Source organism: Melioribacter sp. (assembly GCF_049325435.1).
Taxonomy (GTDB): domain Bacteria; phylum Bacteroidota; class Ignavibacteria; order Ignavibacteriales; family Melioribacteraceae; genus Melioribacter; species Melioribacter roseus.
This window is the reverse complement of sequence record NZ_JBMOLD010000010.1, coordinates 57672-114823: the sequence shown is the minus strand read 5'-3', so window position 1 is coordinate 114823 and position 57152 is coordinate 57672. Positions and strand designations below refer to the sequence as shown.

At 42.5% G+C, this 57152-nt stretch carries 66 protein-coding genes and 5 tRNA genes (2 of these 71 cut by a window edge); 67 read left to right on the top strand and 4 right to left on the bottom strand.

Annotation, left to right across the window (positions count from 1 at the left end):
- Together ACOYVE_RS07270 and ACOYVE_RS07265 are read left to right on the top strand one after the other, a co-directional pair.
- Positions 1-106, top strand: the 3' end of a protein-coding gene (locus tag ACOYVE_RS07270; RefSeq protein ID WP_014854926.1) for a response regulator. The gene continues 338 nt to the left of window position 1, outside the view; 106 of the gene's 444 nt are visible here — the last part of the coding sequence; its start codon lies beyond the left edge, outside the window; its stop codon occupies positions 104-106.
- 84 nt (positions 107-190) lie between these two features.
- Complete coding sequence (locus ACOYVE_RS07265; RefSeq protein ID WP_422881425.1) at positions 191-3349, top strand: PAS domain S-box protein; 3159 nt, start codon at positions 191-193, stop codon at positions 3347-3349.
- Positions 3350-3387: 38 nt separating this feature from the next.
- On the opposite strand, the gene ACOYVE_RS07260 is transcribed toward ACOYVE_RS07265, so the two are convergent.
- The 3 genes from ACOYVE_RS07260 to ACOYVE_RS07250 all read right to left on the bottom strand — a co-directional run bounded on the left by ACOYVE_RS07260 (position 3388) and on the right by ACOYVE_RS07250 (position 7886).
- Positions 3388-5340, bottom strand: coding sequence for a methyl-accepting chemotaxis protein (locus tag ACOYVE_RS07260; protein WP_014854924.1), 1953 nt, complete (start codon positions 5338-5340; stop codon positions 3388-3390).
- Between the two features lie 33 nt (positions 5341-5373).
- Positions 5374-6588: a hypothetical protein gene (locus tag ACOYVE_RS07255; protein ID WP_014854923.1), complete on the bottom strand. Its 1215-nt coding sequence runs from the start codon at positions 6586-6588 to the stop codon at positions 5374-5376.
- Between the two features lie 242 nt (positions 6589-6830).
- Complete coding sequence (locus ACOYVE_RS07250) at positions 6831-7886, bottom strand: homoserine dehydrogenase (protein WP_333782439.1); 1056 nt, start codon at positions 7884-7886, stop codon at positions 6831-6833.
- Positions 7887-8308: 422 nt separating this feature from the next.
- Here ACOYVE_RS07250 and ilvD point away from each other — a divergent pair, with 422 nt between their 5' ends.
- The 9 genes from ilvD to cimA are packed head-to-tail and all read left to right on the top strand — an operon-like array spanning position 8309 to position 19460.
- Positions 8309-10030: a dihydroxy-acid dehydratase gene (gene ilvD, locus ACOYVE_RS07245; protein WP_422881422.1), complete on the top strand. Its 1722-nt coding sequence runs from the start codon at positions 8309-8311 to the stop codon at positions 10028-10030.
- Positions 10011-11729: a biosynthetic-type acetolactate synthase large subunit gene (ilvB, locus tag ACOYVE_RS07240; RefSeq protein WP_422881421.1), complete on the top strand. Its 1719-nt coding sequence runs from the start codon at positions 10011-10013 to the stop codon at positions 11727-11729. The genes ilvD and ilvB overlap by 20 nt, the downstream gene beginning before the upstream one ends.
- Before the next feature lies 1 nt (position 11730).
- On the top strand, positions 11731-12270 hold the full coding sequence (ilvN, locus tag ACOYVE_RS07235) for an acetolactate synthase small subunit (protein WP_422881419.1): 540 nt from the start codon (positions 11731-11733) through the stop codon (positions 12268-12270).
- Positions 12267-13259, top strand: coding sequence for a ketol-acid reductoisomerase (gene ilvC / locus ACOYVE_RS07230; RefSeq protein WP_422881417.1), 993 nt, complete (start codon positions 12267-12269; stop codon positions 13257-13259). The genes ilvN and ilvC overlap by 4 nt, the downstream gene beginning before the upstream one ends.
- 12 nt (positions 13260-13271) lie before the next feature.
- On the top strand, positions 13272-14366 hold the full coding sequence (gene leuB, locus ACOYVE_RS07225) for a 3-isopropylmalate dehydrogenase (RefSeq protein WP_422881416.1): 1095 nt from the start codon (positions 13272-13274) through the stop codon (positions 14364-14366).
- A 24-nt stretch (positions 14367-14390) separates the two neighbouring features.
- Positions 14391-15971, top strand: a complete 1581-nt coding sequence (locus tag ACOYVE_RS07220; protein WP_422881414.1) for a 2-isopropylmalate synthase — start codon at positions 14391-14393, stop codon at positions 15969-15971.
- Between the two features lie 14 nt (positions 15972-15985).
- Complete coding sequence (locus ACOYVE_RS07215) at positions 15986-17281, top strand: 3-isopropylmalate dehydratase large subunit (RefSeq protein WP_422881412.1); 1296 nt, start codon at positions 15986-15988, stop codon at positions 17279-17281.
- A 20-nt stretch (positions 17282-17301) separates the two neighbouring features.
- On the top strand, positions 17302-17859 hold the full coding sequence (locus ACOYVE_RS07210; protein ID WP_014854914.1) for a 3-isopropylmalate dehydratase small subunit: 558 nt from the start codon (positions 17302-17304) through the stop codon (positions 17857-17859).
- 17 nt (positions 17860-17876) lie between these two features.
- Positions 17877-19460 carry a citramalate synthase gene (gene cimA / locus ACOYVE_RS07205; RefSeq protein WP_014854913.1) on the top strand — a complete coding sequence of 528 codons (1584 nt, stop codon included), beginning with the start codon at positions 17877-17879 and terminating at the stop codon, positions 19458-19460.
- Positions 19461-19495: 35 nt separating this feature from the next.
- On the opposite strand, the gene proC is transcribed toward cimA, so the two are convergent.
- Entirely contained in the window at positions 19496-20308 is an 813-nt protein-coding gene (proC, locus tag ACOYVE_RS07200) for a pyrroline-5-carboxylate reductase (RefSeq protein ID WP_014854912.1), read from the bottom strand.
- 188 nt (positions 20309-20496) lie between these two features.
- On the opposite strand from proC, the gene ACOYVE_RS07195 reads away from it, so the two are divergent.
- The 56 genes from ACOYVE_RS07195 to ACOYVE_RS06920 form a co-directional block, all read left to right on the top strand.
- A tRNA-Tyr gene (locus ACOYVE_RS07195) sits at positions 20497-20580 on the top strand.
- 134 nt (positions 20581-20714) lie between these two features.
- Positions 20715-20787: transfer RNA gene (locus ACOYVE_RS07190), tRNA-Gly, on the top strand.
- Between the two features lie 74 nt (positions 20788-20861).
- A tRNA-Thr gene (locus ACOYVE_RS07185) sits at positions 20862-20934 on the top strand.
- Positions 20935-20999: 65 nt separating this feature from the next.
- Positions 21000-21167 carry a 50S ribosomal protein L33 gene (gene rpmG, locus ACOYVE_RS07180; RefSeq protein WP_014854911.1) on the top strand — a complete coding sequence of 56 codons (168 nt, stop codon included), beginning with the start codon at positions 21000-21002 and terminating at the stop codon, positions 21165-21167.
- A 1-nt stretch (position 21168) separates the two neighbouring features.
- Positions 21169-21241, top strand: a tRNA-Trp gene (locus ACOYVE_RS07175).
- A 67-nt stretch (positions 21242-21308) separates the two neighbouring features.
- The gene (gene secE / locus ACOYVE_RS07170) at positions 21309-21446 is read left to right on the top strand and encodes a preprotein translocase subunit SecE (protein ID WP_408606237.1); all 138 of its coding nucleotides are present in this window, start codon (positions 21309-21311) and stop codon (positions 21444-21446) included.
- A 2-nt stretch (positions 21447-21448) separates the two neighbouring features.
- Positions 21449-21994 (top strand): transcription termination/antitermination protein NusG, encoded by a 546-nt coding sequence (gene nusG, locus ACOYVE_RS07165; RefSeq protein ID WP_014854909.1) that lies wholly within the window; start codon positions 21449-21451, stop codon positions 21992-21994.
- Positions 21995-22007: 13 nt separating this feature from the next.
- Positions 22008-22433, top strand: a complete 426-nt coding sequence (gene rplK, locus ACOYVE_RS07160) for a 50S ribosomal protein L11 (RefSeq protein ID WP_014854908.1) — start codon at positions 22008-22010, stop codon at positions 22431-22433.
- 24 nt (positions 22434-22457) lie between these two features.
- Positions 22458-23153 carry a 50S ribosomal protein L1 gene (gene rplA, locus ACOYVE_RS07155; protein WP_014854907.1) on the top strand — a complete coding sequence of 232 codons (696 nt, stop codon included), beginning with the start codon at positions 22458-22460 and terminating at the stop codon, positions 23151-23153.
- Between the two features lie 88 nt (positions 23154-23241).
- On the top strand, positions 23242-23766 hold the full coding sequence (gene rplJ / locus ACOYVE_RS07150) for a 50S ribosomal protein L10 (protein WP_226990961.1): 525 nt from the start codon (positions 23242-23244) through the stop codon (positions 23764-23766).
- Between the two features lie 37 nt (positions 23767-23803).
- Positions 23804-24184 (top strand): 50S ribosomal protein L7/L12, encoded by a 381-nt coding sequence (rplL, locus tag ACOYVE_RS07145; protein WP_014854905.1) that lies wholly within the window; start codon positions 23804-23806, stop codon positions 24182-24184.
- Between the two features lie 114 nt (positions 24185-24298).
- Positions 24299-28078: a DNA-directed RNA polymerase subunit beta gene (gene rpoB / locus ACOYVE_RS07140; protein ID WP_014854904.1), complete on the top strand. Its 3780-nt coding sequence runs from the start codon at positions 24299-24301 to the stop codon at positions 28076-28078.
- A 48-nt stretch (positions 28079-28126) separates the two neighbouring features.
- The gene (gene rpoC / locus ACOYVE_RS07135) at positions 28127-32365 is read left to right on the top strand and encodes a DNA-directed RNA polymerase subunit beta' (protein WP_014854903.1); all 4239 of its coding nucleotides are present in this window, start codon (positions 28127-28129) and stop codon (positions 32363-32365) included.
- Positions 32366-32460: 95 nt separating this feature from the next.
- Positions 32461-32838 carry a 30S ribosomal protein S12 gene (rpsL, locus tag ACOYVE_RS07130; protein ID WP_041355685.1) on the top strand — a complete coding sequence of 126 codons (378 nt, stop codon included), beginning with the start codon at positions 32461-32463 and terminating at the stop codon, positions 32836-32838.
- Positions 32839-32840: 2 nt separating this feature from the next.
- Positions 32841-33308 (top strand): 30S ribosomal protein S7, encoded by a 468-nt coding sequence (gene rpsG / locus ACOYVE_RS07125; RefSeq protein WP_014854901.1) that lies wholly within the window; start codon positions 32841-32843, stop codon positions 33306-33308.
- Positions 33309-33328: 20 nt separating this feature from the next.
- Positions 33329-35428, top strand: a complete 2100-nt coding sequence (gene fusA, locus ACOYVE_RS07120; RefSeq protein ID WP_422881406.1) for an elongation factor G — start codon at positions 33329-33331, stop codon at positions 35426-35428.
- 46 nt (positions 35429-35474) lie between these two features.
- Complete coding sequence (gene tuf, locus ACOYVE_RS07115) at positions 35475-36680, top strand: elongation factor Tu (protein ID WP_014854899.1); 1206 nt, start codon at positions 35475-35477, stop codon at positions 36678-36680.
- Positions 36681-36784: 104 nt separating this feature from the next.
- Positions 36785-37093, top strand: a complete 309-nt coding sequence (rpsJ, locus tag ACOYVE_RS07110) for a 30S ribosomal protein S10 (protein ID WP_014854898.1) — start codon at positions 36785-36787, stop codon at positions 37091-37093.
- A 10-nt stretch (positions 37094-37103) separates the two neighbouring features.
- Positions 37104-37724: a 50S ribosomal protein L3 gene (rplC, locus tag ACOYVE_RS07105; RefSeq protein ID WP_014854897.1), complete on the top strand. Its 621-nt coding sequence runs from the start codon at positions 37104-37106 to the stop codon at positions 37722-37724.
- 14 nt (positions 37725-37738) lie between these two features.
- On the top strand, positions 37739-38365 hold the full coding sequence (rplD, locus tag ACOYVE_RS07100; RefSeq protein WP_422881404.1) for a 50S ribosomal protein L4: 627 nt from the start codon (positions 37739-37741) through the stop codon (positions 38363-38365).
- Positions 38366-38379: 14 nt separating this feature from the next.
- The gene (gene rplW, locus ACOYVE_RS07095; RefSeq protein ID WP_014854895.1) at positions 38380-38676 is read left to right on the top strand and encodes a 50S ribosomal protein L23; all 297 of its coding nucleotides are present in this window, start codon (positions 38380-38382) and stop codon (positions 38674-38676) included.
- A gap of 22 nt (positions 38677-38698) precedes the next feature.
- Positions 38699-39523 (top strand): 50S ribosomal protein L2, encoded by an 825-nt coding sequence (rplB, locus tag ACOYVE_RS07090; RefSeq protein ID WP_014854894.1) that lies wholly within the window; start codon positions 38699-38701, stop codon positions 39521-39523.
- Positions 39524-39531: 8 nt separating this feature from the next.
- Positions 39532-39819 carry a 30S ribosomal protein S19 gene (rpsS, locus tag ACOYVE_RS07085; protein ID WP_014854893.1) on the top strand — a complete coding sequence of 96 codons (288 nt, stop codon included), beginning with the start codon at positions 39532-39534 and terminating at the stop codon, positions 39817-39819.
- Between the two features lie 29 nt (positions 39820-39848).
- On the top strand, positions 39849-40193 hold the full coding sequence (gene rplV / locus ACOYVE_RS07080) for a 50S ribosomal protein L22 (RefSeq protein ID WP_014854892.1): 345 nt from the start codon (positions 39849-39851) through the stop codon (positions 40191-40193).
- A 12-nt stretch (positions 40194-40205) separates the two neighbouring features.
- On the top strand, positions 40206-40847 hold the full coding sequence (gene rpsC / locus ACOYVE_RS07075) for a 30S ribosomal protein S3 (RefSeq protein ID WP_014854891.1): 642 nt from the start codon (positions 40206-40208) through the stop codon (positions 40845-40847).
- Positions 40848-40859: 12 nt separating this feature from the next.
- On the top strand, positions 40860-41279 hold the full coding sequence (gene rplP / locus ACOYVE_RS07070; RefSeq protein WP_014854890.1) for a 50S ribosomal protein L16: 420 nt from the start codon (positions 40860-40862) through the stop codon (positions 41277-41279).
- A gap of 11 nt (positions 41280-41290) precedes the next feature.
- Positions 41291-41515 (top strand): 50S ribosomal protein L29, encoded by a 225-nt coding sequence (gene rpmC, locus ACOYVE_RS07065; RefSeq protein WP_014854889.1) that lies wholly within the window; start codon positions 41291-41293, stop codon positions 41513-41515.
- A 17-nt stretch (positions 41516-41532) separates the two neighbouring features.
- Complete coding sequence (rpsQ, locus tag ACOYVE_RS07060; protein WP_422881400.1) at positions 41533-41790, top strand: 30S ribosomal protein S17; 258 nt, start codon at positions 41533-41535, stop codon at positions 41788-41790.
- A 31-nt stretch (positions 41791-41821) separates the two neighbouring features.
- Positions 41822-42190 (top strand): 50S ribosomal protein L14, encoded by a 369-nt coding sequence (rplN, locus tag ACOYVE_RS07055; RefSeq protein ID WP_014854887.1) that lies wholly within the window; start codon positions 41822-41824, stop codon positions 42188-42190.
- A gap of 13 nt (positions 42191-42203) precedes the next feature.
- Complete coding sequence (rplX, locus tag ACOYVE_RS07050) at positions 42204-42530, top strand: 50S ribosomal protein L24 (protein ID WP_422881397.1); 327 nt, start codon at positions 42204-42206, stop codon at positions 42528-42530.
- A 132-nt stretch (positions 42531-42662) separates the two neighbouring features.
- Entirely contained in the window at positions 42663-43217 is a 555-nt protein-coding gene (gene rplE / locus ACOYVE_RS07045) for a 50S ribosomal protein L5 (RefSeq protein ID WP_422881461.1), read from the top strand.
- 9 nt (positions 43218-43226) lie between these two features.
- Positions 43227-43496, top strand: coding sequence for a 30S ribosomal protein S14 (rpsN, locus tag ACOYVE_RS07040; protein WP_014854884.1), 270 nt, complete (start codon positions 43227-43229; stop codon positions 43494-43496).
- An 18-nt stretch (positions 43497-43514) separates the two neighbouring features.
- Positions 43515-43910 carry a 30S ribosomal protein S8 gene (gene rpsH / locus ACOYVE_RS07035; protein WP_014854883.1) on the top strand — a complete coding sequence of 132 codons (396 nt, stop codon included), beginning with the start codon at positions 43515-43517 and terminating at the stop codon, positions 43908-43910.
- A gap of 18 nt (positions 43911-43928) precedes the next feature.
- Positions 43929-44465: a 50S ribosomal protein L6 gene (gene rplF, locus ACOYVE_RS07030; RefSeq protein ID WP_014854882.1), complete on the top strand. Its 537-nt coding sequence runs from the start codon at positions 43929-43931 to the stop codon at positions 44463-44465.
- A gap of 18 nt (positions 44466-44483) precedes the next feature.
- A complete protein-coding gene (gene rplR, locus ACOYVE_RS07025; RefSeq protein ID WP_014854881.1) occupies positions 44484-44849 on the top strand; it encodes a 50S ribosomal protein L18 in 366 nt (121 codons plus the stop codon).
- A 6-nt stretch (positions 44850-44855) separates the two neighbouring features.
- Positions 44856-44926, top strand: a tRNA-Gln gene (locus tag ACOYVE_RS07020).
- A gap of 32 nt (positions 44927-44958) precedes the next feature.
- Positions 44959-45474 (top strand): 30S ribosomal protein S5, encoded by a 516-nt coding sequence (gene rpsE / locus ACOYVE_RS07015; RefSeq protein ID WP_014854880.1) that lies wholly within the window; start codon positions 44959-44961, stop codon positions 45472-45474.
- Between the two features lie 7 nt (positions 45475-45481).
- Complete coding sequence (rpmD, locus tag ACOYVE_RS07010; RefSeq protein ID WP_014854879.1) at positions 45482-45670, top strand: 50S ribosomal protein L30; 189 nt, start codon at positions 45482-45484, stop codon at positions 45668-45670.
- Between the two features lie 11 nt (positions 45671-45681).
- Complete coding sequence (rplO, locus tag ACOYVE_RS07005) at positions 45682-46146, top strand: 50S ribosomal protein L15 (RefSeq protein WP_422881393.1); 465 nt, start codon at positions 45682-45684, stop codon at positions 46144-46146.
- Positions 46146-47483 carry a preprotein translocase subunit SecY gene (gene secY / locus ACOYVE_RS07000; protein ID WP_014854877.1) on the top strand — a complete coding sequence of 446 codons (1338 nt, stop codon included), beginning with the start codon at positions 46146-46148 and terminating at the stop codon, positions 47481-47483. The genes rplO and secY overlap by 1 nt, the downstream gene beginning before the upstream one ends.
- A gap of 19 nt (positions 47484-47502) precedes the next feature.
- Complete coding sequence (map, locus tag ACOYVE_RS06995) at positions 47503-48264, top strand: type I methionyl aminopeptidase (RefSeq protein WP_014854876.1); 762 nt, start codon at positions 47503-47505, stop codon at positions 48262-48264.
- 8 nt (positions 48265-48272) lie between these two features.
- Positions 48273-48491 (top strand): translation initiation factor IF-1, encoded by a 219-nt coding sequence (gene infA, locus ACOYVE_RS06990; RefSeq protein ID WP_014854875.1) that lies wholly within the window; start codon positions 48273-48275, stop codon positions 48489-48491.
- Positions 48492-48501: 10 nt separating this feature from the next.
- On the top strand, positions 48502-48615 hold the full coding sequence (rpmJ, locus tag ACOYVE_RS06985; RefSeq protein WP_014854874.1) for a 50S ribosomal protein L36: 114 nt from the start codon (positions 48502-48504) through the stop codon (positions 48613-48615).
- Positions 48616-48626: 11 nt separating this feature from the next.
- On the top strand, positions 48627-49010 hold the full coding sequence (gene rpsM, locus ACOYVE_RS06980) for a 30S ribosomal protein S13 (RefSeq protein WP_014854873.1): 384 nt from the start codon (positions 48627-48629) through the stop codon (positions 49008-49010).
- Positions 49011-49032: 22 nt separating this feature from the next.
- Positions 49033-49419, top strand: coding sequence for a 30S ribosomal protein S11 (gene rpsK, locus ACOYVE_RS06975; protein ID WP_014854872.1), 387 nt, complete (start codon positions 49033-49035; stop codon positions 49417-49419).
- Between the two features lie 15 nt (positions 49420-49434).
- On the top strand, positions 49435-50061 hold the full coding sequence (gene rpsD, locus ACOYVE_RS06970; RefSeq protein WP_422881389.1) for a 30S ribosomal protein S4: 627 nt from the start codon (positions 49435-49437) through the stop codon (positions 50059-50061).
- 26 nt (positions 50062-50087) lie between these two features.
- Entirely contained in the window at positions 50088-51083 is a 996-nt protein-coding gene (locus ACOYVE_RS06965) for a DNA-directed RNA polymerase subunit alpha (RefSeq protein ID WP_014854870.1), read from the top strand.
- Between the two features lie 25 nt (positions 51084-51108).
- Complete coding sequence (gene rplQ / locus ACOYVE_RS06960; RefSeq protein WP_014854869.1) at positions 51109-51681, top strand: 50S ribosomal protein L17; 573 nt, start codon at positions 51109-51111, stop codon at positions 51679-51681.
- 82 nt (positions 51682-51763) lie between these two features.
- Complete coding sequence (gene yihA, locus ACOYVE_RS06955) at positions 51764-52348, top strand: ribosome biogenesis GTP-binding protein YihA/YsxC (RefSeq protein ID WP_014854868.1); 585 nt, start codon at positions 51764-51766, stop codon at positions 52346-52348.
- A 58-nt stretch (positions 52349-52406) separates the two neighbouring features.
- Entirely contained in the window at positions 52407-54284 is a 1878-nt protein-coding gene (locus ACOYVE_RS06950) for a GAF domain-containing protein (RefSeq protein ID WP_014854867.1), read from the top strand.
- A gap of 6 nt (positions 54285-54290) precedes the next feature.
- On the top strand, positions 54291-55454 hold the full coding sequence (locus tag ACOYVE_RS06945) for a phosphopentomutase (protein WP_014854866.1): 1164 nt from the start codon (positions 54291-54293) through the stop codon (positions 55452-55454).
- Positions 55447-55743, top strand: a complete 297-nt coding sequence (locus ACOYVE_RS06940) for a hypothetical protein (protein ID WP_014854865.1) — start codon at positions 55447-55449, stop codon at positions 55741-55743. Before ACOYVE_RS06945 ends, ACOYVE_RS06940 begins: the two co-directional genes overlap by 8 nt.
- Before the next feature lies 1 nt (position 55744).
- Positions 55745-56143 (top strand): PIN domain-containing protein, encoded by a 399-nt coding sequence (locus ACOYVE_RS06935; RefSeq protein ID WP_014854864.1) that lies wholly within the window; start codon positions 55745-55747, stop codon positions 56141-56143.
- A gap of 2 nt (positions 56144-56145) precedes the next feature.
- Positions 56146-56427 (top strand): EutN/CcmL family microcompartment protein, encoded by a 282-nt coding sequence (locus ACOYVE_RS06930; RefSeq protein ID WP_041355679.1) that lies wholly within the window; start codon positions 56146-56148, stop codon positions 56425-56427.
- 10 nt (positions 56428-56437) lie between these two features.
- On the top strand, positions 56438-56707 hold the full coding sequence (locus tag ACOYVE_RS06925; RefSeq protein WP_014854862.1) for a EutN/CcmL family microcompartment protein: 270 nt from the start codon (positions 56438-56440) through the stop codon (positions 56705-56707).
- A gap of 16 nt (positions 56708-56723) precedes the next feature.
- Positions 56724-57152, top strand: partial view of a sigma-70 family RNA polymerase sigma factor gene (locus ACOYVE_RS06920; RefSeq protein WP_014854861.1) — the 5' portion only. Its footprint extends 426 nt past the window's final position; the window shows 429 of its 855 coding nt (coding positions 1-429); the start codon lies at positions 56724-56726; its stop codon lies beyond the right edge, outside the window.

Sequence of the window (57152 nt, the reverse complement as noted above, 5' to 3'; positions counted from 1 at the left end):
CGTCAACAGCTATATCAAAAAACCGGTCGATTTCGAACAGTTTGTAGAATCGGTTAGGCAGGTCGGAATGTACTGGCTGCTTCTGAACAGGCTTCCGTCCGATTAATAAACTAATGACAGTTTAAGTATGTTATATATAAACCTCATTGCTTCTCCTAATTGACGGTGTCTTTTTATAACCGAGGCAAAAATGCAAAAAAAAATAAAAATTCTTTTTATTGAAGATTTACCTACCGATGTGGAACTAGCGGAACGAACGCTTAAAAAAGCCGGCTTATCTTTTATTTATCGGACTGTTGAAACGGAAAGAGAGTACAGAAAAGAACTTAAAGAGTTCGCGCCGGATATTATTATCTCCGATTATAAAATGCCTAATTTCGATGGAATGAACGCGCTTAAAATTGCTATTAAAGAAACTCCGGCGACGCCTTTTATTGTTTTGACTGGCTCTATGAACGAAGAGATTGCTGTCGAATGCATGAAACAAGGGGCTTGGGATTATGTGATAAAGGAAAATATTATTCGTCTTCCTTTTGCGGTCAGCGAGGCGCTGAAACTGAAAGAAATTAAGCTGGAAAAAATTGCCGCCGAAGAAAAACTGAAAGAAAGCGAAGAAAAATATCGCGCGGCGTTTCTTACAAGTCCCGACGCAGTAAATATTAATAAGCTCGACGGCGCTTACGTCGATATTAACCGGGGTTTTACCAGGCTAACCGGATACACGAAAGAGAATGTTATCGGTAAACTATCCTCCGAAATTGATATATGGGCTATTCCTTCCGACCGGGAAAAGTTAATTGACGGATTAAAAAAATACGGATACGTATCTAATCTGGAGTCGATTTTCCGATGCAAGGACGGAAGCCTGAAAACAGCTCTTATGTCCGCTTCCTTAATCACTATTAACGGCGAACCGCATATCCTTTCGATTACCAGAGACATTACAGAAGCCAAAAAAACTCAGATGCTGCTTGCAGAAAGCGAGGAAAAATTCAGACGACTAGTTATGGACGACCTTACCGGAGATTTTATCTCGACTCCGGAAGGTAAATTTATTCTGGTCAATCCGGCTTTGGCAAATATACTCGGTTTCGATTCGATGGATGAATTGATGCAAACCAATTTGTTGTCGTTATACAAAAATCCGGAAGACCGATTCAAACTTCTTAATGAATTGAAAGCCAAAAAGAAATTGGAAAACTACGAAATTACCGTTCTAAGGAAGGACGGTAAGGAAATAAATGTAGTGGAAAACATTGTCGGAGAATTTGACGATAAAGGAAATTTAATACAGCTTAAAGGATATCTCTACGATATTACAGAACGAAAAAAATCCGAAAGAGAGATTAAAAAATTAAATCGGGTTTATGCCGTTCTGAGCAGTATTAACGAAGTTATCGTTCGTGTGAAAGACAAGCAGATTTTACTAGAGGAAGCGTGCCGTATCGCTGTCGAAAAAGGCAACTTCAAGTTAGCCTGGGTGGGCATCCGAGAAGAAAAAAACAACAAAGTGATACCCGTCGCCTTTGCAGGGGATTCCAAAGACTACCTCGATAGTCTGTCTATAAATCTTAATGACGATAAGGAAAAACAAGGACCCTTCGGGAGGGTTATAGACAAAGGAGTAAGAGCTATTGTAAATAATATTGCCGAAGATTTATCTATGCTGCCCTGGAGAGAAAAAGCTTTGAAAAGCGGCTATAATTCCGTCGGCTCTTTCCCAATCAAAATATTCGGTAAAACAATCGGCGCATTCAATATCTACGCCGCCGAAACGGATTTTTTTGACGAAGCAGAATTAAAACTTTTTGACGAATTGGCTGAGGATATTTCTTTTGCCGTCGAATATATCGAAACCGAAACAAGTAAAAAGAAATACGAAGAATCTCTTCGCGAAAGCGAATCGAAAAACAGAGCTATTCTGGATGCAATTCCCGATATGGTTTTTCTAATCGACGCAAAAGGCAACTTTATCGATTACAAAGCTCCTTCGGACAGCGACTTATACACAAGACGGAATAATATTATTGGAAAGAATCTAAAAGATATATTGCCGAAGGAAGTCTCCGAAATGATATTCCGTAACATTGAAAAAACGCTTGAACTCGGAACCATTCAGACATTCGAATACGCGCTGACGCTGGCAGGCAGCGTTCAGTATTATGAAGCGCGTATGGCTTGCAGCGATAAGGAAAACCTGGTCGTTGTTGTGAGAAATATTACGGATAGAAAAAGGTCGGAAGAAGAATTACGTAAATTGCTTCGCGCCGTCGAGCAAAGCCCCGCATCAGTTGTTATTACCGACACAAACGGATTTATCCAATATGTTAACGAAAAATTCTGCGAAGTAACCGGCTACGAAAAAGAAGAAGTAATCGGACTTAAACCCAATGTTCTAAAATCAGGCTATCACGATTCTTTTTTTTATGAAAATTTGTGGAATACAATTTTAAGCGGCGAAGAATGGCACGGCGAAATACTGAACAAAAAGAAAAACGGGGAACTCTATTGGGAATCGGCTTCGATTTCTCCAGTATTCGATAACAATGAAAATATTACTCACTTTGTAGCCGTCAAAGAAGATATTACGGAAAAGAAAAAAATGGTTGAAGAATTAATTAAAGCCAAAGAAGAAGCGGAAGTTTCTGAAAAAATTAAGACAGAATTCCTTTCCCAGATGTCGCATGAAATAAGAACTCCGATAAATGTGATTATCGGAAATCTTAGCCTTATCAGGGAAGACTTATGCAACCAGATTGACGCAACGGCATGCGAGCTCTTTGACGGTATTGACCTTTCGGTTAAACGCATTATGCGTACTATCGACCTGATACTTAACATGTCCGAAATACAGACAAATTCTTATAAACCGATTTTTAGAACAATAGATTTGAAAACGGATATTCTTAATAAAATAATTGAAGAATTCAAAACACAGGCAAAAAATAAAAATCTCGGGCTCTATCTCGATTGTTTGGTTGAGGATACAAAACTTATCGGTGACGAGTACAGCATTACTCAGATCTTTGCAAATTTAATGGATAATGCAATCAAATATACGCATAAAGGGAAAATCGATATTATAATCGACAGAAATTACGAAGGCGAATTGACAGCGCAAGTAAGAGATACGGGAATCGGAATGAGCCGGGAGTTTATTGCCGATATCTTTAAGCCTTTTACTCAGGAAGAAAGGGGATATACCAGAACTTACGAAGGGAACGGTTTAGGACTGGCTCTGGTTAAAAGATATTGCGAAATCAACAATATATCGATCGAAGTAGAAAGTGAAAAAGGGAAAGGTTCCCTTTTCAGATTGGTATTTAAAAAGAAACCCGTTCTTCTATAAACCGAACGGGTTTCCTTGGGGAGGCCATGATTCGCATATTATTCGAGAGCGAAAATATTCCGGTTGCTGCCGATTAAATGTCCGGGTTTTTCTAACGATTTATCGTATTCGCTTATTTTAAAAAGGGATATTAGATTTTGCAGCTTGTCGGTTAGACGGCTTAGATCTTCTGTAGCTTTGGCTATCTGATGAATTCCGTCGGCAGTCTGTTGTGTGACTGTATTGATACCTTCCATATTTTTGCCTATTTGTTCGGCGGCAGACGAAAGCTCTTCTGTGGCGGCGGCTACCTGAGTGGCAATATCCGCATTGCTTTTTGCTTCTTCTATAATTTGTTTTATGGTTTTACCTGCCTGTTCGGCCAATTCTCTTCCTTTTTGGACTTCATTAGTGCCTTCGTTCATTGAACTGACCGCCTCTTTTGTATCGTGCTGTATTTTGCGTATCATATCGGTTATTTCTTTGGTTGCTTTGGTAGTTCTTTCTGCAAGCTTACGGACTTCGTCTGCAACGACGGCGAAGCCTCTGCCTTGTTCGCCGGCGCGGGCGGCTTCGATAGCCGCATTTAGCGCAAGTAAATTTGTCTGGTCGGCGATTTCGTCGATTACGAGTACGATCTGTCCGATCTGCTCGCTGTTCTTACCCAGTTCATTAATTATTTTCGCCGATTTAGTTACGGCATTCGCAATATTCTGAGTCCCGACTATGGTATTTTCTACTGCTCTTCCGCCTTCGAGAGCGGCGTCGCCCGTGCGCCTTGCAATCTCCGATGCCGTGTTCGAATTTCGTGAAATGTCAATAATTGTTTTAGTTACCTGTTCTACGGCGCTGACAACGTCGTTTGTTTGAGAGCTTACTTCCTGCGCGCCTGCAGCCATCTCTTCGGTGCTGGACGATATTTGATTGCTGGCGCTGGCGGTTGCTTCAACAGCCTGAATAATGTTGTTGATTAAATTAGTGATATTTTTAACGGCTTTATTAAATCCCTTGAATAGCTTTCCTATGTCGTCGTCCTCCTTCTCCGGAACAACTTCGACAGTAAGATCGCCTTCGGCAAATTTGTCCATACTTTCCAGTAGCACCTTTGTACTGTCGGCGAGATATTTTTGTTGAGCTTCAACAAGCTGTTTCGCTTTTTCGGCTTCCGAAGCGGCTTCTTCTGCTTCTTTGCTCTTCAGTTCGATTTCTTGAATCGATTTGCGAATATTGTTAACCATTCTATTAAAATCATTGGCAAGGTTACCCAATTCGTCTTTGGTATTAATATCCACAGTTACATTTACGTCCCCTTCGGCGACTTTTTCCGCTGCCGCGCTCAGCTTATTCAGCGGGGTGGAAATTTTCTTTGCAATATAGTAACCGAAAATTAGCGAACCGATCGAAGCGAAAATTAGAATCTGGATAAAATGGAATCGAATGTCGGCAATCTCCGCTTCCACATCGTCAACATAAATTCCGCTGCCCACTATCCAGCCCCACTCTTTCATCCCTTTTACAAATGATATTTTGGGGACTGGTTCGGAAAATCCGGGTTTACTCCATCTGTAATTTACATAGCCTTCGCCTTCTCGCTTGGCAACTTCAGCCATCTTCACGAAGAGTTGCACTCCGTCCGGGTCTTTGTAGCTGCTCAGATCCTGTCCGTTCATTTCTTTCTTAATGGGATGCATAACCATACGGGGCGAGAAGTCATTAATCCAGAAATATTCGTTTTCATTGTATCGCAGATCCTGAACGAGCTCAATCGCGTTTTGTTTGGCTTCTTCTTCGCTAAGAATGCCTCTTTGATAAAGTTGATATTCTTTTTGAAGAATATTATAAGCGACTTCGACTGTGTGTTTTACGTTTTCTTTTTTATTGGTATAAAGAGTATCGCTTATTGTCGGCAGCAGAAACAAAAAGAAAACAAGATAAATTGTAAATAAGATTACGAACGATAGGGAAATGATTTTATAAAACACTTTCCAATCGTTGAATTTAATGAGTTTCATTTTTTCTTCCGTTTATATTGTTATTAAATAATTTCAAAAGAATAAATAAATTCCCGTTAGTACTCTCAGATTTGCAATTTCTTTGCTGTCGTAAACCTTTCCTTCGGAGCCGGTTGTACCGTATGCTGCGACAGTGTATTCAACTTCGCCCGCGATTCTGAGCTTGCCCGAATTAAATACAACGCGCGGAGAAATGCGATAAACGTAATCGATATTTGAACCTCGTGAATAGTATGCGGTAACGTTATTTTCCGCTCCGTTGTTTTGCGTGTACCCTGCGAACAGACCAATCTGAACGTCTTTACCGTAGCTCAAATCCGTCCAAACGGAATAGATATTCAGATTAGTAAAATTTTTAACTCCCGAGTTAATATCCGTTTCATTAACCGCATAACCTCCCAGCATTAACAGATCGAATAGATTTTGACCGTAAACGCCTTCAAGTTTAGCGGTAAAATCGCCGCTCGTAAGTTTTCCGAATGCAACTGCCGAGAAGCTCTGAACTTTGTTGTCTGAATAGAAGTTATTTTCCGAAGCTTTCTCCGGCAGTAGCGATTTATAATCGATGCCCGCTCCCAAAAGAAGATTATCGATATTAAAAGAAGCCTGAAAATGAAGCCCGGGAATGCCGGAGTTTCTTAAATAAATCGATGAGCTCCCCTCGGGACCGGGACTGGCAAAATCTCTTTGAGAATAAGCTGCAAATATAAACCTGGAAATACCGACTTTCTGAGTTATACGAAGCTGCGGATTCCTGGAGAACGGTTGAAACGGCGCTCCGGTATTAAAAGAGACTACGTCGGGAAATACTTCCGTTACAAACATCGGATGCCAGTATTGGCCGGCAAGCAACGAAGTATTTTCCCATTCAAGTTTTACAAATGCGTGACGTAACCTAAAACCGTTAATATCGCCTTCGGAATGACCGAAGAACGCGCCTTCAATAATTCCGCCGGTTTTTGCACCCAGCACATCGGGGGCTGTGATTTTCCCGGTTAAACGCGTCTGTATTGAAAGTATGTTAAATGAACCCCGGTCGTTAATTATTTTACCGTTGACGTCGTATTTGTCGTTCGAAGGATATAATAGAAAATGTCCTTCACGGGCGGTTATTACTTCATGTGTATCGTAGAAGAAATCTGTCTTCACGAAACCGTGAAAATCGACGCCCCAATTATTATTTTGAGATAAAAGCGCGCCGGGCAAAATTAACAGGCTAATTACAAATAAACGGATTATTTTTTTCATTGCTTCTCCTATATGACTTTTAAGCTTTTTGCCATTTTCATTATCGTAAGAAGCTGAATGGATTAAAGCGAAATGTTGTGTATGGCTTTATAAAGTTGTAAAGGGTTTAATATGAGATGTGAATCTACTTTTGTTAGTAATTAAAGAAATATAATTCGATGATTATTGATTTTTACAATATCATTGCAAAGTTTTCAATTTGCATCGATAGCATTAACTTATAATAATATAGTTCGGATAAATTATTCCGAATTATTTAATGCGAGAAGATCGGTCAGAATAGAAAATCCCGTTTCGATTTTACCGGCGCCTTTGCCTACTATGGTTACGTCTCCCAGCAAGTCGGTTGTAAACGTCAGCGCGTTCGTAGAACCCATAACTCCGGCAAGCGGATGATCGAGAGGAATTAACTCGGGTTTTACGTATGCCTTAATTTTGCCGTTCTTATTTTCGACCGAGCCGATTAATTTCCATCTTGCGTTTTTCTTCTTTGCCTCCGCTATTTCTTTCAGGGTGATTTTTGTAATGCCTTTACATTTTACTTCCGCCATGTTGAGATTTACGTTCATTAATACATTTGCCAGAATTGTTATTTTTGCTCGTGCGTCGTAACCTTTGACGTCGTTAGTGGGGTCGGCTTCGGCATATCCTAGCTTTTGAGCTTCCTTTAGCGCGTCTTCATAGCTCATCCCTTCTTCCATCTTAGTCAGAATATAATTTGTAGTGCCGTTGAGAATTCCTTTGGCGGAAATAATTTTGTTGCCTGCCAACGGTCCTTCTGCAAGGTTCAGAACGGGCGTGCCGCTTAGGACGGTTCCTTCGATCATAAATTTCACGCCGTTTTTATCTGCTAGTCTTTTTAGCCTTCGATATGCAAGGGCTGCGGGACCTTTATTGCTTGTAACTACGTGTTTCTTGTTTTTGAAGGCGGTCTCGCAATGCTTTATTGCAGGTTGTCCGTCTTTCAAATTAGTATACGCAAGTTCGCAAACGACGTCTGAATTCGACTTCTCAATCGTTTCAATGGCGCTCCAATCAACACGGTCTTTGATAAATTTACCTTTTTCTTTTACTTCTTTCAGCAGCCGTTTCAGGTTGAGTCCGTCCGGATTATATACGGAGCCGAATCTGAGATCGCTTACCGCCACAATCTCGTATCGGTAGTTGTATTTTTTTGCAAGTTCGTTTTTCTTGTTTATAAGTATTTCGCACAACCCCTGCGCTACCGTTCCAAAACCGATAAGTGCGATTTTTTGTTTCATAATTTTCTTTCTCGTTAAATGATTGAATGCAAAAATAACTTTCTTGATTCATTAATCCAAAAAAACAGACATCCCGTATGATGGTATGCATGGCGGCGAATAATTATACAATATTTTTTCAGAAAAAACTTGACATCGAATCAATTATAACTTATAATTGCATTCGAGTTATGGCTGAACATAATAAACATATTACAACCAATCAAATATCCGGCGGGCCACAAGCACACGCTATCGACAGCCTTAGTGTTTCTTTTAACTCATCTTTAGATACTAACCTTCTAGGGATTATTAATCTAATTATTATCAATATTATTAGCCTAGTGATTATACTAGGGTAATAATATTTAGTCAATCCCTAACAATAACATAATATAATTTTTAAGATAATTTAGGGATTGACTAAAACCCTAAAGGTATATCTAAAGTTATATTTTATTAAAAGTTAGAGGATTGAGATGAGATCCGATTTAATCAAAAAAGGTTTCGACAAAGCGCCGCACAGAAGTTTATTGAAAGCCACAGGCGTTATTAAATCCGACGAGGATTTTAATAAGCCGTTCATCGGCGTGTGCAATTCTTATATCGATTTAATTCCCGGACATGTTCACCTTCAAGAGTTTGGACGAATAGTTAAAGAGGAAGTGCGCAAAGCGGGCGGCGTTCCGTTTGAATTCAATACTATCGGAGTCGACGACGGCATTGCAATGGGTCATATCGGCATGCGGTATTCGCTTGCCAGCAGAGAATTAATAGCCGACAGCGTAGAAACCGTAGCCGAAGCTCATCGCCTCGACGGTTTGATCTGCATTCCGAATTGCGACAAAATTGTGCCCGGCATGCTGATGGCTGCGGTTAGACTCAATATTCCCACAATTTTTATATCCGGCGGTCCGATGAAAGCCGGTTACACTCCTTCGGGCGATGTGGTCGATTTGATTTCGGTTTTTGAAGGAGTCGGAAAATATTCGACCGGTGAAATTAACGACGACAAATTGAAAGAATTGGAAAATTTTGCATGCCCCACTTGCGGCTCTTGCAGCGGTATGTTTACCGCCAATTCAATGAACTGCCTCATGGAAGCGCTCGGAATCGCTTTGCCCGGCAACGGTTCGATCCTCGCAGTAGATCCCAAAAGACATGAACTTGCAAAACAGGCTGCCTCTAAAATTATCGACCTGATAAATAAAGATTTGAAACCAAGAGATATTATTACAAAGAAATCGATCCTTAATGCTTTTGCATTGGACATGGCAATGGGCGGAAGCACAAATACCGTATTGCACACCCTGGCTATCGCCAACGAAGCGGAAATCGATTTTGAACTGGATGAATTGAATAAACTGGCTCAAAGAGCGCCTTATATTTGTAAAGTTTCGCCTGCGACAAAAAGCGTGCATATGGAAGATGTGGATAGAGCTGGCGGAATATCTGCAATATTGAAAGAAATTTCGAAAATAGACGGACTACTTTATCTCGATTCCCCAACGGTTACTGGAAAAACTCTCGGCGAGAATATCGCAGAAGCCGAAATTAAAGACGGCAATGTTATCAGAACAGTAGACAATCCGTTCAGCAAAACAGGCGGACTGGCTGTGCTGTTCGGCAATCTGGCTCCTAACGGTTCGGTTGTAAAGACCGGCGCAGTCGACCCTAAAATGCTGGTTCATCGCGGACCGGCGGTTATTTTCGACTCGCAGGGCGAAGCTCTGGAAGGAATAAGAAACGGAAAAATTAAAGCGGGCGACGTTGTTGTTATCAGGTACGAAGGACCTAAAGGCGGACCGGGAATGCCCGAAATGCTTGCGCCTACAAGCGAAATTATGGGAATGGGCTTGGGAGATAAAGTCGCTTTGATAACCGACGGAAGATTCTCGGGAGGCACCAGAGGAGCTTGTATCGGACATGTATCGCCGGAAGCCGCCGTAAAAGGTCCGATCGCGGCGTTGAGAAACGGCGATATTATTTCGATTGATATCCCTAATTACAAGCTGAACGTGGAGCTTAGCCAGGAAGAAATCGAAAGGAGACTGGCTGAACTTCCTCCGTTCGAACCGAAAATTAAAAAAGGTTATTTGGCGCGCTATTCCAAAATGGTTACTTCCGCCAATACCGGCGCTATTTTAAGTATAAATATGAAAATCAATGAAAGGGGTAATTATGAATACCAAAAAAAATAAAATGTCCGGGGCTGATATTTTCTTTGAATGCCTTAAAAGGGAAGGCGTAGAATACGTCTTTGGATATCCCGGCGGCGCGGTTTTGCCTATCTACGAAAGGCTCTATGATATCGACTTTTTGAAACACATACTGGTGCGACACGAACAAGGCGCAACTCACATGGCCGAAGGGTACGCAAAAGCAACCGGCAAAGTCGGAGTCGTTCTCGTAACCTCAGGACCCGGCGCCACTAACACGGTTACGGGTATTACGGACGCTTATATGGATTCTGTGCCGATAGTTGTTTTTACCGGACAGGTGCCTACGCATTTAATCGGCAACGACGCTTTTCAGGAAGCCGACATTTGCGGTATTACCAGACCGATAACAAAACACAATTTTCTTGTAAGAGATATATCGGAGTTAGCCCCTACTATCAGGCAGGCGTTTTATATCGCCTCGACCGGCAGACCCGGACCGGTGGTTGTCGATTTGCCTAAAAACGTCATCAATAACATAACTGAATTTAATTACCCCGATAAAATAGATCTTAAAGGCTACAAGCCGAAAGTATTCGGTCATCAAAATCAAATTAAAAAAGCCGCTATGATGATTCAAAAAGCAAAAAGGCCCTTGCTTTATGTAGGCGGAGGCGTTATTATGTCCGGCGGCCACAGGGAATTGTATCTCCTTGCCAAAGAGAATAATTTGCCCGTTACAATGACATTGCAGGGCTTGGGCGCATTCCCGGGCACAGACCCTCAATCGCTCGGTATGCTCGGAATGCACGGCACTTACTGGGCAAATCAAGCAGTCAATAACTGCGATTTACTCATTTCGCTGGGCGCTCGATTCGACGACCGGGTAACGGGAAAAGTAGAAACGTTTGCCCGCAATGCATACAAAATTCACGTGGACATCGACCCGACTTGCATCGACAAAAACATCGTAGTCGATCTGCCGATAGTTGGCGACGTTAAACATGTAATGGCTGAACTTGCCTCGGAAATTACGCGTAAACCCGACCTCGACGAATGGTGGGAACAAATTAATAAATGGAAAAACGAGTGTCCGCTCGAATACGATATGTCCGACGGCAGATTGAGAGCTCAATTTGTAATTGAAAAATTATCCGAACTTACCAAAGGAGAAGCAGTCGTAGTTACGGACGTAGGCCAAAATCAAATGTGGACGGCGCAATATTATAAGTTTAATCATCCTCGCTCTCATATAACCAGCGGCGGTTTGGGAACTATGGGATTTGCTCTTCCCGCCGCAATCGGAGTCGCTTTCGGCGTAAAAGACCGTCCCGTAATTTCAATTAACGGCGACGGCGGCTTCCAGATGAATATTCAGGAATTGGCAACCGCAGTTTATTACAAACTGCCGATAAAAATTATTGTCCTTAATAACAGTTTCCTCGGAATGGTGCGGCAATGGCAGGAGCTTTTCCATGCGGAAAAATTCAGCTTTACCGACCTCTCGGATAGCAATCCAGATTTTGTAAAAGTAGCGGAAGCTTTCGGTGTCAAAGCTTATTCGACCGACAGTCCTCATAATGTCGAACCGCTGCTCAGGGAAATGCTCGACTATAATGACGGTCCCGTTATGGTCGAATTCAAAGTAGCTAAGGAAGACATGGTCTTTCCCATTGTGCCCGCAGGAGCTTCCATTAGCGATATGATTATTCGTAGATTAGACCCAAAGGAGATGATCTAAAATGATGCATATAATATCAGCGCTCGTAGAAAACAAATTCGGCGCTTTCAACAGAGTCGTTACTATGTTCAGCGCCAAAGGATACAATATTCATTCGATTTCCATCGGCGAAACCGAAGATCCTACTGTATCGAGAATGACTATCGTTACGGAAGGCGAAGACAAAGTTATAGAGCAGATTGTTAAGCAACTGAACAGACTGATAGACACAATAAAAATTATCGATATGACGCATCAACCGAAAGTGCAGCGCGAGTTGATGTTGATTACGGTATTCTATCAGAAAGGAACGCGTTCTGAAATTATCAATATCTGTGAAATTTTCAGGGGAAATGTCGTCGATATTAACAACAGAACAATTATGCTTGAAATTACAGGCCCGCCTGATAAAATCGACGCTGCCATTAACGTTCTCGAACCCTTTGGAATTAAAGAGATTGCGCGTTCGGGTACGGTCGTTCTACGGCGCGGCGAACAAATTAGAAAACTACCCAAGGAAAAAGAAGACGACCATAAAAAAATTAACGGAGATAAAAAATGAAAGTCTATTACGACCAGGATGCAAATCTGGACATACTAAAAGGGAAAAAAATTGCAGTAATGGGATACGGCAGTCAGGGACACGCTCATGCTCTCAATCTGAAAGACAGCGGAATGGATGTGGCAATCGGTTTGAGAAAATCATCATCCAGATGGAAAGAAGCCGAAGAAGCCGGTCTCAGAGTATTTACAGTTGACGAAGCCGCGAATTGGGCTGACGTTATTATGATTTTATTGCCGGATCAGAATCAAAAAGAAGTTTATGAAAGTCAAATTAAACCTTTTTTAAGAGAAGGAAAAACTCTGGCTTTTGCCCACGGCTTTAATATCCATTACAAGCAGATTGTCCCCCCGGAAAATATCGACGTTATAATGATCGCTCCCAAGGGGCCGGGGCATCTGGTGCGCCGTACTTTTCAGGAAGGCAGCGGCACTCCCTGTTTGATTGCAATTCATCAGGACTTTTCCGGACAGGCGCGCGATAAAGCCTTAGCCTGGGCAAAAGGAATAGGAGGAACTCGCGCAGGCGTTATCGAAACTACTTTCAAAGACGAAACCGAAACAGACCTGTTCGGTGAACAAGCCGTTCTGTGCGGCGGATCTGCCGAGCTGATCAAAGCAGGCTTTGAAACATTGGTCGAAGCGGGTTATCCCGCCGAACTGGCTTATTTCGAGTGTATGCACGAGCTTAAGTTGATTGTCGACCTCTACTACGAAGGCGGCCTAACGCGTATGAACTATTCGGTAAGCGACACCGCCGAATACGGAGGCATGACAAGAGGCACAAGAGTTATTAACAGCGATACTAAAAAAGTTATGAAAGAAATTCTGAACGAAATTCAAACCGGCAAATTTGCCGAGGAGTGGATTGAAGAAAATAAAAATGGTCAACCGACTTTAAATAAATTGAGAAAAGAAAACCAGGAACATCCAATTGAAAAAGTAGGAGCCAAATTACGCAGCATGATGAGCTGGCTCAAAAAAAATTAAAAGGGGAAATATATGTATCGGATAGCATTATTGCCGGGCGACGGCATCGGTCCCGAAGTCGTTAACTCAGCCGTTAAAGTACTTAAAGCCGCCGGAGAAAAATTTAACACGGAATTTGAATTTAAGATGGCGTTAATCGGCGGGTCTTCTTACGACAAATTCAAAACTCCGCTGACCGATGAAACTCTCGATGTATGTTACAGCTCCGATGTTGTTTTTCTTGGAGCCGTAGGAGGCCCTGAATGGGAAAATCTCGAGCATCATCTTAAACCCGAAGCGGCATTGCTCAAATTGAGGAAAGCCCTGGGCTTGTTTGCAAATTTAAGGCCTGCGAGAATTTATAACTCAATGCTCGAGAATTCATCGCTTAGAGCCGAAGTTCTTAAAGGAACCGACGTACTGATACTAAGGGAGCTTACCGGCGGTATCTATTTCGGCGAACCTCGCGGTTATGACGACGAGAAAGGCTTCAATACGATGGTTTATACAAAAGGGGAAGTCGAGAGAATCGCGCGTAAAGCGTTTGAACTTGCAAGACAACGCAATAAAAAAGTCACTTCCGTCGACAAAGCCAACGTTCTGGAAGTGTCGCAATTCTGGAGAAAAGTAGTAATGGACGTCCACAAGGAGTATCAGGACGTTCAGTTGAATCATATGTATGTCGACAATGCCGCAATGCAAATTGTAAGAGACCCGAAGCAATTCGACGTTATTTTGACTTCGAATCTGTTCGGAGATATTTTGAGCGATATAGCCGCAATGATAACCGGAAGTTTGGGAATGTTACCGTCGGCAAGCCTCGGGACCAAATATGCGTTATACGAGCCCGTTCACGGCAGCGCTCCGGACATTGCGGGAAAAGGAGTCGCCAATCCGATAGCGGCAATTTCGTCGGCTGCCATGATGCTAAAATATTCTTTCCAGATGGACAAAGCTTCGGAGATTATCGAAAATTCGATCGAAAACGTTCTGTCGAAAGGATACAGAACAAGAGACATCTTTAAAGAAGGAAATAAACTCGTTACTACTGAAGAGATGACCAACTTGATTATAGAAGAATTTGAAAAGATTGTGGCTACTCAGGCTATCAATGTTTTTACATTATGAAAAAGATATTAGCGGAGAAACAACATGAACGACAATAAAATACTGATATTCGATACAACATTAAGAGACGGCGAACAGTCGCCTGGCGCGTCGTTGAACGTCCATGAGAAAGTAGAAATTGCGCATCAGCTCGCTAAGCTAAATGTTGACGTAATCGAAGCGGGATTTCCTATTTCGTCGCCGGCGCAATTCGAAGCCGTAAAACGGATTGCCGAAGAGGTCGATTGCATTATCGCTGCCTTGTCCCGCGCAAACGAAAAAGACATTAAAGCTGCGGCAGATGCGCTGGCTTCAGCTCCGCGGAAAAGAATTCATACTTTTTCGAGCACTTCCGACTATCATATTCTCGGAAAATTCGGACACGAGCGTTACGGAAAAACACTTGAAGAGAAACGGAAGACAATAATTAAAATGTCGTACGACGCGGTGGCGTACGCCAAAACTTTTACCGATGACGTTGAATTTTCCGCTGAAGACGCAGGCAGAACCGATATCGGTTATCTCGCCGAAGTAATCGAGGCGGCAATCGAAGCAGGAGCCACTACGGTTAATATTCCTGACACAACAGGCTATACGCTGCCGTTCGAATTTGCGGCTAAAATAGCCGAATTGAAAAAAAGAGTAAAAAATATCGATAAAGCCATAATAAGCGTTCACTGCCATAACGATTTGGGACTTGCAGTAGCCAATTCAATCGCCGCAGTTCAAAGCGGCGCGCGACAGGTTGAATGCACTATAAACGGAATAGGCGAAAGAGCCGGCAACGCTTCGCTGGAAGAGTTCGTAATGGCTCTTAACGTAAGGAAAAACCTGCTTAATTTTTACACCGATATTAATACGAAAGAAATTTACAATACGAGCAAAATGGTTTCGGCTTTTACCGGGCTGCTTGTGCAGCGCAATAAAGCAATAGTGGGAGAAAACGCTTTTGCGCACGAATCAGGAATTCATCAGGACGGCGTTCTCAAAAGCCGCGAAACTTACGAAATTATGACACCCGAAAGCGTCGGTATTCCGAAAAATAATATTGTACTGGGCAGACATTCCGGAAGGCACGGTCTTAAAGTGCGTCTTCAGGAACTCGGCTATAAAGTGACCGACGAAGAACTCCAGAATATCTACAAAGCCTTTACCGAATTGGCTGACAAAAAGAAAGAAGTTTTTGACGACGATCTCAGAATGCTGATGGGAGACGAAATACAAAAAGATAACGACATATATGAACTCGAATATATTCAGGTTAATGCCGGTTCCAATCTTATTCCGAATGCGGTAGTAAAAATTAATTATAATGGCGAAATTTATTCTGAATCGGCAACCGGCGACGGTCCTGTAGACGCGGTTTTCAATGCTATTGAACGGGCTCTTTCTATAAATTCCGAAGTGGAATCTTACCAGGTGCGCTCGGTTACTTCGGGACGCGAAGCTATGGGCGAAGTTATTATAAGAATACGCAGCGGAAATAAATCCTTCATGGGAAGGGGTATTTCGACCGATATAATCGAAGCGAGCGCAAAAGCTTATTTGAGCGCGCTGAATCAAAAAGAAAAATATATGAATCAGACTTCACCTAAAAATAACGAATCAATTTCAGAAGTAATTTAATAAGGAAATAAATTATGGGCATGACTATAACCGAAAAAATTATGGCTAAATCCGCCGGTAAAAAAAGAGTTGAACCCGGCGAAAGCATATGGCTCAATGTGGATGTACTGATGACTCACGATGTATGCGGACCGCCTACAATCGATATTTGGAAAAGAGAGTTCGGCGATAAAGCAAAAATTTGGGATAAAGAAAAACTGGTCATCTTTCCCGACCACTATATTTTTACGAAAAATCCTCAGGCTAACCGTAACGTAAATATCCTGAGAGAATTTGCAAACGAATACAACGTGCCGAATTATTACGACGTAGGCACCGACCGTTACAAAGGAGTATGCCATATTGCGCTTGCGGAAGAAGGTTATAATCTGCCCGGAACCGTATTGTTCGGAACAGATTCGCACACATGTACATCCGGCGCCTTCGGCATGTTTTCGACGGGCGTTGGAAATACAGACGCCGCATTTATTCTCGGAACGGGAAAAATTTGGGAAAAAGTGCCCGAATCGCTCAAATTTATATTCGAAGGCAATATGCCGGAATATTTGACTGCAAAAGATTTGATTTTGATGATACTCGGAGACATTACAACCGACGGCGGCACCTACAGGGCTTTGGAATTCGACGGCGAAGCTATCTTTTCAATGCAAATGGACGAAAGAATGACCCTGACGAATATGGCAATCGAAGCCGGCGCCATGAACGGCATTATTAAAGCCGACGAAGTAACTGAAAAATACGTTAGAGAAAGAACTGACAAGCCGTACGAAATTTTCGAAAGCGACCCCGACGCAAAATACAGGGAGGTCTATCGTTATAATGTGAATGAAATTGAACCGTTGGTCGCCAAGCCGCATAGTCCGGATAACAGGGATACCGTCAGAAATGTAGCGGGCAGAAAATTGACCAAATGTTATATCGGCTCGTGTACCGGCGGTAAGTTAACGGATTTTTACAACGCTGCAAAAATTATTTTCGGCAATGAAGTTAAGACCCCGACTTTTATAGTGCCTGGCAGTACTTATGTGGCGCAGCAACTCGAAGTGGAAACAATCAACGGAATAACGTTGAAAGAAATTTTTGAAAAAGCCGGCTGTGTTATTGCACAGTCGTCGTGCGCTGCTTGTTTGGGCGGACCGGCCGACACTGTGGGAAGAGCTGCAGACGGCGAAGTAGTTATTTCGACTACCAACCGAAATTTCCCCGGCAGAATGGGCAGCAAAAAATCCGAAGTCTTTCTTGCGTCGCCTTTAACCGTTGCGGCTTCTGCAGTGACTGGCGTAATTACAGATCCGAGAGAATTTTTATAAAAAAATTACAGAGAATAAAAATGGAAAAAATAATTAAAGGCAGAGCATTTGTGCTTGGAGACAATATAGACACCGACCAGATTATTCCCGCCGAGCATCTGGTCTACAGTTTAAGCGATCCGGAAGAATCTAAAAATTACGGAAGATTTGCGCTTTCCGGCGTGCCTTTGAGTCAATCCGGTTTACCCAAAGGCGGCATTCCTTTTGTTGATGAAGGGCAATATCAAACAAAATATCAGATTATTATCGGCGGTTCGAACTTCGGATGCGGTTCGTCCCGCGAGCACGCTCCTTTTGCGCTTCAGGTTGCCGGAGCCAAAGCAATAATCGCCGAATCGTATGCCAGAATATTTTATCGCAACTGTGTCGACGGCGGCTTTGTTGTGCCGTATGAAACATCCCAAAAACTTAACGATAAAATCGAAACTGGAGACGAGCTCGAATTGGATCTTAACGGGAATACATTGCGGAATCTAACTAAAAACGAAACCTACCAGCTCAGACCGCTGGGAGATATATTGCCGATCATCGAAGCGGGAAATATTTTCGAATATGCCCGTCAAAATAATATGATTTAAAATTAGAGGAAGAAATTATGTTAGTAGAAATCTTTGATACTACATTACGCGACGGAACCCAGGGCGAAGGAGTTAACCTTTCGGTTCAGGACAAGTTGTTGATTGCAAAAAAACTCGATGAATTCGGAATCGATATTATTGAAGGCGGTTGGCCGGGAAGTAATCCAAAAGACGAGGAATTCTTCAAAAAAGCAAAAGAACTTGATCTTCAACACGCCAAACTATGCGCGTTCGGTTCCACCGCCAGATCAGTTAAAGACGTTGAATCCGATTACAATTTGAATACTCTCATTAATTCGGAAACGCCGATTATTACGATCTTTGGAAAAACCTGGAAACTTCATTCGCAAAAGGGTCTCGGATTGACGGACGCCGAAAACGAGGAACTTATCTATAAATCGGTTAAATATTTGAAATCGCACGGCAGAAGGGTTATCTTCGACGCAGAGCACTTTTTTGACGGTTTTAAAGACGATCCGGAGTTCGCGCTCAAGATGCTTGAGGCGGCGGTAAAAGGAGGCGCCGATACGCTGGTGTTATGCGATACAAACGGCGGCGCTTTGCCTGAAGAAGTCTATGAAATTACCAAAACCGTTAAGGAAAAATTCGACGTTAAAATCGGCATTCATACTCACAACGATTCCGAACTTGCCGTTGCAAATTCGCTGGCGGCTGTGAGAGCGGGAGCGCGTCATGTGCAGGGAACCGTCAACGGATTGGGCGAACGTTGCGGAAACGCTAATCTGTGCAGTATTATTCCGAATTTAATCTTAAAAATGAATTATGAAACAAATCAAAAATCCAATCTCGCCAGTCTGACTTCGGTATCGAATTACGTCTACGAAATTATGAATCTCCATCCGAATACTAGGGCTGCATTTACGGGCAAATCCGCCTTTGCCCACAAAGGCGGCGTTCATGTAAGCGCGGTTATGAAAGAAAGCAGAATGTATGAGCATATCGAGCCGGAATTGGTTGGTAATAAACAACGTGTGCTGGTATCGGATTTGTCGGGACAAAGCAACGTCCGTTATAAAGCCAAGGAGGTCGGAGTGGATATAGGAGACAATAAAGAGCTGAGTAAAAAAATTGTTAACCGTATAAAATCGCTCGAATACAACGGATATCAGTTCGACGGCGCGGAAGCTTCTTTCGAATTGTTGCTCAGAGCAGAAACCGATGAATTTTCGCCGTTCTTCAAAGTACTTGATTCCAAAGTAAATGTATTTTATGACGAAGAAGGACATTCGAATGCCGAAGCGGTACTCAAAATTGAAGTAAACGGCGAAATCGAACATACGGCGTCGGACGGCGACGGTCCAGTTAATGCTCTCGATAAAGCGCTTCGCAAAGCTCTTACCAGATTTTATCCGGAAGTCGCCGACATTAAATTGGTAGATTATAAGGTGAGAGTACTTGACGAAAAAGAAGGCACCGCAGCGAAAGTAAGGGTTATGATTGAATCGAGCGACGGTAAGGATGCCTGGGGAACTGTGGGAGTGTCTACAAATATTATCGAGGCGAGTTTTAAAGCTTTAAGCGACAGTATCAACTATAAGCTGTTTCAGTACTATAAGAACAAACAATTTATCGAAAAATAAATTCCGATAACGGGAAAATAAGCCCAATTACGGGCTTATTTCCCATTTAATTCCGAAAGTTCTTTTGAGCGTTTTTCGGCGTTAAGTAGTGCCGTTGCGAAAATTTCGTCGAATTTATTGTCCTTCATTGTTTTTAAAGCCGCTTCGGTCGTTCCGCCCTTGGAAGCGACTTTTCTGATAAGTTCATCCAACCCGGTATCCGAATTGTTCATTACATGAAATGCCCCGTGCATGGTATGCATCACCAGTAGATTTGCCAGACTTTCATCAAACCCCATTTTCTTCGCCGTATCCGTCATTATTTTAACTATATAATAGAAGTAAGCCGGACCGCTGCCGCTGAGCGCCGTAACTCCGTCCATTAAATTTTCATTCTCTATCATGAAAGTTCTTCCGGTCGTATTCAGAAGATTTTCCACTGTCGAGAGATGATGCACGTTAGCGTCTGATGAAGGAATGTATACCGTAATGCCCATGCCGAATTGAGCCGGCATATTAGGCATTGCCCTTACAATATATTTATGTCCGAGTTTTTCCTGGAGAGTGTCTAATTTCACGCCGGCAAGGATCGAAATTAAAAGTGTTTCGGGGGGGATTTTCCCTTTAAGCGAACCGGCTACGCCGATAAAATCCTGCGGTTTTACGGCAAGAATTAAAACATCGCACTGCATTGCATCGGGCGTAATTCCGGTTATGACTTTTCCCAGCTTCATCGAATTTAATTCTGTCGCATGTTTTTCGTCTTTTGCTATTAAAGTCAGGTCGTCAAATGTAGTCTTGTGATATTGTAAAAATGCGCGGGCATAAGTCAAACCCATGTTGCCGCAGCCGAGGATTGTGATTTTCATAATTATACCTTTTTAAAAGATTTGTGAATACAAATTTAGCGATTTTTTAAAAAAATTTTTATAAATTTGGAATTCTTAATTAGTAAAAAACTTAAAATAGCAGAAAAATCTATCTATATATTGCATTTTATTTAAAAGCGTCCTATATTTGATGCTCGCTTTTTGACATTATGTGGATAGATATATCTGGGCGGACGCCGGAGTTGGAGAGCCGGGGCGGACTGTAAATCCGTTGGCGAATGCCTTTGGGGGTTCGAATCCCTCGCCGCCCACTCCTTAAAACTCGGTATGAAATATCGGGATTTTTTTTGCATTTTAGATGTTCATTAAATATTGATGTTTCTATCTGGATTTTCGGAAGAAATCATTTCAAACGAAAATAAGATTTCCTGTTTTCTGTTTGAATGCGGGAGTAACTCAGTTGGTAGAGTCACAGCCTTCCAAGCTGTTGGTCGCGGGTTCGAGTCCCGTCTCCCGCTCTCGGATTTTTTCTTATATCGGTCGACTGTAGAAGAATAAAAGTCAACCGGAACTTGATCCTAAAAATTGAAATGCTGATGTAGCTCAGTTGGTAGAGCACTTCCTTGGTAAGGAAGAGGTCACCGGTTCAATCCCGGTCATCAGCTCAAGAGTAAAAAGCCGCTGCTTTTTTGTATTAAAAATATTAAACAATAAACTGAAGCAAAGTAAAATGGCCAAAGCAAAAAATATCAGACAAATCATAGTATTGGAAAGCTCTGCTGGAACCGGATATCGTTATACTACAACAAAAAATAAAAGAAATCACCCTGGCCGCGTAGAATACAAAAAGTACGACCCGGTTGTTAGAAAACACGTAATATTTAAGGAAACTAAATAATACGTCAGTAGCTCAATTGGCAGAGCAGCGGTCTCCAAAACCGCAGGCTGGGGGTTCGAGTCCCTCCTGACGTGCTAGCCATAAAAGTGTGCAATTATGAAAGAAAAAATTATCAACTTTGTTAATGACGTCGTCAAGGAGATGAAAAAAGTCACCTGGCCTACAAAAGAAGAATTGAAAGATTCTACTGTAGTTGTGGTCGTTGTATGCTTGATTTTAGCGCTTTTTACGTATGCTATCGATATGTCTCTTAATCAAATATTAAAAGGAATCTTTTAGAATTGGACGCCCAGTTAGGTAAATGGTATGTAGTCAGAACTTTTTCGGGACACGAAAACAAGGTAAAAACACTGATAGAAAACGAGCTCGAGGATAATGACTATTTAAGAGCCCGGATTCATGAAGTTCTCGTTCCGACGGAAAAAGTTTTTGAAGTAAAAGACGGAAAGAAGAAAACGAAGAAAAAGAATTTCTTTCCCGGCTATATACTTTTATGCGCCGACCTGGACGCTAAAGTTAAAGACTTTATTTTGAACACCCCGTCGGTAATGGGTTTTTTGGGTTCGCAAAAAACGCCGATTCCCTTGCAGCCCGACGAAGTAAAGAGAATTGTAGGCAGAATTTCGAAAGACGAGGATACCGAACGCACCGAAACTTTATTCCGAGCCGGAGATTACGTCAAAATCATCGACGGTCCGTTTAATAATTTTTCGGGAATTGTTGAAGAAGTTAACGAAGAAAAAATGAAAATAAAGGTCATGGTTTCGATTTTCGGGCGTAAAACGCCCGTCGAAATTGACTTTGCTCAAGCAGAATTAGAGAAATAATTAAGGTAGAACAATGGCAAAGAAAGTAGAAGGTTATATCAAGCTGCAGATTCCCGGAGGACAGGCTAATCCTTCGCCGCCGGTAGGCCCCGCGCTGGGTCAAAAAGGCGTTAATATTATGGAATTTTGTAAACAGTTTAACGCTAAAACCGCCGACAAACAGGGATTAATCATCCCGGTAGTTATTACTGTCTATACAGATAAATCATTTACGTTTATTACCAAAACGCCTCCTGCGGCAGTGCTTCTCAAAAAGGCTTTGAAACTCGACAAAGGTTCGCCTGAACCGAATAAAACCAAAGTTGGAAAAGTTACAAAAGATCAATTACGCGAAATTGCAGAATTGAAAATGCCCGACTTGAATGCTCACGATATCGAACATGCTATGAGCATGATTGCCGGCACCGCAAGAAGCATGGGAATTACAGTAGAAGAATAATAAAAACTTATAGTGGATGACATTATGAAAGTTTCAAAAAGAATGAAGTCTATAAAGGAGAAAGTCGAAGCTCAGAAAGAATATACTTTGAAGGAAGCGATCGATAAATTGAAAGAGCTTTCGAAGGTAAAATTTGACGAAACTCTCGACTGCGCTATCAGATTGGGCGTCGACCCGAGACATGCCGACCAGATGGTAAGAGGCACTGTCTCTCTTCCCCACGGAACGGGAAAAGATGTCAAAGTTCTTGTTATCGCCAAAGGCTCGAAAGCGCAGGAAGCTTTGGACGCTGGAGCGGATTATGCCGGATTCGAAGAATATTTAGAGAAAATTAAAGAAGGTTGGGCTGACGTCGACGTTGTGATTGCTACGCCCGATAGCATGGCTGAATTGGGTAAATTAGGCAAAATTCTGGGTCCGAAAGGGCTCATGCCCAATCCGAAAAGCGGCACTGTTACTCAGGATGTCGCCCAGGCGGTAAAAGAAGTTAAAGCCGGTAAAATCGAATTCCGCGTCGACAAAGCCGGTATTGTTCATACTCCGCTCGGCAAAATTTCCTTTGATACCGACAAACTTGTCGATAATGCCAGAGCTTTTCTCAATACAATTGTAAAAATGAAGCCTGCTTCGGCTAAGGGTCAATATATTAAAAGTATCTACTTGTCTTCTACAATGGGACCCGGCTTGAAAATAAGCAAAGACGAAGTGGCTTCCACATAACAAAGATTACGCACTCACCCGTATTTCTATACGGGTTTTATTTATAAATGCTTCTTAAGCCGAACGATGTAATAACTGATACGGGAGAATGATGAAAAAAGCGAAAAAATACGAGGTCGTAGAGCAGATTAAAGAACTTGTAAGTAATTCTACGGCAATCTACTTAGTGGATTACAAAGGAGTTAATGTTGAAGATATCAATAAACTCCGTTCCACATTCAAAAAAGAAGGCGTTACTTACAAGGTATTCAAAAATACTCTCTTCAAAAAAGCCCTCGAAGATTTAGGCGGTTACGAACAGCTTTATGATCAATTCGTCGGTATGACGGGAGTGGCGTTCGCAGGAGAAAATTTTGTTGCGCCGGCTAAAATCATCAAAAAATATTTTGATGAAACCGGCAAATTCCAGTTCAAAGGATGCTACCTCGAATCGAATTTCTACCCCGCCGACCAGTTGAACACATTGGCTTCGATGCCGTCCAAGGAAGAGTTGATTGCCGGAATTATCGGAAGTATAAACTCCCCGGCTTCAGGAATCGTCGGCGCAATCAATGCGGTTATGCGCGACATAGTCAGCCTTGTTGACGAGATTTCCAAGAAAAAAGCAGCATAATTTTTAAGATTATAATTAAGAAATAGGAGATATAAAAATGTCAGAAAAAATTGCAGAAATTGTTGAAAAAATCAAAGCCCTTACGCTTGTTGAAGCGGCAGAATTAAAGAAAGCTCTCGAAGACGAATTCGGCGTTACCGCCGCAGCTCCTGTTGTTATGGCCGGCGGAGTAGCTGCAGGCGGCGACGCAGCTCCTGCAGAAGAAAAAACTGAATTCGACGTTATTCTTGAAAGCGCAGGCGCCACCAAAATTAACGTTATTAAAGTTGTCCGCGCTCATACTTCTCTCGGACTCAAAGAAGCAAAAGATCTGGTTGACAGCGCTCCGAAACCGATTAAAGAAGGCGTTTCCAAAGAAGAAGCCGAAAAAATCAAGAAGGAATTGGAAGAAGCCGGCGCTACAGTCACAATTAAGTAATTATACGATTTTCCTGGAAAATCATATTAATTTTTGAAGTGGTAAAACGGAATTCCCGGGTTACCACTTTCTTTCATTTATTGAAAGAGCCTAATAAATCATCGGAGGTTAGGATTGGAAAAACAAAAGATAAATAAAATTAACGGACGCATTACGTTTGGTAAGATTTCGCCTGCTCTTAAAGTGCCAGATTTGTTGAATATTCAACTTGAATCGTTTGAGGAATTCTTACAGCTTTCAGTGCCGCCTTCACAGAGAGAAAACAAAGGACTGCAGGCTGTTTTCAATCAAAATTTTCCCATTCTCGACAATAAAGAATTTTATCGACTCGATTTTATCGAATATCACATCGAAAAGCCACGCTTCTCGATAGCCGAGTGCGAGGAAAGAGGATTGACCTATTCGGCGCCTCTGAAAGCAAAATTGCGACTTTCAACCAAAGACAGCGAAACCGAAGAGTTTATCAATACAGTCGAGCAGGAAGTATATCTCGGCAACTTGCCTTTTATGACTGAAAAAGGTACGTTCGTCATTAACGGAGCCGAACGCGTTATTGTCAGTCAGCTCCACCGCTCGCCGGGCGTTGCATTTGCTCAAACATTCCATCCGAACGGAACGCCGATCTATTCCGCTCGTATTATTCCATTCAGAGGTTCGTGGGTCGAATTTGCCACAGACATTAACAATATACTTTATGTTTATATCGACAGAAGGAAGAAATTCCCTTCTACTACTCTGTTGAGAGCGCTGGGTTACGAAACCGACGAACAGATTCTGAATCTTTTCAATTTAATCGAAGAAGTTGCTGTTAAAAAACTTGACCCGGAAGTCCACTCCGGACGTATTGCCGCAGACGATGTTATCGATTTGCAAACTGGAGAGATTTACGTTTCGAAAGACGAAGAATTGAACGAAGAAATTATCGATAATATTAAAAAGTCCACGCTGCAGGTAGTTAAACTAATAACCTCCGAAACTTCAGTTGAACAAGACCTTATTATAAATACACTTAAAAAAGATACTGCAAAAACCAAAGAAGAAGCTCTATTTGCAATCTACAGACAATTAAGAACGGGCGAAGCTCCAGATATCGAAACCGCCCTTGGGCTTCTCGACAAGCTATTTTTTAACGACAAGAGATACGATCTGGGCGATGTAGGCCGTTTCAGAATGAACGATAAGCTCGGTTTGAATGTCGATGAAAGCGTTAGAGTGTTGACTGTTGAAGATATCGTTGCCATTATGAAAAACATTATTATGCTCAAGAACGGAAACGTAAGCGTTGACGACATCGACCATCTGGGCAACAGACGAGTTAGAACAATCGGCGAGCAGCTTCAGCAGCAATATAATATCGGACTCGCCAGAATGGCTCGTACAATCAAAGAACGCATGAACATGCGCGATAACGAAAATATGCAGCCTCAGGACCTGGTCAATGCCAGAACGGTCAGCAGCGTTATCAATGCGTTTTTCGGTACGAACCAGTTGTCCCAATTTATGGATCAAACGAATCCTCTTTCCGAAATAACTCATAAGAGGAGAATCTCCGCTCTCGGACCTGGAGGACTTACTAGAGAACGCGCCGGATTCGAAGTGCGCGACGTTCACCATTCGCATTACGGACGACTCTGTCCGATCGAAACGCCCGAAGGTCCCAATATCGGTCTTATATCGTCGTTGACAATTTATGCAAGAGTAAACCATTACGGATTCCTCGAAACTCCTTATCGTAAAGTTAAGGACGGAAGAGTTACAAATCAGATAGAATATTTGAGCGCGGATCAGGAAGATCAATACATTATTGCTCAGGCAAACGCTCCGATCGACGAGCAGGGCAGATTCATACTCGACAGAGTAAAATGCCGCTTGAAAGACGAATATCCCGTAGTGCCGCCGAGCGAAGTTCAGTATATGGACGTGGCTCCGGCTCAAATAGTTAGCGCGGCGGCTTCTCTGATTCCGTTCCTCGAGCACGACGACGCTAACCGCGCATTGATGGGTTCGAACATGCAACGCCAGGCGGTGCCGTTGTTAGTGCCGGAAGCGCCGATTGTCGGAACCGGAATGGAATATAAAGTCGCTCGCGATTCCAGAGCCGTTATTGTCGCCGAAAAAAACGGCATTGTAGAATTTGCCGACGCAGAAAAAATTATTGTCGCTTACGATACCGATTTGGCGGAAGACGAAGCTCTTGTAAGTTTTGACAGCGAAAGAAAAGTTGAATATAAATTGACAAAGTTTGCCGGCACGAACCAGGAAACTTGTTTCAATCAAAAGCCGCGTGTAGTGTCGGGACAAAGAGTTAAAAAAGGAGATATACTGGCAGACGGTCCTTCGGTTGAAAACGGAGAACTGGCGCTCGGCAGAAATATTTCCGTTGCATTCATGCCCTGGCGCGGATATAACTTTGAGGACGCTATAATAATTAGCGAACGCCTCGTTGCCGACGACGTATTTACTTCGATTCATATTGAAGAATTCGAACTTCAGGTGCGCGAGACCAAACGCGGTCAGGAAGAACTGACGAGAGATATACCTAACGTTAGCGAAGAAGCCACCAAGGATCTGGACGAAAACGGTATTATAAGAGAAGGCGCAGAAGTTAAAGAAGGAGATATCCTTATCGGTAAAATTACTCCTAAAGGCGAATCCGATCCTACTCCGGAAGAAAAACTTTTGAAAGCAATATTCGGAGACAAAGCCGGCGACGTAAAAGACGCTTCTCTTAAAGCGCCTCCGGGACTCAAAGGCGTCGTTATTAAAACGCGTCTCTTCAGCAGAAAGAAAAAAGACGCCGAAGCGAAAAAGCTCGAGAAAAAACAACTCGAAACTCTCGATCTGGAATATCAACGCAAAAAAGACGCTTATTACAATAAATTAGTCGAAAAGCTGACCGCTTTGACGCTTGGAAAAACTACAACCGGCATTCGCGATCTGGATGGCAGCGTTGTAATTCGCAGCGGAACTGCCATCAAAGAATCGACTTTTTCCGAAATGGACGACGTAACAAAACTCGATTATACAAAAGATTGGTTCGATAAACCTAAGACAAATGAATTGATTAAAAAACTCTTCTCGAATTATTTCGGACTCCTTGCCGAAATTGAAGAAGATTTCAAGAGAGAACGCCTCAAAATTCAATCGGGCGACGAACTGCCTCCGGGAATTACTCAGCTTGCCAAAGTATACGTTGCCAAGAAGAGAAAAATTCAGGTTGGCGATAAAATGGCGGGCAGACACGGTAACAAAGGCGTTGTTGCAAAAGTTGTTCCCGTTGAAGATATGCCCTATCACGAAGACGGCACTCCGGTCGACATAGTTCTCAATCCGCTGGGCGTGCCTTCCCGTATGAATATCGGACAGTTATATGAAACAGCTCTCGGCTGGGTAGGAAAGAAACTCGGCGTTAAGTTCGAGACCCCGATTTTCGACGGCGCAGGCGTTAACGACGTGGAAGAATGGCTCAAGAAAGCCGAACTTTCCGAAGGAAGCAAAACCTGGCTTTACGACGGACGCACAGGCGAACGTTTCCATCAGAAAGTAACCTGCGGGTATATTTATATGATGAAACTCGGTCATATGGTCGACGATAAAATTCATGCCCGTTCGATTGGACCTTACTCGCTTATTACTCAACAGCCCTTAGGCGGTAAAGCTCAGTTCGGCGGACAGAGATTCGGTGAAATGGAAGTGTGGGCTCTCGAAGGATATGGCGCTGCTCACGTGCTTCAGGAAATCTTGACGGTTAAAAGCGACGATGTAACAGGCAGAGCTAAGACTTACGAAGCTATTGTTAAAGGCGAAAACATTCCGGACCCCAATATTCCGGAAGCCTTCAATGTTATGATTAAGGAATTGCAAGGTCTGGGTCTGAATATCAAAATTAATTGATTAACCGTGTGAGATTATATTAATAAAAGTTTGAAGGAGAAATTATTTATGGCAGCTAAATTTCAAGAAACAAAAGTAAGAAATATAGAACGATTGACTATAAGCCTTGCTAGTCCGGATGATATTCTTTCGCGCTCACATGGCGAGGTAACCAAGCCCGAAACGATTAATTACAGGTCGTTCCGTCCTGAAAAAGACGGACTCTTCTGCGAAAAAATATTCGGCCCGGTAAAAGACTGGGAATGCGCCTGCGGCAAGTATAAAGGCATTAGGTATAAAGGAATTGTATGCGATCGTTGCGGCGTTGAAGTTACGTTGAAATCCGTCAGACGAGAACGCATGGGGCATATCGCTCTGGCTGTTCCTGTAGTACACATCTGGTTCTTCAAAGCTCTCCCTTCCAAAATCGGAAATATTATCGGAATGACCACGAAAGAACTCGAAAGAGTTATCTACTATGAATCGTATGTGGTTCTGAATCCAGGTCCAACGGGACTTCAAAGAAAAGACTTGATTTCCGAAGATCAGTATTATGAAATCGTACAATCGCTGCCTCACGATAACGACGCGCTCGAAGACGACGATCCGAAAAAATTTGTGGCTAAAATCGGCGGCGAAGCCGTTAAAGAACTTCTCAAAAGCATCGATATTGAAGCTACATTCAGAGAATTAAAAGCCCAACTGGCTGAAGAAACTTCGCAGCAAAAGAGAAACGACATTCTCAAACGCCTCAGAGTTCTCGAAGCTTTCAGAGAACACGAAGGAAAAGTTCCGAACAAACCAGAATGGATGGTGCTGAGCGTAATTCCCGTTATACCGCCCGAGCTCAGACCTTTGGTGCCTTTGGAAGGCGGTCGTTTTGCAACGAGCGATTTGAATGATTTGTATCGTCGCGTTATTATCAGAAATAATCGTCTCAAAAGATTAATAGATATCAAAGCTCCCGAAGTAATTCTCCGCAACGAAAAGAGAATGCTTCAGGAAGCGGTCGACGCTCTTTTCGACAATTCGAGAAGATCCAGCGCCGTTAGAAGCGACGGCAACCGCCCGCTCAAATCTTTGAGCGACATGCTCAAAGGGAAACAGGGCCGCTTCCGTCAGAATCTTTTGGGCAAAAGAGTCGACTATTCGGGCCGTTCGGTTATCGTTGTCGGTCCGGAATTGAAACTGCATCAATGCGGTTTGCCGAAAGATATGGCTGTAGAATTATTTAAACCGTTCATCATACGAAAATTAATGGAACGGGGTCACTATAAAACCGTTAAAAGCGCAAGAAAAGCGGTCGACAGAAAAGAACCGATTATCTGGGAAATTCTGGAAAAATTAATCGAAGGCCATCCGGTATTGTTGAACCGCGCTCCTACATTGCACCGTTTGGGTATTCAAGCATTTCAGCCCATTTTGATCGACGGCAAAGCCATTCAGCTGCACCCGATGGTTTGTACGGCGTTCAATGCCGACTTCGACGGCGACCAGATGGCTGTACACGTTCCGCTTTCTTACGAAGCTCAACTCGAAGCCTCGATTTTAATGCTCAGTTCTCATAATATACTTTCGCCTCAGAACGGTATGCCGATTGTGATTCCCACTCAGGATATAGTTCTTGGATGTTATTACTTGACTAAATTTATGCCGGGCGCAAAAGGCGAAGGCATGATTTTCGGCAGCATGGAAGAAGTTCTTATTGCATACAACACAAAAGCAGTCGACCTCCATGCAAAAATTAAATTGAAATATGAAGGCGAATTTATAGAAACAACTGTGGGACGCGTGATATTCAATCAGATCGTCCCGAGAGAAATGGGCTTTATCAACGAGTTGCTGGTTAAAAAGATTTTCAGCGGTCTTATTTATAAGATGTTCATGAAGCTCGGAAACGAAGTTACCGCCAAATTTATCGACGACGTTAAAGATTTAGGCTACAGATACGCTACCGCTGCGGGTATTTCGATCAGTTTCAGTGATATGATAATACCCGATGAAAAATCAAAATTAATTGAAGAAGCAAACAAGAAAGTAATGGGAGTCCTCAACGAACACGAACAGGGTCTCATTACGGACGCCGAAAGGTACAATAAGATTATCGATATCTGGACATTTACGACAAATAACGTCGCCCGTTCGCTGATGGAAAGAATCAAAAACGATCAGAACGGGTTTAATTCGCTCCACATGATGGTCGATTCGGGAGCCCGCGGTTCGCAAGAACAGGTGCGCCAGCTTGCCGGCATGCGCGGTCTGATGCAGAAACCCCAAAAGAGTCTTTCGGGACAATCGGGCGAAATTATTGAAAATCCGATTGTGGCTAACTTCAAGGAAGGTCTTTCCGTATTGGAATACTTCATCTCCACTCACGGCGCTCGTAAAGGACTTGCCGATACGGCTCTTAAAACTGCGGACGCAGGTTACCTTACCAGAAGATTGACTGACGTTGCCCAGGATGTTATCGTAACGGAAGAGGATTGCGGCACAATCCGCGGCGTATATATTACGGCATTGAAAGATGTCGAATTGGAACGCGAACCTCTCGCCGAACGCATTACCGGTCGTGTCGCCCAGGAGGACGTTTATGATCCCAGAACAGACGAGCTTATTGTTGAAGCAGGTGAAATGATAACCGAAGAAAAAGCGGAAAAAATAGACGAAGCTAATATCGAACAGGTATATATAAGGACAGTCCTTACTTGCGAAGCCCGCCAGGGAGTATGCGCAAAATGTTACGGAAGAAACCTGACAACGGGGCAACTCGTGGAAATCGGAGAATCGGTCGGTATAATTGCAGCTCAATCAATCGGCGAACCTGGCACTCAGCTTACTCTTCGTACATTCCACTTCGGAGGTACGTCTTCGCGTATCGCAAGTCAGTCGCAGGTTGAAACAAACGTCGCTGGTAAAGTAAAATACGACAAAATTAATTACGTAGAGAAAAACGACGTATTCGGTACTGTAAAAGTAGTTATCGGAAGACGAGGCGCTATCGGAATTGTCGATAACGACAACAGGCAAATCAAACGGTATGAAATTCCTTACGGAGCGGAACTGATGGTAGACGACGGACAGGATGTGGGAAAAGGCACTCCGCTTTATAATCACGACCCTTATAACTCCGTTATCATCTCCGATATTGGCGGTACTGTTGTGTTCGTCGATTTGGTCGATAATGTTACTTATCAGCAGGTTGCGGACGAACAAACCGGTCACGTTCAAAAAGTTGTTATTGAAACGAAAGACAAGAATCTTACGCCGAGTATTTTAATAAGGGATTCAAAAGGGAACGAAAAAGTATTTAACCTGCCCACTCGGGCATATCTCTCCGTTGAAGAAGGCGAGGTAATTCAGGCCGGAACCGTTCTGGCTAAGATTTCAAAATCTGCCGTTAAAACGAGAGATATCACAGGCGGTTTGCCAAGGGTTACTGAGCTTTTCGAAGCCAGAAGTCCACACGATCCTGCAATTGTGTCGGAAATCGAAGGAAGGGTTAAATTCGGCGCTAGAAAAAGAGGCTCGCGTGAAATTATAGTGGAATCGTTCGACGGTTCTGTCCAAAAAGTATACTCCGTGCCGTACGGAAAACACGTGCTCGTTCAGGAAGGCGACGAGATTCCGGCAGGCGAAAAGATTACCGACGGACCCGTTAACCCTCACGACATATTGAAGATCAAAGGTACAAATGCAGTGCAGGAATACCTTGTGAACGAAATCCAGGATGTTTACCGTCTGCAAGGCGTGAAAATTAACGACAAGCATATCGAGGTCATCGTTAAACAAATGCTGCAGAAGTTGCGTATTATTTCGTCGGGCGACACCAATTTCATCGAAGAAAGTCTTGAAGACAGAAATAAAGTTATCGAAGAGAACGAAAGAATCAAGAATATGGTCTATATAATCGACCCCGGTCAGTCGCGTTTCAAAGAAGGACAGTTGATAACGCGTTCAAAATACAGAGAAGTCAATGCGGATCTGAACAGGAAAGGAAAGAAACCGATGAAAGTACGCGACGCCGAACCTGCAACATTCGATAATATTCTGTTGGGTATTACCCAGGCGGCTCTTTCTACCGAAAGCTTCATTTCGGCTGCTTCTTTCCAGGAGACCACCAAGGTTCTAACTAATGCGGCCGTTGAAGCAAGAACAGACTATTTGATCGGCTTGAAAGAAAACGTCGTTATGGGGCATCTCATACCGGCAGGCACAGGCTTGAAAAAATACAGAAACATAATTTTGGCTACCGAAGAAGAAAAAGAGAAAGAAGACCAAAAAGTAGAAGAAAAAGAGTCGATAAATTAATATTTCTTATAGACTTAACTTGACAATTGAATTAATTATCAATAAATTTTGAGTCTGAATTTTTTATTAAAGTGAAATAGACTTGGAGGATTTACGTGCCAACGATAAACCAGTTGGTTAGAAAAGGAAGAGAGGTAGTAACCTCTAAAAATAAAGCGCCTGCTTTAGAAGCTTGTCCTCAAAAGCGCGGCGTTTGCACTAGAGTTTATACTACTACGCCCAAGAAACCTAACTCGGCTCTTAGAAAAGTAGCCAGGGTAAGGTTGAGTAACGGTATCGAAGTTACGGCTTATATTCCGGGTGAAGGACACAATCTTCAGGAACACTCGATTGTATTAATCAGAGGCGGAAGAGTTAAAGACTTGCCTGGCGTTAGATATCACATTATCAGAGGCACGCTCGACACAAGCGGCGTTGAAGACAGAAAACAAGGCAGGTCGAAATACGGAACCAAAAAACCAAAAGCTAAATAACTATGAGAAAGAGAAGAGCAGAAAAAAGATATCTTAAACCGGATCCGCGTTATAACGACGTGCTGGTATCCAAGTTTATCAATTATATTATGTGGGACGGCAAAAAATCCACAGCCAGAAGAATTGTTTATGACAGTTTCGATATTATTGAACAACGTACGAAAAAGCCGGCGCTAGAGGTGTTCAAAAAAGCGGTTCAGAATGTTTCTCCGTTGGTGGAAGTTAGAAGCCGCAGAGTCGGCGGTGCAACGTATCAGGTGCCGATGGAAGTTAGACCGGAAAGAAGAATGGCTTTGGCATTGAGATGGCTGAGAACTTATGCGCGCGATCGCAAGGATAAATCGATGGCTTTGAAACTGGCTGCGGAATTAATTGCCGCTTACAACGGCGAAGGTAGTTCGGTTAAGAAAAAAGACGATACACACAGAATGGCGGAAGCAAATAAAGCTTTTGCTCACTTTAAATGGTGAAAGGAGTAATTCGATAAATTATGTCTAAAAGAGTTGAAATAAGTAAGGTTAGAAATATCGGCATTATGGCTCATATCGATGCCGGTAAGACTACGACGACCGAGAGAATTTTGTTCTATACCGGTAAAGTGCATCGAATTGGCGAAGTCCACGACGGCGCTGCAACGATGGACTGGATGGAGCAGGAAAAAGAAAGAGGTATTACGATTACAAGCGCCGCTACAACTACTATGTGGGCGGGGCATCAAATAAATATTATTGATACTCCGGGACACGTCGATTTTACGGTAGAAGTCGAACGTTCTTTGAGAGTTTTGGATGGCGCCATCGCATTGTTTTGCGCGGTTGGCGGAGTTGAACCTCAGTCGGAAACGGTTTGGAGACAGGCAGACAAGTACGGCGTGCCGAGAATAGCTTTTGTGAATAAGATGGATCGTGTGGGTGCCGATTTTTATAATGCCGTTCAAATGATGAAAGATCGATTGGGCGCTAATGCGGTTCCGATTACATTGCCGATAGGCGAAGGCGATTTGTTCAACGGTATTATTGACTTGATGACGATGAAAGCCCGTATGTTCCACGAAGAAACCCTTGGTACTACTTTTGAAGATGTCGAGATACCCAAAGATTTGAAACCGCTTGCCAATAAATATCGTACTCAAATGCTCGAGGCAGTTTCAGAAATTGACGATACTCTTCTTGAAAAATATATAGAAGGGAAGGAAATTACATCTGATGAAGTTCTGAAGGTTTTAAGAGAAGCTACTATCAAGCTTAAAATCGTGCCTGTTTTTTGCGGTTCGTCGTTTAAGAACAAAGGCGTTCAAATGCTGCTCGATGCAGTGGTCAATTTCTTGCCTTCTCCGCTTGATCTCGGAAATCTTGTTGCTCACCATGTTCATAAAAACGACCGTGTCGAAAGAAAAATTGATCCGAATGAAAAATTTGCGGCTCTTGCATTTAAGATTATGACAGATCCGTATGTAGGTAAATTGACGTTTATACGAGTTTACACGGGCACTCTCAAATCGGGTTCTTATATTTATAATTCGATTGCGGAAAAGAAAGAGCGAATCGGTAGAATATTGCAGATGCACGCTAACCATCGCGAGGATATGGATGAAATACGCGCCGGAGATATTGCCGCTATAGTCGGATTGAAAAACACTCGCACAGGCGATACGTTGTGCACTGAAGACGATCCGATTGTGCTCGAAAAGATGGCATTCCCCGAGCCGGTTATTCAGATTGCCATTGAACCGAAAACAAAAGCAGACCAGGACAAGCTTTCGGACGCATTAGCTAAGTTGTCGGACGAGGATCCCACATTCAAAGTAAAAGTCGACGAAGAAACCGGTCAAACGTTGATTAGCGGTATGGGCGAGTTGCACCTCGAAATTCTCGTCGACAGAATGAAGCGGGAATTTAAAGTCGAAGCAAATATTGGTAAGCCTCAGGTAGCTTACAGAGAAACGATTACCAAAACCGTGCAGGCTGAAGGCAAATTTGTTAAGCAGTCGGGCGGTAGGGGAAAATACGGCCATGTATGGATAGAATTATCGCCGAATGAGCCGGGCAAAGGTTTTGAATTTGAAAACGCTATTGTAGGCGGAGCTGTTCCGAAGGAATATATCAATCCTGTTATTAACGGTTTGCAGGATGCAATGAAAAACGGAGTGCTTGCAGGGTATCCGGTAGTAGACGTCAAGGCAAAACTTTACGACGGTTCTTATCATGAAGTCGACTCTGACGAAATATCGTTCCGTGTGGCAGCTTCAATGGCTTTCAAAAACGGAGCATTAAAAGCCGGACCGATATTGCTGGAGCCGATTATGCAGGTGGAAGTGATTACGCCGGAAGAATATCTCGGCGACGTTTTGGGCGATTTGAATTCGCGCAGAGGAAAAATCGAAGGATTTTCTACAAGAAAAGATGCTCAGGTTATCAGAGCGCAGGTGCCGCTTGCTCAGATGTTCGGATATGCTACCGTATTGAGATCGATGACGCAAGGACGAGCTATTTACACCATGCAATTCTCGCACTATTCGGAAGTGCCTAAATCGGTGGCGGAAGAGATTATGGAAAAATCGCAATCCAAGAAATCGGTCGAAGAATATTAATTAAAATAAATTAAAAAGAATATAAAACAACAAGGAGAGTAACTCGATGGCAAAAGAAAAATTTGATCGTAGTAAACCTCACGTTAATATTGGTACAATCGGACACGTAGACCATGGTAAAACCACATTGACTGCAGCCATAACCATGGCTCTGGCAAACAAAGGATTGTCCCAGGCTCGTACTTTCGACAGTATTGATAACGCTCCGGAAGAAAGAGAAAGAGGTATTACAATTGCAACGGCGCACGTTGAATATTCAACTGAAAATCGTCACTATGCGCATGTGGACTGTCCCGGTCACGCTGACTATGTTAAGAACATGATCACTGGAGCCGCTCAGATGGACGGCGCTATTCTCGTTGTTGCAGCTACAGACGGTCCAATGCCTCAGACAAGAGAACACATTCTTCTTGCTCGTCAGGTTGGCGTGCCGAGAATCGTTGTCTTCTTGAATAAAATTGATATGGTAGACGATCCTGAATTGATCGAATTGGTTGAGATGGAATTGAGAGATCTCCTCAGCAAATACGAATTCCCCGGAGACGAAATTCCGATAATTAGAGGTTCCGCTTTGAAAGCCTTGGAAGCAGGCACTGAAAACGCTCCGATGGACGACCCGAGATATCAATGCATCTGGGATCTTATGAAAGCAGTTGACGAATACATTCCCGTCCCGGAAAGAGACGTCGACAAACCGTTCCTTATGCCTGTCGAGGACGTTTTCTCCATTACCGGTCGCGGTACAGTTGCTACCGGAAGAGTTGAAAGAGGTCAGATTAAATTGAACGAAGAAGTTGAACTTATCGGTCTCGGTCAGCACAAAAAGACGGTTGTTACCGGTATCGAAATGTTCCGCAAAGAGCTCGATTCGGCAATGGCTGGCGATAACGCTGGATTGTTGTTGAGAGGCGTCGACAAAAAAGAAATCGAAAGAGGCATGGTTCTCGCCAAACCCGGTTCGATTACTCCTCATAAGAAATTTGAAGGCGAGGTTTATATCCTGTCGAAAGAAGAAGGCGGACGTCATACTCCGTTCTTCAACGGATATCGTCCTCAGTTCTATTTCAGAACAACCGACGTTACAGGCGTTGCTACTTTGCCCGAAGGAACTGAAATGGTTATGCCCGGCGATAACGTTAAGCTGTCCGTAGAGTTGATTTCCGAAATCGCTATGGAAGAAGGTCTCCGTTTCGCTATTCGCGAAGGCGGTAGAACTGTAGGCGCTGGCGTTGTAACTAAAATTATCGAATAGTTAATAAGTAAATAGACGAAGGGAAAGAGGAATCTTTCCCTTCTTTTTGCCTCGAAAGGCTAAATACACTGAAGATATGATTTGTAAAAAGGAGAATTAAAAAAGTGCCCGGTCAAAAAATTAGAATAAAGTTGAAATCTTATGATCATATTCTGATTGATAAGTCAACTGAAAAGATTATTAAGACTGTTAAAAGCACGGGAGCAGTGGTCTCCGGACCCATTCCGTTGCCTACAAAAAGAACTGTTTTTACCGTACTGCGTTCGCCTCACGTCGACAAAAAATCGCGTGAACAGTTCGAGATTAGGGCTCACAAAAGAATTATTGACATTCATAATTCAAACAATAAAACAGTTGATGCGCTGAGCAAGTTGGAAATACCTGCCGGCGTGGATATTGAGATAAAGTTATAGGAAATTAAAAATGCCTGGATTGATAGCTAAAAAAATCGGAATGACAAATATTTTCGGTGAAGACGGTCAAGTTATACCGGTAACCGTTCTGGAGGCCGGACCGTGCAAAGTATACGGTTTGAGAACTGCCGACAAGGACGGTTACGAAGCGCTTCAGCTCGGTTTCGGCTCAAAGAAAGAAAAGAAAGTAAACAAACCGCAGCTCGAAGTTTATAAAAAATTAGGTCTAAATCCGCCCAGATTTGTGAAAGAATTCAAAAATTTCGATGTAAGCCAGTTTAAGATCGGAGACGAAATTAAAGCCGATATTTTCCAGCCCGGCGATAAAGTTAAAGTAACCGGCAACAGTAAAGGAAAAGGTTTTCAGGGCGTTGTTAAACGTCACGGCTTCGGCGGCGTCGGATCGGCAACGCACGGACAAAGCGACAGAGAAAGAGCTCCCGGTTCAATCGGCGCCAGTTCCTATCCGTCCAGAGTTTTCAAAGGACAAAGAATGGCCGGAAGAATGGGCGGCAAGCAAATTACGGTTAGAAATTTGAAGGTTGTAAAAGTTATACCGGAACAGAATATAATTATGGTTAAAGGCGCTGTACCCGGTTCGGTTAATTCAATAGTTGCTATCAACAAATAAACGACGATCGAAAAATGAAAGTAGATGTTTATAAAATAGACGGTACAAAATCGGGCGAGCAGATAGAACTCTCGAAAGATATTTTTGAAATTGAGCCTAATGATCATGTGCTCTATCTGGCGGTGAAGGCTTACCTGGCTAATCAAAGACAGGGAACTCACAAAGCCAAAGAAAAAAGCGAAGTGCGCGGCGGAGGTAGAAAACCGTGGCGCCAAAAAGGTCGCGGCGGCGCAAGAGCCGGTTCGATACGTTCGCCTCTGTGGGTAGGCGGCGGAAGAATTTTCGGACCTAAACCGAGAAACTACAGACAAAAATTGAATAAAAAAGTAGTTCAACTGGCCCGTAAATCGGCTCTCTCTTATAAATCCAAGGCTAATCAGATTATTGTGGTCGAAGATTTCGATTTCGAACAGCCGCAGACTAAAAAATTCGTTGAAGTTCTTAAAGCGTTGAATTTGAGCGGTAAGAAAACTCTATTGCTCACCAACGGAACGCTTAAGAACGTATACAAATCGGGCAGAAATATCGATAGAGTTTCGATTGTGGAAGCAAACAAAGCTTCGGTTTATGATTTGTTAAACAATCAAGTTCTGATGCTCCAGAAGAGCGCGGTTCAATTTCTGGAAAGTACATTTAATTAAAATTTGGTAATGATATGAAAAGTATACTTATAAGACCTTTGATAACAGAAAAAATGACCTCGATACAGGAGAAACATCCGAATAAATACGGATTTATCGTATCGGTTGACGCTAATAAAATTGAGATTGCCAAAGCTGTTAAAGAAAAATTTAATGTCGACGTGGTTGCTGTTAATACTATGAGATATAAAGGTAAGAGAAGAACTCAATTTACAAGAAGAGGTCGTTTCGAAGGCAGAACGCCTAAGTTCAAAAAGGCGGTTGTGACGCTCAAAGAAGGTCAAACAATTGATATATTCGGCGAAGTATAATCTGAGAATCGGAGTAAATTAAATGGCTATAAGAAAATTAAAACCAATAACACCCGGAACGAGATTTATGAGTATCTCTTCGTTCGAAGAGATAACCAAGACGGAACCCGAAAAATCGTTGCTGGCTCCTCTTAAAAAATCCGGCGGAAGAAATAATCAGGGGCGCGTCACGTCTCGTCATCGCGGCGGCGGACATAAACGTAAATACAGAATTATCGATTTCAAACGCGACAAACACGGCGTTCCTGCCAAGGTTTTTTCGATTGAATACGATCCGAACAGGACTGCAAGAATAGCGTTGTTGCATTATGCTGACGGAGAAAAAAGATATATTCTCGCGCCCGACGGTTTGAAAGTAGGCGATACCGTAATGTCTGGCAGCGGAGCCGATATCAAAGTTGGCAACGCGCTACCTTTGAAAGAAATTCCCCTCGGCAGTTTTGTCCATAACGTCGAATTGAAGCCCGGTAAAGGCGGTCAAATAGGACGTTCGGCTGGAGTATCGCTCCAGTTGATGGCTCGCGAAGGCAAATATGCACAATTGAAAATGCCTTCGGGAGAAGTAAGAATGATCAACGTGGAATGTATGGCAACGTATGGAACGGTTGGCAATTCTGACCACGAAAATATTAGTCTTGGAAAAGCCGGCAGAAGCAGATGGCTCGGCAGAAGACCTCACGTCAGAGGCGTCGCTATGAACCCCGTAGACCACCCGATGGGCGGCGGCGAAGGCAAAACTTCCGGAGGCGGACATCCGGTTTCGCCCTGGGGTCAAAAAGCAAAAGGTCTTAAAACCAGAAAAAAGAAAAATCCTTCTAATAAATACATTGTAAAGAGAAGAAAATAGAGTAAGCTATGCCAAGATCAGTCAAAAAAGGTCCTTATATCGATGTAAAATTACTCAGGAAAATCAGACAGTTAAACGAGACTAATCAGAAAAAAATTATTAAAACCTGGTCTCGCTCTTCTACAATATCTCCTGAGTTCGTCGGTCATACTATCGCCGTTCATAACGGCAATAAAATGATTCCGGTTTATATATCTGAAAATATGGTCGGACATAAGCTGGGTGAATTTGCGCCGACGAGAATTTTCAGAGGACACCCGGGAACTAAAGCAGAAAAAGCGTCTAAAGCAAAGTAAAATTAAGAATGTAACTGAGGTTTGGAATAATGGAAGCAAAAGCGACACACAAATATATCGGATCATCGCCCCGTAAAATGAGGTTGGTTATCGATTTGATCAGAGGAAAGTCGGTCGATCAGGCCATCGAGATTCTACACTTTTCTCCGAAGCATGCTTCGGTAGATGCTGAAAAAGTGTTACGCTCGGCTGTCTCGAATCTGATGAATAAAGACGAAAATGTAAGTCACGATATTTCCGAGCTCTATGTAAAAGAAGCTTATGTTAATCAGGGTCCGACTTTGAAAAGAATTATGCCTGCGCCTATGGGCAGAGCTTACAGAATAAGAAAAAGATCTAATCATTTAACAATTGTTGTTGCAACAAAAAAGTAATCGGAGGAAGATTTGGGTCAAAAGACACATCCAATCGGCTTTAGAGTTGGTATTATAAGAGGCTGGGAATCGAACTGGTTCGAAAACAAAAGTTACGCCCCAAAATTAATGGAAGATCACAAACTCCGGCTCTATATCAGAAAAAGACTTCAAAATGCCGGCGTTTCAGCCATCAAGATCGATCGGACCTCGAAGAATATTATTCTTACTATCCATACTTCGCGACCCGGCGTGGTTATTGGCAAAAGCGGTAAAGAAATTGCCCAGCTCGAAGAAGAATTGAAAAAGATTACTCAAAAAGAAGTAAAAGTTCAGATTTCGGAAATCAAAAGACCCGAATTGGACGCTTATCTGGTTGCCGAAAATATTGCAAAGCAAATCGAAGGAAGAATTTCCTTCAGAAGAGCTATGAAAACAGCCATTACTGCGGCTATGCGTATGGGCGCCGAAGGCATCAGAGTTATGTGCTCGGGTAGATTGGGCGGCGCTGAAATGGCTCGTACGGAACAATACAAAGAAGGCAGGATTCCGCTCCACACTATCAGAGCCGATATCGACTATGCTCAGGCTACCGCTCAAACTATTTACGGCTCGATTGGTGTAAAAGTTTGGATCTGTCGCGGAGAAATTTTAGGTAAACGTTCATCCGAATAGGAGTTTAATGCCATGTTAATGCCAAAAAGAGTTAAATATCGTAAATCGCAAAGAGGTAGAAGAAAAGGTAAAGCATCGAGAGGACATTTAGTCAACTTCGGTGATTACGGTCTCAAAGCATTGGAGCCGGCTTGGATTACAAGTCGTCAAATAGAAGCTTGTCGTGTCGCTCTGTCGCGTAAAATGAAACGCGACGGTAAGGTCTGGATCCGTATTTTTCCCGACAAACCCGTTAGCAAAAAACCTCTTGAAACAAGAATGGGTAAAGGAAAAGGCGCTCCGGAATTCTGGGTTGCGGTTGTCAAACCGGGCAGAATCCTCTTCGAAATTAACGGCGTCGACAGAGAAACGGCTTACGAAGCTTTGCAATTGGCGGCTCACAAGCTTCCAATTAAAACAAAAATTGTTCAGAGAATCGATTTAGAATCATAAGGATTGATAAAATGAAAATTTATCAAATCAGAGAAATGTCAACAGAAGAAATTCAGAGAAGAATTCTGGAAGAACAGAAAAATTTAATCGATCTGAGATTTCAGCACGAATTGAAAAATTTGACTAATACTGCGCTGCTCAGAACCACACGTAGAGATATTGCCAGAATGAAAACGGTTCTCAAAGAGCGCCAGCTTCAAGAAGCAAAGCAGAACGAAAAAAAGGAAAATAAATAAGGAGCAAATAGTTTTCCATGCAGACAAGAAATTACAGAAAAGTTAGGATCGGAACCGTAATCAGTACAAAGATGGACAAAAGCATCATCGTTGCGATTGAAAGACGCGTGGCGCATCCATTATATAAGAAGTATTTCAAAAAGACTACCAAGCTGATGGCGCATGACGAAAAAAACGAATGCGGCTTGGGAGATAAAGTAAAAATTATGGAAACACGCCCGCTAAGCAAAAGAAAAACATGGCGTTTAGTAGAAATTATCGAAAAAGCTAAGTAAATAGAAAAAGCTCGACGGAGATCTGGGAATTATGATACAAGAAGAAACAAATTTAGTCGTTGCGGATAATTCGGGTGCCAAGAAAATCCGATGTATCCGCGTACTGGGTGGCAGCGGCAGACGCTATGCCAGTGTAGGAGATATTATTGTCGTCAGCGTTAAAGCAGCTATTCCGGGTGGCGCCGTTAAAAAAGGCGATGTGTCGCGTGCCGTAGTTGTCCGCACTAAAAAAGAAGTGCGCAGAAGTGACGGATCTTATATCAGATTCGACGAAAACGCTGCGGTATTGCTCAACAATCAAGGCGAACCGAGAGGTACACGTATCTTCGGTCCGGTTGCAAGAGAATTAAGAGACAAAAAATTCATGAAAATTATTTCTCTGGCTCCAGAGGTTCTTTAAGAGGATAGATACTATGAAACTGAAAAAAAATGACAATGTAATCGTAATAGCCGGTAACTATAAAGGAAAAACCGGTAAAATATTGAAAGTTTTTCCCGCTAAAAATCGGGTAATCGTAGAAGGCGTCAACTTGCGTAAAAGACATACCAAGCCTTCTCAGAAAAATCCTCAGGGCGGAATTATTGAAAAAGAAGCTGCAATTGACGCTTCGAACGTAATGATTCTAGACCCTAAAACAAACGAACCGTCGCGTATTGGCGCTAAAATTATAATCGACGAAAAAACAGGCAAGAAAAAAAGCGTTAGAATTAGCAAAAAAAGCGGCGAAATGCTCGGATAATTATCTCGGAAAGTAAAACGTCAAAAAGGATTGATATTTAAGATGGCAAAACAAAAAACAGAAAAACAGGAAAAAGCAGCTAAAAAAACTGCAAAAGCCGGTGTCGAAAAGGAAACCGTTGTTGAAGAAAAAATTCCGGCTCGCTTAAAAGAAAAATACAATAAAGAAATTGCGCCGAAATTGATGGAGCAGTTCGGCTATAAGAATTTTATGCAGGTTCCGCGTCTGGCTAAGATTGTTGTCAATATGGGCGTCGGCCAGGCTGTTCAGGATCCCAAAATTCTTGACGAAGCCGTTAAAGACCTCGAAACAATTACCGGTCAGAAAGCTTCGATAAGAACCGCCAAAAAGTCGATTTCGAATTTCAAGCTTAGAGAAGGCATGAAAATCGGCGCAAAGGTTACTCTGCGCAGAGAAATGATGTACGAATTCCTCGACAGATTGATTACGATTGCTCTTCCGCGCGTAAGGGACTTCAGAGGTGTCTCCGATAAATCCTTTGACGGAAGAGGCAACTACACTCTCGGGATTAAAGAACAAATAATCTTTCCCGAAATTAATATCGATAAAGTCAACAGGGTTTTGGGAATGGATATTACGTTTGTTACAACTGCCAAAACAGATAAAGAAGCTTACGAATTGCTGAGTGCATTCGGAATGCCGTTTAGAAAAAAGGAAAATAATTAAAGGGAAATCATGGCAAGAAAAAGCTTATTGGCTCGCGAAGTAAAAAGAGCAAAATTAAGAGAAAAATACGCTCAAAAGAGAAAAGAATTGAAAGAAAAAGGCGATTACGAGGGATTGCAATTGTTGCCCCGTAATTCGGCTCCAACCAGAGCTCATAACCGCTGCTTGATCAGCGGTCGTCCCAGAGGTTATTACAGAAAATTCGGAATTTCCCGTCTCGTACTCAGGGAAATGGCTCTAAGAGGCGAAATTCCCGGTTTAAAGAAATCAAGTTGGTAATAGAAGGAGAATAAAGTAATGTTGACAACCGACCCGATTGCAGATTTTTTAACAAGAATACGAAATGCAATTAAAGCCAGAAAAAAGTACGTCGATATTCCTTCGTCTAAAATGAAAGAAGGACTGGCTGAAATTCTAAAAACAAACAACTATATCAAAGATTATAATGTGATCGAAGATAATAAACAGAACATATTGAGAATTCATCTTCAGTATGTAAACGGAATTCCTTCAATAACCGGCTTAAAGAAAGTCAGCAAACCGGGTCTTCGTATCTATGCAGGAAAAGACGAAATCCCGAAAGTCCTCAACGGACTGGGAATATCGATTATATCGACGTCAAAAGGTTTAATGACGGATAAACAAGCACGCAAAGAATCAGTGGGCGGAGAAGTAATCTGCCAAGTTTGGTAATAATTGTGAGGTCTAAAAGTGTCACGAATAGGCAAAAAACCGATTCCAATCAAAGACGTTACCGTAACAAAAGACGGTAATTTGTTGAAAGTAAAAGGCAAACTCGGCGAACTCCAGATGGAGATTCATCCGAATATTAATGTCGAAGTTACTAAAGAAGAAATTATAGTCACACGACCCAACGACGAGAAACAAAACAGAGCGCTTCACGGTCTTACCAGGTCGTTAATAAATAATATGGTCGTCGGAGTTACCGAAGGATTTTCGAAAACGCTCGATATCGTAGGCGTGGGTTATCGCGCCGAGGCAAAAGGCAACGGAGTCTTATTGACCATCGGCTATTCGCACCCGATCTTTTTTATTCCTCCCGAAGGAATTAAAGTAGAAGTCGTAACTCCTAACCAGTTGAAAATATCGGGAAGCGATAAAGAACTTGTCGGGCTCGTAGCGGCTAAGATACGGTCTTTCAGGAAACCCGAACCGTACAAAGGCAAAGGAATTAAATATTCTAACGAAGTTATTATTAGAAAAGCAGGCAAGACAGCCGGCAAATAATTAGGGAGAATGTGAAAAATGTTTTTAAAAGACACTACAAGAAGATTAAGAAAACGCGTAAGAATCAGAAAGAAAATACATGGAACTCCTGAACGTCCTCGTTTGAGCGTATTTAAGAGTCTCAACCATATATATGCTCAATTGATCGACGACACTACAGGCGCCACATTAGCTGCAGCTTCAACGCTCTCGAAGGAGATTGCCGAGGAATTGAAAGGGGTTAAAGGAAAGGTTGAAAAAGGTAGAATTGTCGGTAAGTTACTTGCTAAGATTGCAACCGAAAAGGGTATTACTGCAGCGATATTTGACCGAAACGGCTATCCCTATCACGGAAAAGTAAAAGCGGTTGCAGAAGGCGCACGCGAAGGCGGATTGAAATTCTAAAGGGATTGCCGGATCGTCTAATGGTAGGACAGCGGCCTTTGGAGCCGTATGTGGAGGTTCGAATCCTCCTCCGGCAGCTATAAATAAGGTAATACAAAAGGAGTGAAAATTGAACTTCAAATCGAAAAAAGTTAGCGGACTGGAAAACTTAAAGGAAAAAATAGTTCATATTAACAGGGTTGCCAAGGTCGTTAAAGGCGGTCGCCGTTTCAGCTTTAATGCTATCGTAGTTGTAGGCGACGGTAATGGTCATGTTGGAGTGGGCCTGGGCAAAGCTAATGAAGTTACCGATGCTATTTCCAAAGGCATTGACGATGCCAAGAAAAACGTATATAAAGTGCCGGTTATTAAAGGCACAGTGCCTCATGAAATTATAGGTAAATTCGGAGCAGGCAAAGTTCTCATTAAACCCGCATCCCCGGGTACGGGCTTGATTGCAGGCGGCGGCGTTAGAGCTGTGCTCGAAGCTGCAGGCGTTCAGGACGTATTGACAAAATCGCTCGGCTCGTCGAACCCGCATAATCAGGTCAAAGCTACTCTGGATGCTTTGTTGAATTTATGGGACGCACGCTCCGTAGCTTACAAAAGAGGTATGAAACTTAACGAGTTATTCAGCGCAGAGTGAGGTAGAAATGGCTAAGAAATTAAAAATAACACAAACACGCAGCATCATCGATCGCCCGAAACCGCAAAAGCTTACTATTGAAGCTCTCGGTTTGGGAAGACCTAACTATCAGGTTATTCATAACGATACTCCTCAGATAAGAGGAATGGTTAGAAAAGTATCGCATTTAGTAAAAGTAGAAGAAATAGAAGATTAACAGGGTGATACATGGATATTTTAAGTAATTTAAAACCTGCAAAAGGTTCAAACAAGAAAGAAAAAAGAATCGGGAGAGGCGAAGGCAGCGGTCACGGCGGCACTGCTACGCGCGGTATGAACGGCCAACGTTCTAGATCGGGCGCTAAGTATAAAGTATGGTTTGAAGGCGGTCAGATGCCTTTGCAACGCAGAGTGCCCAAACGCGGTTTCAAAAGTCCTTTTAAAGTAACCTATCAGGTTATTAATCTCGACCGTATTCAAAAGTTAGTCGACGATAAAAAGATAACCGAAGATGTAATTACGTCAGCGGTTTTATATCAGAACGGTTTGATTTCTAAAGCAGCTGCTCCTTATAAAATTTTGGGCAGCGGAGAAATTAAATCCAAAATTACTATCGAAGCGCATGCATTCAGCGCTTCTGCTAAACAAAAAATTGAATCAGTCGGTGGAACCATAAAAGAGATTAAAGCTTAATGGCAACTTTTCAAGAAACATTCCGGAACATATTTAAGATTCACGAGCTGAGGCAAAGGATCCTTTATACTTTAGCCCTGCTTGTGATTGTAAGAATAGGCGCTCACGTAACATTGCCGGGAATCGACTCGCATTTGCTCAGCTCGGCTATGTCGAATTCGACTTCGGACAATCTGTTCGGTCTTTACGATCTGTTCGTTGGCGGAGCGTTCAGTAACGCAGCCCTTTTCGCTCTGGGGATAATGCCCTATATTTCCGCTTCGATTATACTTCAGCTGGCGGGAGCGGTAGTGCCCTATATTCAAAAGCTCCAACGCGAAGGCGAAGAAGGCAGAAAGAAAATTACGCAGTGGACGCGTTACGGAACTGTAATCATTTCGGCTTTCCAGGCATGGGGCGTTACTATTCATCTTCTCAATATGAACTATAACGGTTCGCCGGTTGTGCCCGAAGAAATAAGAGGCATCGGCTGGACTTTCTCTACAATAGTATTCCTTGTCGCAGGCACTGTTTTTATTATGTGGCTCGGCGAACAAATTACCGACAAAGGCATAGGCAACGGCATCTCTCTTATTATTTTTATCGGAATTATCGATCGCTTTCCTTATGCTATACTTGACGAATACAGATTGTTGGCAGCAGGTCAACGTAATCTCGTAATTGAGATAGTGATACTTGCGTTTATGGTTTTAGTAATTGCCGGCGTTGTTCTCGTAACTCAGGGAACAAGACGAATTCCCGTTCAATATGCCAAAAGAGTAGTCGGAAGAAAAGTTTACGGAGGAGTTACTCAATATATTCCTTTGAGAGTGAACACTGCTGGCGTGATGCCGATTATTTTTGCTCAGTCGATTATGTTTATTCCGAGCACTCTCTTCTCGTTCTTCCCTAATAACGAGTTTATTGCGTCTATAGCCGGTTATTTTAATTACGAATCGTTTACGTACTCTTTTATATATGCTGTGATGATTGTTTTCTTTACATACTTTTATACGGCAATAGCCTTTAATCCGCAGGAAGTGGCAGAAAACATGAAAAAACAGGGCGGATTTATACCGGGTATTCGTCCGGGTAAACAAACCGCAGAATTTATTGACAACATATTAACAAAAATAACTTTACCTGGTTCTATCTTTTTGGCAATCGTAGCAATTTTACCGGCATTCGTTTCGAGGTTTGGCGTTTCGGGTAGCTTTGCTCAATTTTTCGGCGGAACCAGTTTGTTGATTATCGTAGGAGTTGCGCTCGACACTCTTCAACAAATCGAGTCGCACCTCTTGATGCGCCATTACGACGGATTCATGAAGTCGGGTAAGATAAGAGGCAGAAGATTTTAATATATTATTGTAGCGAATTGTGATTTTAATTAAGACTAAAAAAGAAATTGATTATATAAGAGAAAGTTGTCAGATTGTTGCTGAAGTTCTTCAATTACTGAAAAATTATATTAAACCGGGCGTTACAACGCTCGAGCTCGATAGAATGGCTGAGGATTATATACTCAGCAATAATGCCCGCGCGGCATTCAAAGGTTATTCGCAGGTCGGGTCGTTCGATTTTCCCGGCTCAATTTGTTCTTCGGTTGATGACGAGGTTGTTCACGGAATTCCGGGCAACAGAGTTCTTAATGAAGGCGAAATTATTTCGATCGACGTAGGCGTCGAAAAGAACGGCTTCTACGGCGACGCAGCTTTGACCGTGGCAGTCGGAAATATATCCGACGAAAAGAAAAAGTTGATGGAAGTAACCGAAAAGTCGCTCTATCTGGCCATTGAAGAAGCGCGTCCCGGAAACAGAATAGGCGATATCGGGTATGCAGTACAGTCGTACGTGGAAAGCTTTGGTTACTCGGTAGTGCGCGATTTATGCGGTCACGGCGTCGGAAAACATTTGCACGAAGACCCGCAAATTCCCAATTACGGCAAAAAGGGAAGCGGCTCTCTTTTGAAAAACGGAATGACGCTGGCAATCGAACCGATGATTAATTTAGGAACTCACAAAGTCTTTGTGGATGAAGACGGATGGACAGTCAAAACAATGGATGGTAAACCGTCGGCTCATTTTGAGCATACCATTGCAATAATAGACGGGAAACCGGAAATATTAACAAAATGCTGAAATAAAAAATGGCAAAACAAGGACCGATAAAAGTAGACGGGGTTGTAACGGAAACGTTGCCCAATGCTCATTTCAAGGTAAAGCTTGACAACGGGCACGAGATCCTTGCGCATATTTCCGGTAAGATGAGAATGCATTTTATTAAAATTCTGGTCGGGGATAAAGTCGCAGTCGAATTATCTCCTTATGATCTCAATAAAGGAAGAATAACATACAGATATAAATAACGGAGCAATCATGAAGGTAAGAGCATCTGTAAAAAAAATGTGCGACCATTGTAAGGTGATTAAAAGAAAAGGCGTAGTTCGAGTAATTTGCAAAAATCCTAAACATAAACAAAGACAAGGATAGGAGGAAAAGATTTGGCTCGTATAGCAGGAATTGATTTACCAAAGCAAAAAAAATCATATATAGGATTAACCTATATTTATGGAATAGGTCGTAGAACTGCTTTGGATATTTTGTCTAAAGCGGGCATCGATCCCGAAAAGAAAATAGCTGATTTGTCCGAGGAAGAAGTCGCTAAGATTCGTTCAATCATGACTTCCGACTATAAAGTGGAAGGCGCGCTCAGAAGCGAAGTCCAACAAAACATAAAGCGCTTGATGGATATCGGGTGCTATCGCGGACTGAGACATCGTCGCGGGTTGCCCGTAAGAGGACAAAGAACCAGAACAAATGCAAGAACCAGAAAAGGTAAAAGAAAAACAGTAGCCGGAAAGAAAAAAGCGCCGGCTAAGAAGTAATAATTAATTACGGAGATTTAAATTGGCTAAGGCAGGAAAAAAGACTAAAAAGAAAGTTCACGTTGACTCGGTCGGAGTCGCACACATCAAAGCTTCGTTTAACAACGTGATTGTTACTATAACGGATATTTACGGCAATACAATTTCATGGTCTTCTGCCGGTAAAAACGGCTTCAAAGGCTCCAGAAAAAACACTCCCTTTGCCGCCCAGGTTACCGCGGAAGCCGCCGCTAAAGAAGCTTACGACTTAGGTCTGCGCAAAGTCGACGTTTTAATTAAAGGTCCTGGCGCAGGCAGAGAAGCCGCTATCCGGGCTCTCAATACAGCGGGACTGGAAATCCTTTCGATTAAGGATATTACTCCGATTCCCCATAACGGATGCAGACCACCAAAACGTAGAAGAGTATAACAGGAGAAAATTTAGATGGCAAGATATACTGGTCCAAGTTGCAAATTATGCAGAAGAGAAAGACAAAAATTATTTCTTAAAGGTTCTAAATGCCATTCCGAGCGTTGTCCGCTCGAAAAGAAAAATTATATTCCGGGTCAGCACGGTTTGTCCCGTCGATCCAAGTTTTCCGAGTATGGCGTTCAGTTGAGAGAAAAACAAAAAGTTAAACGTATTTACGGATTGCAGGAAACGCAATTCAAGCTCTACTTCTTCAGAGCCACACGACAAAAAGGCGTTACAGGCGCCAACCTGGTAAAACTGCTCGAAAGACGACTGGACAACGTTGTTTACCGACTCGGATTTGCGCCTTCGAGAAAAGCTGCGCGGCAATTAGTGCTTCACAGGCATTTTACCGTTAACGGCAAAGTTGTCGATATTCCGTCGTACTTGCTAATGCCGGGAGACGTTATAGCCGTAAGAGAAAAGAGCAAAAAACTCGATATTATTCACGATTCGTTGAGAAGAACAAAAGATAACGCATACGGTTGGCTTTCCGTCGACAAAGCTTCGCTCTCGGGTACTTTTATGAACATCCCCGAAAGAGAAGATATACCGTTGAATGCCAATGAACAATTAATTGTCGAATTGTATTCTAAGTAATTTTATAATAATAGAGGATATATTAAATGAGCTATCCGTTAATTAAAATGCCCGATGGCGTAGTACAAGAAGAATCCTCAAAAAGCGCTACATTCGGAAGATTTACTATTCAACCTTTAGAGAGAGGATTTGGCGTTACATTAGGAAATTCGTTGAGAAGGGTATTATTATCCTCGCTTCCGGGAGCCGCAATTACTGCCGTTAAAATAGAAGGCGTCCTTCACGAATTCTCTACTATTCCGGGAGTTCAGGAAGACGTTACCGAAATTATCCTGAATCTCAAAAAAGTTCGTATGAGACTTCTCGATAAAAAGGCAACCGGTTGCCAAGTTACAGTTACCGGCGAAGGCAATTTCAAAGCGGCTGATATTCAAAAAGCTTGTCCCGAAGTTGAAATTCTTAACCCCGATTTACATATCGCTCACTTAAATAAAGACACTCAGTTAAACCTCGAACTTCGTTTCGGTATTGGCAAAGGTTATGTCCCCGCTCAGGAACAAAAAACTCCGGATATGACTATCGGCACAATTCCGATCGATTCGATTTATACGCCGATTGTTAACGTAAGATACGACGTTGAAAACGTTCGTATAGGCGAACGCAACGACTACGAAAAGCTTACTCTCGAAATTACAACAGACGGTTCTATTACTCCTGAAGAAGCCCTTTCCACTTCGGGCAAAATCTTGAGAGACCATATTCAGATGTTCATTAATTTCGAAACCGAACCCGAAGAAGTAAAAGAAGAAGCCGAAAGAGACGAAGAATCGGAAAGATTGAGAAAAATTCTTTCGACCAGCGTTGACGATCTCGAACTGAGCGTAAGGTCTCATAATTGTCTTAAAACCGCCAATATAAAGACATTAGGCGATTTAGTGCGCCGCGACGAAAACGAAATGCTCCGTTTCAGAAATTTCGGACGCAAATCGTTGGCTGAATTGAAAGAAATTGTTGAAAACTACGGACTCCATTTCGGTATGGACGTCGATAAATATTTGTCTGAAAAACCCGATAAAAAATAATCATTAACACTGCGAAGGTTCAATAATGAGACACAGAGTAAAAGGAAGAAAATTAAAAAGAACGTCGGAACACAGACTGGCTACTTTGAGAAATTTAGCTACTTCTCTGCTGAAACATAAAAAAATCAAAACTACTCTGGCAAAAGCCAAAGAGTTGCGCGTTTTTGTCGAACCGATTATTACAAAAGCCAAAGTCGACTCGGTTGCAAACCGCAGATACGTGGCTGCCGATATCAAGGATAAAGAAGTTGTAAAGGAACTCTTTACAGCTATTATTCCTAAAATAGGCGACAGACCCGGCGGCTATACCAGAATAATCAAACTGGGTCAACGCAAAGGCGACGGCGCCGAACTGGCTTATATCGAATTGGTTGACTATAGCGACGTTGTAAAAGAAACAGCTCCAAAAAAGAAACAAGAAGAAAAGGCAAAGGTAGAAGAAACCAAGGCGGAAGAAGTTAAAACAGAAGAAGCAAAAGAAGAAACGGAAACAGAAGCAGATTCCGAAGTAAGCCAGGAACCCAAAGCCGAAGCCAAAGAAGAAAGCGAATCCAAGGAAGAAGAATCTTCATCGGAAGATAATAAAGAAGAAAAATAATCGATTCCCTTTTCGAATTTTAGACGCGTCCGGATCTCCGATCGGTTTCCGGACGTTTCTTTTTTAAATCTATTATGAACTTATGAAAAAAATAGAATTTGTAGCCTCGGCTTTCAATATGAACGAGATACCGAAAGACGACTTGCCGTGCGCTGTGCTTTGCGGCAGGTCGAATGTGGGAAAATCTTCGTTTATTAACGCTTTGTTCTCTCCTTTGAAAGTCGCGCGAACAAGTTCCACTCCCGGTAAAACGCGTTCTATCAACTATTATCTCGTCGAAAGAAAATTTTATCTGGTAGATTTGCCGGGTTTCGGCTACGCTAAGGTCTCAAAAAGCGAGAAGAATTATTGGGAACTTCTCATTACAAATTACTTCGACACAAATAACAATATTTCGACTGTATTTCATTTGATAGACGCCCGCCACAAACCGCAACCGCTCGATTTAATGCTAAACGAATTTGTGCGCTCCAGAGAGTTGCCGTATTTCCTGATTTTGAGCAAAACCGATAAACTGAAGCAATCGGAAATTGCCGGCGCAAAGAAAGATGTTATTGAAGTATTTCCCGAAATTATTTTCGGAACAAACGCTTTCCTCTTTTCGGCGGTAAAACATACGGGCAAAAAAGAAATAATAAAACTGCTTTCTTCGCTCTACTTATCATGAAAATTTCACAAAACTTTATTATTATTGAATCGAAATTGTAAACATTCTGAGTGGAGAGATGGGTCTATCGTCAAAGTACAAAAAAAGAATTCTGATTTTTATGTTAATACCCATCCTTCTGACCATCCTTTTTCTTTCCGACGATTTTCTGACAAGAATAATAACCAGCGTAATCTTAGTTATTTACATCGGCTTTATTATATTTCTGCGCGATTCCTCAAGCCGACGGGCCGAAACCGAGCCCGACGTACCAGAACTCGAGCCTTTGACAGACGATAAATCGGAAGCGGATCAAAGTTATCAAACCGACGAGGGCGAAGAGTTTAAGATTGTTTCGCCCGTGAAAAATATAGAAGTTTTGACCGCCGAAAACATGGGCGCGTATTTCCCTCGCACCGGCAACAGGGAAGTTTTTAAGCCTTCCGACTTTAAAGAAAATTTTCAAAAAATCGCATTCGAAGAACTGCCGAAAGACGTCAGCCACGACGAGCAATTCGGATTTTTACTAGAAAAAATATTGAGCGTGCTTAAAGAAGCGTTCCTTGCGCACACGGCGGCGTTTTTCTGGTACAATAAGAAAAGACAACGGCTGACTCTCGAACGCTATGTCTCGAGTTCATCCGCAATTACTCGTCAAAAATTCGACCTCGAAGACGACATACTCGGTAAAATTATCCAGAACGAGGAACCCGAATTGCTGACCGATATTACTTCGAACGCGGAGGCAGACGTCATACGTTACTACAACGCGCCTCAAGGTATTAAGAGTTTTGTAGGCGTGCCTCTCTTCTACGGAAAAAATCTGACCGGCCTTCTCGTGCTCGATTCAAAGGTAAAAGACGCTTTCGGCATCGAACAGATATATTCGCTTGGAAAAATAGTTAGAGTTATTTCGATAATAATATCGCTCTTCGAAGATAAATTCTCGGAATCACAAGCCGAGCAGCGGCTTAAAGCTCTTACGGAAATATTGGAAAAGGACAGAAAGTTCGAATCGGAAGAAGACATTTTCGAAATGCTCGACAAGACCGTCGAAAAATTACTCGATTGGGATGTTTTTACGTTTGTTATTTATAATCCGCTCGAACAAAAATTTAAAACTTCCCGCATTATCAATAAGACTTCTTTGAAATACGTAGGCGAGAATCTCGAAGTGGAACTCAAAGACACTCTGGTAGGAAAATCAATTATGAGTTCCATCCCCGTTAAAATCGACGATACTACTCAAACCGATATTCCCCGATTCAACAGAAACGAGGACGTCAGTTTCGACGGTACCTTTTTGGCTATACCGTTGATATACGACGAGCAAAATTACGGAGTGCTGTGTTTCGAAAGTCTTAAAAAGAATTATTATTCGAACAGCGAAGTAACCTTCGTAAAAAATGCGACTAAAATTTTTGCCTTCATTCTGTATTCTCATGCATCGATAAATGTTTTGAAAAGTCTGTTGGCTCACGATGTCGAAACAAAAGTTTTGAACTATCAGTCGTTTATCGAACGGTTGACTACGGATTTGGTGCGTAGCAAAGAGCTCGAGCTTCCCGGCGCATTGGCGCTTATCAAAATTGACGATTTTATCGAAGAAGATTCGCTCTTCGACGGCAATCCGTTCCCGAAAGTTTTAAAAGCGATAGCGCAAATGATTCGGGATGAAATGACGCCGATGAATTTAATAGGACGTTTGAGCGAGCGGGTATTCGCAGTCTACTTTTTTAATACGGCTCCGAAAGACGTATTCCTTTGGGCTGAAAAACTGCGCATTAAAGTTGCGCGTAAGCCGATTTCTGTAGTGTCGAAACAGACTACTTTTACAATCTCGGTAGGCGTGGCTACGACAACGAACAAAACCGACGTGGACGAAATTTTAACTAACGCCGAATTGGCGCTCAATAAAGCCCTCGAAAAAGGAGGGAATACAGTCAAAAGTTTGTGACAGTTTGTGAATAATTTTATTGTAATAGTTCTAGACGGAGTCGGCATCGGAGAACTGCCAGACGCCGATAAATACGGCGACAGGGGCAGTAATACTTTGGCTAATATGGCTGAATACCTGGGCGGATTGTTTTTACCGAATTTGCAGAAACTCGGATTGGGTAATATCGCCTCTATCAGAGGTATAGACCCCGTTGAAAAACCATTGGCTTCTTTTGGCAAAATGAATGAAGTATCCGTAGGTAAAGATTCCACTACCGGACATTGGGAATTGGGCGGGCTTCATATCGATAAAGAATTTCCGCTCTATCCACGAGGTTTTCCGCAAAGCATAATCGATAAATTCATTAAAGAAACCGGAGTCAAAGGCGCTCTCGGCAATATACCCTCCTCCGGCACGGAAATTATAGAAAGACTTGGAGAAGAGCATTTAAAAACTTCATACCCGATTGTTTATACATCCGCCGATTCCGTATTTCAAATTGCAGCTCATGAAGAAATTATTCCGCTGGAAAGGCTCTATGAAATATGTGAAATAGCGCGGAACAAAGTATTGACCGGAGATAATGCCGTCGCTAGGGTAATAGCCCGTCCTTTTATCGGAAAGCCGGGTAAGTTTAGGCGCACTACAAACAGAAAAGATTTTTCTCTCGATCCGTTCGGGTATACTATACTCGATTATCTGTATCATAATAATGTGAATACGATTGCCATCGGTAAAATAAACGATTTGTTTAATTACCGGGGAATCAAAACGGGTTATAAGACAAAGTCAAACGCCGAAGGGATGGATAAACTGCTACAGGTCTGTTCGCAAGACGTTTCCTCTTTTATATTTGTTAACCTTGTCGATTTCGACGTGTATTACGGCCATCGCAACGATCCGCTGGGTTTTGCCGGGGCGTTGAAAGAATTTGACGATTTTTTGCCGTCTTTATTGAATAAAATGGATGGAAGCGACAGATTGATATTAACCGCCGACCACGGTAACGACCCGACTACTCCGAGCACCGACCACAGCAGGGAATATGTTCCTTTGCTTTTTTATTCAAAAGAAGAACCGTCTCGCAATTTCGGCATTAGAAATACTTTTGCGGACGTTGCTCAAACTGTCGCTCATTATTTTAAAGTTAATAACGATTTGAAAGGAAATAGCTTTTTATATGGATAAAGATAACTTGACTGAAATCATTTCATTTAAAGCGCGTCTTGAGGAAAACAATAGCGTAACTTTACCCGACGCTGCTGTCGACAAAATTAAAAATAATAATATCAAAGAATTTTACGTATCTATATTTTACGACGCAAGACAGACGGCTATACTCGATGGATTCTCTGCGGAGCTGATAGATACAATTAAAAATACGCAGGGAATACCGTATTCGTCGGTCTATGATTTTTTGAAGGTTAAAGGAATTTTGAAACAAGAGAACTTCGGAAAGGGATTTATTTGGTATTAATATGGAAAACAAAAAACATGAATATTTAATAGAAACGGAGATATTGATAGAATACCTTGAGTCCGACTCGGGAGAAAGAACGGCGCTTGAAATGCTTATGGAGAGGGGACTTTGTTTTACAACCGTAATAAATTCCGCCGAACTTTTTTTCAACGCTAACAACGAAACCCGGAACGAAGCGGTTCAGCGTCTGCTTACGTCGCTTAAAGTGCTCGGCTTAAATTCGAGATACAGTTTGAACATTTCAAAATTTTTTAATAAAGTTGCAGGCGTTCGTGAAGCTTTAATCTGTTCTGTGGCGTTAAACAATAATTTACCGCTGGTTACAAGGCAGAAAGAAAAGTATTTGAAGTCCGGAGTCGAAATAATTGACCCGGAGGAAATTAAAACAGGGAGGTAGTTCTGGTACTCGGAAAGGTAATTGGAACAGTCTGGTCAACCCGCAAGGACGAAAATTTGGTAGGCGCAAAGTTTTTGATCGTCCGTGAATTGAATCTCGATTTGACTCCAAAATCTTCAACGGTAATAGCTGTCGATTCCGTGGGCGCGGGAATTGGCGAAACTGTTTTGGTGGCTCAGGGCAGTTCGGCAAGGCAAACTACTTTTACAAAGAACAAACCGGTCGACGCTGTTATAATGGCTATTGTAGATAAACTTGACGTCGCAATTAACGATAATAAGTAGGTATTATTTAATGCACCTGGGAAAAGTGATCGGAACAATCTGGGCTACTCGAAAGTATGACGCCGTCGCAGGTTATAAGATGCAGTTGGTTCAGCCGGTCAACTGTGATTTGGAAAAGATCGGCAGTCCGATTATTGCGCTCGATACGGTGGGCGCAGGACCGGGGGAAGTTATTTTTTACGTTACGGCCAGCGAAGCGGTAATCCCGCTCGATGTGGAGATGGCTCCTGTAGACGCTTCGATTGTCGGCATCGTGGATTCCATTAATACAGAAAAATAGATAGGGGAGAGGAACCTTGAAAATCACAAAACAATTTACAAACCGTGAAAGTCTTTCTCTCGATAAATATCTGCAGGAAATAGGCAAAGTTGAATTACTTACTCCAGAAGACGAAATTGAACTGGCTATTAAAATAAAAAAAGGCGATCAGAAAGCTCTGGAAAAACTCGTCAAGGCAAACTTGAGATTCGTCGTCTCGGTTGCAAAACAGTATCAAAACCAGGGACTGTCGCTCGGTGATTTGATAAACGAAGGCAATCTGGGATTGATTAAAGCTGCAAAACGTTTCGACGAAACCCGCGGTTTTAAATTTATTTCATATGCGGTTTGGTGGATCCGTCAATCGATTCTTCAGGCGCTTGCCGAACAGTCGAGAATCGTTCGTCTTCCGCTCAACAGGGTAGGCGCGCTTAATAAAATCGGTAAAGCCTACAGCAATCTGGTA

Coding starts and splice junctions, on each gene's coding strand:
- ACOYVE_RS07265 (WP_422881425.1), top strand. CDS start 191: ATGCAAAAAAAAATAAAAATTCTTTTTATTGAAGATTTACCTACCGAT.
- ACOYVE_RS07260 (WP_014854924.1), bottom strand. CDS start 5,340: ATGAAACTCATTAAATTCAACGATTGGAAAGTGTTTTATAAAATCATT.
- ACOYVE_RS07255 (WP_014854923.1), bottom strand. CDS start 6,588: ATGAAAAAAATAATCCGTTTATTTGTAATTAGCCTGTTAATTTTGCCC.
- ilvD (WP_422881422.1), top strand. CDS start 8,309: ATGAGATCCGATTTAATCAAAAAAGGTTTCGACAAAGCGCCGCACAGA.
- ilvB (WP_422881421.1), top strand. CDS start 10,011: ATGAATACCAAAAAAAATAAAATGTCCGGGGCTGATATTTTCTTTGAA.
- ilvN (WP_422881419.1), top strand. CDS start 11,731: ATGATGCATATAATATCAGCGCTCGTAGAAAACAAATTCGGCGCTTTC.
- ilvC (WP_422881417.1), top strand. CDS start 12,267: ATGAAAGTCTATTACGACCAGGATGCAAATCTGGACATACTAAAAGGG.
- leuB (WP_422881416.1), top strand. CDS start 13,272: ATGTATCGGATAGCATTATTGCCGGGCGACGGCATCGGTCCCGAAGTC.
- ACOYVE_RS07220 (WP_422881414.1), top strand. CDS start 14,391: ATGAACGACAATAAAATACTGATATTCGATACAACATTAAGAGACGGC.
- ACOYVE_RS07215 (WP_422881412.1), top strand. CDS start 15,986: ATGGGCATGACTATAACCGAAAAAATTATGGCTAAATCCGCCGGTAAA.
- ACOYVE_RS07210 (WP_014854914.1), top strand. CDS start 17,302: ATGGAAAAAATAATTAAAGGCAGAGCATTTGTGCTTGGAGACAATATA.
- cimA (WP_014854913.1), top strand. CDS start 17,877: ATGTTAGTAGAAATCTTTGATACTACATTACGCGACGGAACCCAGGGC.
- proC (WP_014854912.1), bottom strand. CDS start 20,308: ATGAAAATCACAATCCTCGGCTGCGGCAACATGGGTTTGACTTATGCC.
- rpmG (WP_014854911.1), top strand. CDS start 21,000: ATGGCCAAAGCAAAAAATATCAGACAAATCATAGTATTGGAAAGCTCT.
- secE (WP_408606237.1), top strand. CDS start 21,309: ATGAAAAAAGTCACCTGGCCTACAAAAGAAGAATTGAAAGATTCTACT.
- rplK (WP_014854908.1), top strand. CDS start 22,008: ATGGCAAAGAAAGTAGAAGGTTATATCAAGCTGCAGATTCCCGGAGGA.
- rplA (WP_014854907.1), top strand. CDS start 22,458: ATGAAAGTTTCAAAAAGAATGAAGTCTATAAAGGAGAAAGTCGAAGCT.
- rplJ (WP_226990961.1), top strand. CDS start 23,242: ATGATGAAAAAAGCGAAAAAATACGAGGTCGTAGAGCAGATTAAAGAA.
- rplL (WP_014854905.1), top strand. CDS start 23,804: ATGTCAGAAAAAATTGCAGAAATTGTTGAAAAAATCAAAGCCCTTACG.
- rpoC (WP_014854903.1), top strand. CDS start 28,127: ATGGCAGCTAAATTTCAAGAAACAAAAGTAAGAAATATAGAACGATTG.
- rpsG (WP_014854901.1), top strand. CDS start 32,841: ATGAGAAAGAGAAGAGCAGAAAAAAGATATCTTAAACCGGATCCGCGT.
- fusA (WP_422881406.1), top strand. CDS start 33,329: ATGTCTAAAAGAGTTGAAATAAGTAAGGTTAGAAATATCGGCATTATG.
- tuf (WP_014854899.1), top strand. CDS start 35,475: ATGGCAAAAGAAAAATTTGATCGTAGTAAACCTCACGTTAATATTGGT.
- rplC (WP_014854897.1), top strand. CDS start 37,104: ATGCCTGGATTGATAGCTAAAAAAATCGGAATGACAAATATTTTCGGT.
- rplD (WP_422881404.1), top strand. CDS start 37,739: ATGAAAGTAGATGTTTATAAAATAGACGGTACAAAATCGGGCGAGCAG.
- rplW (WP_014854895.1), top strand. CDS start 38,380: ATGAAAAGTATACTTATAAGACCTTTGATAACAGAAAAAATGACCTCG.
- rplB (WP_014854894.1), top strand. CDS start 38,699: ATGGCTATAAGAAAATTAAAACCAATAACACCCGGAACGAGATTTATG.
- rpsS (WP_014854893.1), top strand. CDS start 39,532: ATGCCAAGATCAGTCAAAAAAGGTCCTTATATCGATGTAAAATTACTC.
- rplV (WP_014854892.1), top strand. CDS start 39,849: ATGGAAGCAAAAGCGACACACAAATATATCGGATCATCGCCCCGTAAA.
- rplP (WP_014854890.1), top strand. CDS start 40,860: ATGTTAATGCCAAAAAGAGTTAAATATCGTAAATCGCAAAGAGGTAGA.
- rpmC (WP_014854889.1), top strand. CDS start 41,291: ATGAAAATTTATCAAATCAGAGAAATGTCAACAGAAGAAATTCAGAGA.
- rpsQ (WP_422881400.1), top strand. CDS start 41,533: ATGCAGACAAGAAATTACAGAAAAGTTAGGATCGGAACCGTAATCAGT.
- rplN (WP_014854887.1), top strand. CDS start 41,822: ATGATACAAGAAGAAACAAATTTAGTCGTTGCGGATAATTCGGGTGCC.
- rplX (WP_422881397.1), top strand. CDS start 42,204: ATGAAACTGAAAAAAAATGACAATGTAATCGTAATAGCCGGTAACTAT.
- rpsN (WP_014854884.1), top strand. CDS start 43,227: ATGGCAAGAAAAAGCTTATTGGCTCGCGAAGTAAAAAGAGCAAAATTA.
- rpsH (WP_014854883.1), top strand. CDS start 43,515: ATGTTGACAACCGACCCGATTGCAGATTTTTTAACAAGAATACGAAAT.
- rplR (WP_014854881.1), top strand. CDS start 44,484: ATGTTTTTAAAAGACACTACAAGAAGATTAAGAAAACGCGTAAGAATC.
- rpmD (WP_014854879.1), top strand. CDS start 45,482: ATGGCTAAGAAATTAAAAATAACACAAACACGCAGCATCATCGATCGC.
- rplO (WP_422881393.1), top strand. CDS start 45,682: ATGGATATTTTAAGTAATTTAAAACCTGCAAAAGGTTCAAACAAGAAA.
- secY (WP_014854877.1), top strand. CDS start 46,146: ATGGCAACTTTTCAAGAAACATTCCGGAACATATTTAAGATTCACGAG.
- infA (WP_014854875.1), top strand. CDS start 48,273: ATGGCAAAACAAGGACCGATAAAAGTAGACGGGGTTGTAACGGAAACG.
- rpmJ (WP_014854874.1), top strand. CDS start 48,502: ATGAAGGTAAGAGCATCTGTAAAAAAAATGTGCGACCATTGTAAGGTG.
- rpsD (WP_422881389.1), top strand. CDS start 49,435: ATGGCAAGATATACTGGTCCAAGTTGCAAATTATGCAGAAGAGAAAGA.
- ACOYVE_RS06965 (WP_014854870.1), top strand. CDS start 50,088: ATGAGCTATCCGTTAATTAAAATGCCCGATGGCGTAGTACAAGAAGAA.
- rplQ (WP_014854869.1), top strand. CDS start 51,109: ATGAGACACAGAGTAAAAGGAAGAAAATTAAAAAGAACGTCGGAACAC.
- yihA (WP_014854868.1), top strand. CDS start 51,764: ATGAAAAAAATAGAATTTGTAGCCTCGGCTTTCAATATGAACGAGATA.
- ACOYVE_RS06950 (WP_014854867.1), top strand. CDS start 52,407: ATGGGTCTATCGTCAAAGTACAAAAAAAGAATTCTGATTTTTATGTTA.
- ACOYVE_RS06940 (WP_014854865.1), top strand. CDS start 55,447: ATGGATAAAGATAACTTGACTGAAATCATTTCATTTAAAGCGCGTCTT.
- ACOYVE_RS06935 (WP_014854864.1), top strand. CDS start 55,745: ATGGAAAACAAAAAACATGAATATTTAATAGAAACGGAGATATTGATA.
- ACOYVE_RS06925 (WP_014854862.1), top strand. CDS start 56,438: ATGCACCTGGGAAAAGTGATCGGAACAATCTGGGCTACTCGAAAGTAT.